The sequence below is a fragment of the Flavobacterium kayseriense genome, from assembly GCF_014305095.1.
GTDB classification, from domain to species: Bacteria; Bacteroidota; Bacteroidia; order Flavobacteriales; family Flavobacteriaceae; genus Flavobacterium; species Flavobacterium kayseriense.
The window spans coordinates 708,052-765,722 of the sequence record NZ_JACRUI010000001.1; the positions used below are offsets into that span (position 1 = coordinate 708,052).

Below are 57,671 nucleotides of genomic sequence, written 5' to 3' on the forward strand. Positions count from 1 at the left end.
ATAAAGAGGTTGGGGGGAATTAACTCAAAAACCAAGAATAGTTGGTAGAACTACCACTTAGTGCATTTGAGATACCTTCAGAAAAGCTGAAGGCATTCACACCTCTTTCAAGGAAAGTGTCAACATAGGAAGTCTTATTGCTTCCTGTGAGCAGGTTATAGAACTCCCACATACTGATATCACCATTTGCATTTCTACAAAAGCTTTCATCTTGGTAGTAGTCTTTTGCTACGGTGCTAATATGTCCATCATTCAGGAGCAACTCAGGTATTAGAGCCTTTTCCTTTTTAGGTAAGTAATTATATAACCTAGATTTACCAATAATTTGAGCAAATTGAGTTTCCGAAAGCGAATTGTTCAGTAAGTTTTTCATAGAGCTTAAATGCTGTGTTGCATTATAGCTTTGTATCACTTGAAGTATTTTATCTTCTAGGTCTAAATAACTCATTGCTCTAATTTCACTTTGAAAACCATCTGTGGAAACACATAGGTTACAGCATACCATATTCTGGAACCCTATGAAGAATTTGAATTTTTCATAAGTTTTCTTATTGTACAGGTTCTCTAGGTTGTAACTTCTAACGCCTCCTATTGTAAGTGATAACTTGTTTCCATTTATAGTTTCTGTAATACCTGGAATCCTTATAATAAATGCCATCCTCTCAAAATATGAAGTCCTTTGATGCTCTTGCAAATCTTTAGCAGCAATATGCAATGCATCAGGAGTCCTTCCTTTAATTTGATGGCTAACCCTAATTTCAGGAATATCTAGGTTTTCATTTGGAAACATCTTAGTAATAGCTGATAATGCAGTTTCAATAAATTCTTGATGACTTAAAGTAATTTCATTGTCCTTTGTGAATACAGGTATAACACACTTTTCTTTTAAATGAAAAAGACTAACCTCCTCTGTGTTAGCCTCTATAAAAGGTGATTTTTGTATACTATTTGAAGTTTCGTCTAAACCTAGATCCTTTATATTGTTAAGGGATACAGGTAGATGTGTAGCTTGTGTATCTTCTATAAAATTCACACTTCTATTTTCTGAACTTACTTCAATAAAAGAAGTGTTTGTGTGTATTTGTGAAGATTCTTGTATACCTAGATCCTTTATATCTTTAAAGACTTTAGGTACTTGTGAAAGAGTGTCCTTGTTTTCGATTTTAGTGAGTTCCATTTCCATTTGATGAGATATTAGAAGTTAGTTGTTGTATGAGATTTTTCTTTGCTACAAAGTCCTGTTCTATGCTTTTAGCACTCTCTAGGTTATTGTTGTAAAGGTTTGTAAGCTCTGACAAGTTATTACATTCACTTACCTTAACCTTTAGCTCTTCCTTAGTCATGGTACTGTTGCACCAGTCTAAAATTTTTTTACCTGTGTTAGAATTAATAACAAACTGTGGTTTCCCCTCAAACAAATTAGTTCTGTCTTTTGATGCAGTAGCAAAGTGTTTATAATCAATGTCAAAGACTATTGTAAACTCATAGCTAATCTCATCTCTCTGAATTGCTTTTAATCCTACTTTTTCAGGGACCATCTTGCCATTTCTCTCACTCAAGACGTAATCTTGTTTTACCCTCATAGTGCAAATGATGTGAACATCACTTTGAAGTATCTTTTCTACAAATGCTTTTTGTCTCGGAGTTATCTTATTCCAATTTGTGAATGAGTTTCCAGTAAGCGAAGCATGGTAATCCAGTAGAAAATCCCAACAATGTGAGATACTATCTAAAATTATTACTTCCATCCCTGACTTTATGCATAATTCTATTGCCTCTATGTATCTCTCAGGGGAATGAGGAGACTTTAGGTTCAAGACATTGTAACTACCTAGATGGGCATAAAGATTACTAGAACCTGCTTCTGTATCAATGACTGCTACTTTTGAAAGGTTTCCATTGGTTAATCCTTTTGCTAATAAAAGTGCACTGTAGCTCTTTCCAGCTCCTGATGGAGCTTGCAAAGCCATTTTAATTTTGGCTTTGCTTCTTTCTGATTTTTTTAATTCCATGATTTATAATTTAGAGATTTATGTTGTTTTTTGTAGGTTTTAATTTTCCATCAATGGAAATCCTCCAATAAAAGAGAAAGCTATAATTATATATAACTTTACTCCCTATGTATATAATCTTACTTTATATTGTAATTTATTAAAGGAAATCCTGTGGTGGGGTATTTAAGCAAAAAGGGAAAGCTATTAGCCCTCCCTTTTTTAATTATTGCATGATGTTAGTAATATCTATTTTTTCAGTAGGAACACTAACTTTCTTTAATGCAGGTTCAAGATATTTTTTAATGTCTCTATCAATGTCCTCGAAATGTTCTTCAATGTAAATTTTTGGTAACAACTCTAAGATCTTGTCTGTGTCCAGATGGTAATATGTTACTTGTGATGGTCTTCCATCAATTAATTTTGTTTTTATCTCAGTTTTTAAAAATCCTAGTCTTTGAAATTTTCGTGATATTGTAATAGCTCTATCTTTCTTAATTCCTAATTCATTAAATATTGTAGGATAAGAAATGTAAAATGGCTTAAAGCGAAATGCATGAAACTTTATTAATAAGGTTTCAAAAAAGACTCTTTCATCACAGCTAAAATATTTACTGTTGTACTTTTGGAAAACTAATAGTCTTAAGCCAAACATAGTGTTATAGTCTATGATAAAGATGTCTGAAATGATATCCAGATTCTCTCTAAATCCATCATTGTTTACTACTATTTTACCCCCAGCATTTAGTAGTGGAGTGTATGAGCTTTCATTCACTACTCCGTCTTTATTAATTGGCAATAAAATGTATTTTGTTTCAATGCCATCTTGAAAGTTTTCCTCAGAATCTAAAGTCAAATCATAAAGCGGTACTTCAATTGATTCTTCTTCTAACTCTTCTTGTTCTTCGTAATTTTGAGAAGGATCATTAAGGCAACTTCCTATACTTATTTCCTGATTAATAAATGGGTTATCTGAAGGATTAATATATTGGTCATTAGAAGAACTATCAAAAGGGTTATCAAAACCGTATTCATTTTCTGTATTCATGATTTTATTTTTTTAAATTAATTTATTAATGATATTTAAGTTTAATCTTAAATTTTTTTAAGATTAATATGTAATAACTACGGTTAAGCTGAAAACCTAACTTCATTTTCTACATTGTAATTTGGTAAGGGTTCTTGCAATAGCTTTTCATTTGCATCATCAATAGTATTATTATCAAAATCTTTTAGATAAGCAGTTGTTATTCCAACATTTTGATGCCCCATAGATTGACTTATCATATCTATTGAAACTCCTGATTCCTTCAGGTTAGTGGCGTAACTATGTCTTGCAACATAGCTCGTAACAGTACTTTCTATTTCCTGTATTTCAGCAATTTTTTTTAAGTCACTATTAAATTTCTTTAATGTCTTCGCTTTTCTATTCTCAATTTGAATAGGAGTCAACCCTTCTTTTAAAAGGATAGGAAATACATAATCGGTTATGGTGTTTACATGCTTGTATTCTTCAAGAATGATTCTGACAGGTTCCAGGATTTTTACACTGAAATTACCTTTTGTTTTGGAGCGTGTATAAACAATTCTTCCATTTTGTACATTACTCCATCTTAATTTCATAATGTCAAAGAAGTTTATTCCAGAGGTGTAATAAGAAAACAAGAACAGTTTTTTTGACTCTGCTAAATGTGGGTATTTCAACTCGTCTAAATCTTCAATTTTGCGAATTTCAGCTCTTGTTAGGGCTTTCTTTATTCCAGAACCTTTTAATTTTGAAACTTTATAAGCTTTAAATGGATAGTGCTTTTCATCAACTACTCCCTTTTTTATAGCATCATTATACAATGCTCTTAATTCTCTCATTCTAACTCCAATCCCACCATCTTTGCTTCCTGTAGCTCTTAAATGTGTTTCATATTTGTCTAGCATCTCAACAGAAATGTCTCTAAATTTCAATTGATTGTTTTTGGCAAACTTGTAAAAGGAATTCATAGTGTCTAAGTAAGCTCTTGCATTTCCAGTTCTTCCAGCTTTGTTTAAATCAGCAATCTTATCTTCCCAAAATGTCTTTACAGATGTATTACTGTCCTTTTTGCCCCTAAATTTGGCTTCAAATTGAGTAAGAGTAAAGTCAATTTCTTCAATATTGAATTCATCAATTACTTTAAAAGCTTTTTCTTTTAGTTTTAGGAGTACTCTGTTTCTTTGAACATGGTTTGGATGACTTTTTTTAAATTGCGCATTAGCTTCATCCCAATCTTTCTTTGTACAATCCATACCTAAAGAAATCATTTTAGGTTTTCTGTCTTTAATGATTTTGAGAACTAGTGGAAACAATCCCTCTTTTGATGCTTTGTCTCTTAATAATATTTTTATACTTGCCATATTTTTATGATTTACATTTTATACACTTTATAATACCAGAATTTGTAAACATTAATTATTTATTAGGTATTGAAACTTCTTGTTAACACTATACTTAATAAACTGTTCAACAGTATTTAAACTATACTTTGTTAGAAGTCTTTTAAAGTCAGTTTTATGATTACTTTTAGTCATTCTTCTATTGCTTAAACTAGTCCAGTATTTAGGATTAGAGTATCTAGTAATTTTTTCTCTATCTTTTGTTAGAATATCTTTATCGTCATAGGAGTCAATAATTATCATCTCATCTATTTTTTTTATAAAGTCATTGAACAGTACCTGTAATTTCGACTTATCTAATAGGTCTGTTAACTTCCTTATTTTGAGCCTAGTTAATTCTGATTTTTCAACATATTTTATTTCAACTCTCAAGATGTTCTTTCCTTTGACTTTATAATGCTTAGCCTTGTCGTATATTTTAATGCAGTAGTTAGTAGAGTCAAATTGCAAATACTCTCCCGCCCCCCTAAATTGCTTGTTATGATTATATGACTTCCCTCTATAAAGAAATAAACTATTTTTAATAATCTCCTCAGCTGGAATTTCAGTCTCAATATTAAAACCAAACTCCAACTGTGTTATCCTTGAGTCTTCCAAAAAGGGTAATTTTTGGGTTAACTCATTGATGACCTTTTGTAAACTTTCAAAACTGAAATCATTGTGATTATGATCTTTGCCTTCTGTTTTATAATTGTGGAACTTATGTAGGGAGTTTTTCATATAGCCTGTATGCTCTGTAACCACTAAGTCCATATTTACAAATTTTGTTCTCATCGGATACTTAGTAGTATCAGAATGCAGTTCATAGCCCATTGTAACTTCATCAAAATTCCCTTCAGTAGTTATGTAATCTTCGACTTCATTTTTGTAGTTAAATCTAACTCTTACAAAATCTATCATAACTTAGACTTTTGAGTTCTACTTAAGTAAACTTCCATGTTTGTTTCCAATTCATTGACTGAACTTACCCTACTGTTTAGAATCCAAGTCTCTAACTCTGACCTACGGAAATATATGCGTTTCCCGCCTGGTACATAGTAGTTCACTTCTTTCCTACTTGTCATTTTATAAAGACAAGATTTCGACAATTGCAAGTACTGAGCTGCCTCTTCAAGAGATAATATCTCCTTGCTTAAAATGTACTGTCTTTCTATTAAAACTTCTAATTTTTCTAATTTTTTAAGGATAATTTCCATTAGTGTTTAGTTTAATGGATATGCGCATATCACTATTATTAATGAAACAAATTAAGCGCATAAAAAAACCCTCAAAGCTAAAGTGTAATGAGGGTGTAAGAGGAAGTGTAAGGTAAAGTGTAAGGTTAGAAATTATGTTTCTTTGCCATAGCCTGGATTTCGGATAATATTTCTTTATATCTTGAAACATCATTTTTTCTTAGAAAAGTATCAATCCCGTCAATAGCTCCTTGCTTTAGAAGAGTTCCTTGCTTAGAATAGAAAGACTTACTCCTGTCAATGGCTGACGGAGTAAGATTATCAAAAAACATTTTTATATTATTGATAAAATAAAAAGTTATCCTGTTATCTTTGTTAAACACTATTTTGCTATCAACTTGTTTTGGACTAGGGTGAGTGAAAACAGTTATGAAATCATCTTCAAAAACCACATTTTCATCAAGGATTCCTAATTCAAGTGCTAACTCATATATTAAAATAAGTTTTTTTCTGCTTATTAAAGGTTTAAACAATCCCTGTTTACTATTTGTTATTTGAATTGACCTCTTTGCCTCTATTTTTCCATTTCCTAAACTAATTAATGTTTTATTTATATCCTTCAAATAAGGTATGATGTCTAGTTGTAATTTATTATAGCTAGATACACCCGTTAATAAGTCTGAGATCTTAAGTTTAGTCTTGCTTATATAGTTAGAAGCAGAATTACCTGAAATTTCAATATCGTCAGCTTTGTCTTTTATTAACTGAATAGATTTGTTGACTTGTAATTTTATTATTTCGAGTACTTTATCTTTGAAATAGACTTTCCTTGGGATTACATCTTCGTTTAGGTATTCACAATCTATATACTCTATATATCCTTGATCTCTATATGAAACAAAGGAAGGATTAATGGGATTATCGTAGAAGTCATTTTCAAAAGCATCAAAGTAGTTTTGCTTTAAAAATGTTTCTAAGAAAAGTAATGGGTAATTTGAAGTTGATTTTGGAGTTTGGATCATAATTCAAATTTACAAAATCTATAAATGTTTGACCTATGTTTAACCTGTAAAAACAAAAAAGCCTTTACATCTCTGTAAAGGCTTTCTGCAATTGGCTCCCTCTCTTGGGCTCGAACCAAGGACCCTCTGATTAACAGTCAGATGCTCTAACCAACTGAGCTAAGAAGGAAACTGTATATTGTTATTTGTATGAACTTTTAAATCTTTGTTGCTGCTTTATTTTGAAATGCGTTTCAGTTGTAAAGCGGTGCAAAGATAGGCTATCATTTGGTTTGTGCAAATAAAAATTCAACTTTTTTTTATTTTTTTTACTTCCCTATAATTGATTTGTAAATATCGTTTCCGTTGGCAAATAATAAGAGGGTGATAAGTAAAACAAAACCAACCATTTGTGCATTCTCTAGAAATTTGTCTGATGGTTTTTTACCTGAAAAGATTTCGTATAATAAAAACATCACATGACCTCCATCGAGTGCCGGAATAGGTAATAAGTTCATTACTCCAAGCATAATTGATAATAGAGCAGTGATTCTCCAGAATGTTTCCCAACTCCAAGTCTCCGGAAATATATCAAAAATAGCTTTAAAACCACCTACTTGTTTGTAAGCACCAGTACTTGGGCTAAAAATCATTTTTAATTGTTTTCCGTATCCTATTAATTGGTCTTTTCCTTTGATAAGTCCCACCGGAATTGCTTCTGCAAAGCTGTACTCTTTTGTACTAACTTTATAGTAACCTAGTTTTTCTAGTGATTCTAGACTCACACCTCCTGGTTGAACGTCTAATCTCCCCTCTTTAGAAACAATTAGGGTAATGTTTTGAATTTTTTGATCACGTACAATTGTTGCTGGTATGGTTTTACCTTTGTTACTTTCTATAATAGCTGCAGCCTGATCAAAATAGCGTGTAGATTTACCATTCAAAGAAGTAATGATATCTTTAGGAAGCAAATTAGTGTTGGGAGAGTTTTCCGCAACCGCGCCCACTACAAAAGGAGTACGTGTTGCAAACAAAGATCCTTTTTCGTATTGAGACAATTGATCTACTAGATCAATAGGCATCGTAATTTCTTGTTGGTTTCCGTTTCTCTCTACTAACACTTTTTTAGCCATGATGATGGTCATGTTAATATCATTATCAAACCTAACAATTGGTTTGCCATCAGCAGCTAGAAACTTGTCACCGGTTTTAAAGCCCGCCTTTAGCATAACAGGGTTTTCGATCAGCATTCCGTCCTTAAAGTCGGTACTTGCCACATACGTATCGCCATAGGCGAAAGCCATTCCAATATAAATAATAAAAGCCAATATAAAGTTTACTGTAACACCACCCAGCATGATGATCAAACGTTGGTAGGCTGGTTTAGAACGAAATTCCCATGGTTGCGGAGGCAATGCCATTTGTTCTTTGTCCATACTCTCATCGATCATACCCGATATTTTCACGTAACCACCAAGTGGTAACCATCCAATACCGTATTCAGTCTCACCAATTTTCTTTTTAAGAAGGGAATATTTAACGTCAAAAAACAAGTAAAACTTTTCGACTCTGGTTTTAAATAATTTAGCAGGAATAAAATGTCCTAATTCGTGCAAGATAATAAGTAATGATAAGCTCAATAAAAATTGAGAAAGCTTGATAAATAGATCCATTTTTTAAATTTAATTCTTTTTACAACTCACAAAAGTAAGGTTTTCTATTTGTTTAATTTGCAATAATTATTCCACATGAGTTTAAAAGTTTGTTAATTAATGAATTTTGAATGTTCGTTTGCGTATTGTCTAGTAACTTTACTTTTTAATTTTTTGAAAACACCACAAGGTACTCAGATAAAGAGTGTAGTTAAACGCTCTTCTTTGCCTTGATTTCTGTATTATAACCTTAACCTGATCATATATGAGTGCTACATTATTTACTCCTTTACAAATAAAAGACATTACCTTTAAAAACCGCATCGCTATTGCGCCCATGTGCCAATACTCTTCCGTAGATGGTTTTGCCAATGATTGGCATTTAGTTCACCTAGGAAGTCGTGCTATTGGCGGCGTAAGTTTAATTATTCAAGAAGCTACGGCAGTTTCGCCAGAAGGTCGTATTTCACCAGAAGATCTTGGAATATGGAAGGCCGAGCATATCGAAAAGCTACAACAAATTAATAAGTTTATTAGCGATCAAAATGCAATTCCCGGCATACAATTGGCGCATGCAGGTCGTAAAGCGAGCGTTTCAGCTCCGTGGAATGGCAATAAAAAATTAGATACCACTCAAGGTGGATGGCAAACCGTGGCGCCATCAGCAATAGGATACCATGACAACGAAGCAACTCCTCTTGCCATGGATAGCGAAGCGATTCAAAAAGTGATTTCCGATTTTAAAGATGCTACTAAAAGAGCAGTACAAGCAGGTTATAAAGTAGTAGAAATTCATGCAGCACACGGTTATTTATTGCACCAGTTTTTATCGCCTTTATCGAATGTGCGAACAGACAATTATGGCGGTAGTTTTGAAAACCGAATCCGCCTTACGCTAGAAGTAGTGGAAGCAGTGCAAACCGAATGGCCGTCTAACTTACCTTTGTTTGTACGTATATCAGCTACGGATTGGGCTGATGGTGGCTGGAACGTAGAAGAATCAGTAGCGCTGTCTAAAATACTAAAAGAAAAGGGAGTGGATTTGATCGATGTCTCTTCGGGAGCTTTGGTGTCACATCAAAAAATTCCTGTGGGACCTAATTACCAAGTTCCGTTTGCAGACCAAATAAAATCAGAAGCAGGCATCCTAACTGGAGCAGTTGGTTTGATCACCGAAGCGAAGCAAGCTGAAGAAATAGTCGCTACAGGCAAAGCCGATTTAGTGTTATTTGCCAGAGAATCATTGCGCGATCCTAACCTTGCCTTAACTTTTGCTCATGATTTGGAGGCAGAAATTAAGTGGCCGAAGCAGTACGAACGAGCGAAGAAGTAGTTTTTTATAAATATATAAGTCCTATAAGTACAGTGGTACTAATATGTTTCAATTTTAAAATAGTTATGGCCCCAGGATAGAACTGATAGAACGGATTTCCACTGCTTTTATAATTGATAGAAGTAATCTGCGAAAATCTGTGCAATCTGCGGTAAAAAAATTGGCTCACCGATGAGACGGATATAACGGATTTGTAATGCTTTTTATAATTTAAATTTGACGGAAATAATCTGTGTAAATCTGTGCAATCTGCGGTAAAAAAATTGGCCCACGGATGGTACGGACATAACAGATTTGTATTGATTGTTAAATTTTAATTAAGGGGTGTACTCTGCGTTAATCTGTGCAATCTACGGTAAAAAAATTGGCTCACCGATGAGACGGATATAATGGATTTGTACTGATTGTTGAATTTTTAATTGAGGGGTGTAATCTGCGTTAATCTGTAGAATCTGCGAGCTATTGTTTGGAAATTATCGGTGTTTTTTAGGCACTGCCTTGTTTTTTCATAAAGGAAAAAGTAATTATAATTTGCTATTGGGAATCTGTTTTTATCTGTAGTAACCTGTTGTTAAATAGAAGTTGATGTGTATAAGCAAATAGTATCACCGCTATCAGAATCTCGACTCCGCTCGATTTGACAAGAGGCGCATAGAAAGATACATAAGACATACACTGTTTTTATAAGTTACATTTGAGAAAATAATCTGCGCTAATCTGTTAAATCTGTGGTTAGAAAATTAGCCCACGGATAAAACTGATTTGTACTGATTGTGGCATTATTAATTAAGGAATTGATCTGCGTTAATCTGTAAAATCTGCGAGCTATTGTTTGGACATTGTCGGTTTTTTTAGGCACTGCTTTGTTTTTTCATAAAGAAAAAAGTAATTATAATTTGCTAATGGGAATCTGTTTTGTAGCAATCAATAACCTTATTGCCAGAATCTCGACTCCGCTCGATTTGACAAGAGGCTCATAGAAAGATATATAAGATATACACTGTTTTTATAAGTTACATTTGAGAAAATAATCTGCGCTAATCTGTTAAATCTGTGGTTAGAAAATTAGCCCACGGATATAACTGATTTGTATTGATTGTTAAATTTTAATTAAGGGGTGTACTCTGCGTTAATCTGTGCAATCTACGGTAAAAAAATTGGCTCACCGATGAGACGGATATAACGGATTTGTACTGATTGTTAAATTTTAATTGAGGGGTGTACTCTGCGTTAATCTGTAGAATCTGCGAGCTATTGTTTGGAAATTATCGGTGTTTTTTAGGCACTACCTTGTTTTTTCATAAAGGATAAAGTAACTGTATTTAGCTATTGGGAATCTGTTTTGTAGCAATCAATAACCTTACTGCCAGAATCTCGACTCCGCTCGATTTGACAAGAGGCGCATAGAAAGATACATAAGACATACACTGTTTTTATAAGTTACATTTGAGAAAATAATCTGCGCTAATCTGTTAAATCTGTGGTTAGAAAATTAGCCCACGGATAAAACTGATTTGTACTGATTGTGGCATTATTAATTAAGGAATTGATCTGCGTTAATCTGTAAAATCTGCGAGCTATTGTTTGGACATTGTCGGTTTTTTTAGGCACTGCTTTGTTCTTTCATGAAGGAAAAAGTAACTGTGATTAGCTACTGAAAATTTGTTTTGTAGTAATCAGTAACTTTACTATCAGAATCTCGACTCCGCTCGATTTGACAAGAGGCGCATAGAAAGATATATAGGACATACACTGTTTTTATTATGCTATGGCACGGGGACAATATTGAATCTCGACTCTGGTCGATTTGACAAGAGACGCCTAGAAAGATACATAAGACATAGACTGTTTTTATTATGCTATGGCACGGGGAAAATATAGAATCTCGACTCCGCTCGATTTGACAAGAGACGTATAGAAAGATACATAATACATACACTGTTTTATCGTCCTACGATATTTGGGATAATAGTGAATCTCGACTCCGCTCGATTTGACAGTACAGGCAAATAAAATGATATAAAAATAAAAACTATTTTACTATCCTGTGGCACGGAGACAATATTGAATTTCGACTCCGTTCGATTTGACAACATATACATATTAATATGCAAAAAATAAAAACCGCTTTACTATCCTACGGCATGTCGGGCAAGGTGTTTCACGCCCCTTTTTTAGCACTGCATCCTGGTTTTGAACTTTTAGGATCATGGGAACGTACTAAAAAACTAATTCAACTGGATTTCCCAGTTGTGTTAAGCTATCCCACATTGGAGGCAATACTCAAATCAGAGAGTGACTTAGTCATAATTAATACTCCTGTTGCTACTCATTATGAATATGCTAAGCAGGTACTCCAAGCAGGCAAACATGCCATTGTCGAAAAAGCATTTACAACTACTGTAGCCGAGGCTGAGGAATTAGCCGCTATTGGTAAAGCAAAAGGAGTCAAGCTCGCTGTGTTTCAAAACCGCAGGTGGGATAGCGATCTAAAAACGGTAAAGCAAGTCCTATCAGAAAATTTATTAGGTGATTTAGTAGAAGCCGAGTTTCATTTTGATCGCTACAATCCGGGATTAAGTCTCAAGCAACACAAAGAAACCGCTAACGCTGGCGCCGGAATTCTAAAAGATTTAGGTCCGCATTTAATCGATCAAGCGCTGTACTTATTTGGTTTCCCTACTGCTATTTACGCAGATATTCGCACTACGAGAGCGGAGTCTTTGGTAGACGATTGGATCGATCTCGTTTTGTATTATGCCAACTTTAGAGTTCGTCTTAAAGCGGGTTTTTTTGTACGAGAAGCCAATCCCGCTTATGTTGTACACGGAAAAAAAGGATCTTTTTTAAAGCACCGTGGTGATGTGCAAGAGGACGAATTAAAAGCAGGGAAAAAACCTAATTTGGTTGATTGGGGAATGGAACCAATAGCCAAAGAAGGGCTTTTGCACACAGTAGAGAATGATGAAATTATACGCAAAAGTATACGGACGCTTCAAGGAAATTATTACGACTTTTTTGAAGGCATGTATCAAGCTATTGTCAATGATAGTATTGAACCAGTTACTGCGCTGGAGGGCATACAAGTAATGCAAATTATTGAAGCCGCCATCCAAAGTAATAGAGAGAAAAAAGTAATTGCATTGTAAAAAATCCAATTGGTTAAAAATATAAGAAGCCAATCGTCCATATATTTGCTTGGATAACAGACCTTTTCGTATAAACTTATGAACGATAACGATGTAAGTACATGGAGTCAAACAAACGATAACAAACTTCCTTAATGGTTTTTGTACTTTTGCCATTCACAATATACAACTACTGCCTTTGTTACGTTTAAATTTTATAGGAAGCTTTGCGGCTCAAGGAAAGATCAAAAAAAGTTTTAGAAAAGCCAAGCAGTCGTATCTTAATCGAATACGTATTGCTGTTTCTGCTTTTTACTTTGGGATGGGTCTGTGTTTCGCTACCTGGGCAAGCCGAATTCCAGATATCAAAATGACCTTGGCGCTTAGTGATGCTGATCTGGGGAGTATTTTATTTGCGCTTCCAGTAGGGCAATTAGTGATGATGCCGTTCTCAGGAAAATTGGTTACTCGCTACGGTAGTCATCGTTTAGTAGTTTTTTCGGTTATCATGTACGCTATTTGCTTGTCTAATTTAGGGTTAGCTACTTCGGCTTGGCAACTAGCCTTCGGACTTTTTCTCTTTGGAATCTTCGGGAACATGAATAATATCGCGGTCAATACGCAAGGGGTGTATACAGAGAAACTTTTTAATAAAACCATCATGGCATCTTTCCATGGTGTATGGAGTTTTGCTGGTTTTACGGGAGCACTTATTGGCTTAGCCATGCTTAAGTTCCAGTTAACTCCGCACGAGCATTTTTTAATCGTGGGTGCAATTGTAATTGCATTGGTGTTATTGAATTTTAAATTTTTAATCAAAGCCAAAGAACTACCTAAAATTGCCCAAAAAACAAAATTATTCTCTAAACCTGATGCAGCTTTACTCTGGCTTGGAGTGATAGGATTTGGCTGTATGGCCAGCGAAGGAATCATGTTTGACTGGAGCGGCGTTTATTTCAAGGACGTGGTTAAAGCGCCCGGTGAGCTAATCGTGTTGGGGTATATTTCATTCATGATTATGATGGCAACAGGACGCTTTTTAGGTGACGGAATGATTAATAGATTTGGTCGTAAAACCGTAGTACAGGTAGGTGGGATTTTGATTTCGACGGGGCTTTTTACAGCCGTATTTTTTCCGTATTTGATTCCGTCAACGATTGGATTCATGATCGTAGGGCTAGGCGTATCGACAATTGTTCCTACTCTATACAGTCTTGCGGGTAAACACCCAACCATTCCCCCGGGCGAGGCACTTACGGCAGTATCGAGCGTTAGTTTCTTGGGGTTTTTACTAGGGCCACCAGTAATAGGTTACATAGCTGAACTTTTTGGACTGCGTTTTTCGTTTGCTTTTATTGGAGTATTCGGTATCGGGATCGCAGTTTTAGTTTCTCGTATTAAAGCAATTCGATAATTTTCTAGGAGCAGATAATTTCGTTTTTCAGATCATATTTGCACCCGCTGTACGCAGTATCTTTTTATTTTGAGCTAAAAAACAGCTCAAAACAAAAAGGATACACGCTGCCATCGGGGCTATTTCTCCCGTTTTTCAACACTTCAGATGGCATCAAAATAAATTTTAATTATTTTTCATCGAATTAATTTCCGAATAGTTTTTTTCTTACTTTAGCTATGCTAAGTGCAAGATTAAAAATTAGTTATACTTTTAAATACCATAGTATATCTGTTTGTGTGCACAATCGTTTTCGTTTCTCAAACTATTTTCCAAAACTCATTTTCCCCAAAGAACAACCCAAGTCCCAAAAGCAATATTGGGACTAAATGCTTTTATGCGCTGGTCAAAAAAGTGTTGAAAAAAGGAATGTAAAAGCAATCAACAAATGGTTTTTATGAGGAATGGTATTATTTCACTCTTTTTTATTTTTCAGTTTAGCTTCTTGCTAGCACAAAACACTAGTTCAGTTTCCGGTACTGTTCTAGATGCTAAAACGATGCAGCCTCTTGCATTTGTAGTCGTTAGTATGCAAAATACAAGTTTCACCCAAATTACTGAAAAAGAGGGTAAGTTTCTATTAACAGCAATTCCTGCCGGTGAGCAACTACTACTTTTTCGAACCCAAAGTTATAAAGAAGCTTTATATACCGTAACCATCGTTGCAGGTGAATCCTTAGACTTGGGTGTCATTTTGCTCGAGGAAGATCAGTTTACAGACCAGCAAAATACCGTAGTGCGCTTGTTTGAAAATGACCTAACTGATGATAATAGCGGATCCGAAAGCACCTCTGGTTTACTGCAATCCTCCAGAGATGCTTTTCAGCAAGCCGCCGCATTCAATTGGGGACAAGCCCGCTTTAGGATTCGAGCTTTAGACAGCGAGAACGCCACCACAATGATTAACGGTGTTACTATGAACAAACTTTTTGATGGTAGGCCACAATGGGGCAATTGGGGCGGACTCAATGATGCGACCCGTAATCAAGAATTTTCAGTGGGTACCGCACCCTCTGATTATACTTTTGGAGGCATCCTTGGTACACAAGAAATCAATACAAGAGCTTCTATTTACCGACCTGGAGCGCGTATCACTTTTTCAGGAACTAATACAAACTATACCTTGCGTATGATGGCTACCTATGCCTCAGGCAACAGCAATAGCGGTTGGTCGTACGTGCTATCAGTAGGAAAGCGCTACGCGCAAGAAGGCTATTTTGATGGAACCAACTACGATGGGAACTCCTTTTTTGCCAGTGTCGAGAAAAAATTAAATGATAAACATGCCATTAATATTAGTGGTTTTTATACACCAAATACCCGAGGGAAGAATTCACCAAACACTGATGAGGTAACACAACTAACCTCTGAAACCTATAACTCCTACTGGGGGTACCAAAACGGTAAAAAGAGGAACGCTAGAGAAAAAACGATTGCTGAACCTATTATAATGCTCAATCATTACTATACGATTAATGATCGCACTAGTCTTAATTCGAGCGTTATGTACCAATTTGGTAAAGTGGGGAACACCAATTTAGATTACCAAAATGCAAATAGCCCAGATCCAACTTATTTTAGAAAATTGCCAAGTTATTACAGTTCGCTTTTTGAACGCGATAAGGGAGAGTTTTCGGGCGCGTTTGTACCTGATTTTGAAAACGCTGAGAAAAGCCGAGTGGTATTTTTAGCCAATTCACAAATAGATTGGGAGGCGATGTATCGTGCCAATCAAAATCCTGTGATAGGCAATAACGGTCAGATAACAGGATATGAGCCTGCGCAAAGTCGTTATGTTTTGTACGAAGATCGAACAGATGATCAAACAGTGGTTGCAAATTCAAATTTTAATTCACAACTCAATGACAACCTTATCATTAATGCGGGTGCTTCATTTAGGGACTTTAAATCGCACAACTATCAAAAAGTAGTAGACTTGTTGGGTGGTGCTTACTTTGAAGATATCGATGGTTTTTATAATGGAAACCAGTCACAATCTGATTTAAACAACCCCAATAGACAAGTAGTAGTAGGAGATGCTTACGGCTATAATTATAAATATGCAGCTAGGACACTTGATGCTTTTACTCAATTTAAATTCAGTTACAATACAGTCGATTTTTATGTGGCGCAGTCGTACAGTAATACAACCTATCAAAGAGAAGGCTTGTATAAAAACGGAATTTATGAAACGATTTCTTTTGGGAAAAGTGATGCCGTAAATTTTGAGAATTTTGGTTTCAAAACCGGAATTACCTTTAAAATTTCAGGTAAAAAATCTTTAAATTTTAATGCGTCACACAGCACGAGAGCACCTACCATTAGAAATTCATTTCCTAATGCACGCTTAAACAATTCGATTATCGATGGGTTACAAAGTGAAGCGATAAATAGTCTAGACGCGACCTATGTGTTTCGCTCACCAAAACTAAAATCGAGAATAACGGCCTACTATTCTACCATAAAAAATGCAACACGAACTGCCTTTTATTATGCCGAAGGAATATTTGATAACGGAGCAGGTTATACTAACACGAATGGATTTGTAAGTCAAACTTTAACTAATTTGAATCGAAAAAACGTGGGAGCCGAATTGAGTTTTGAGTACCAAATGACAACTACTTTAAAAACGACATTCTCTGCTGCTTATGGTAAATTCACCTACGATAACAACCCTAATGTGAGTATTAGTAATGACGCCTTAGCCACAGTTGAAAATCCAAAACCTTATTTTGATTTTGGCACTGCACTATTAAAAAACTACAAACAAGCAGGTACACCACAGCAAGCATATAGTCTAGGTCTTGAGTATCGTGATCCTAAATACTGGTGGATTGGGACCAATGCAAATTACCTAGCAGATACGTATATCGATGTTTCTCCCATTACAAGAACAAACAGTTTTTATACCAATCCAGCTAGTAGTTTCACCTTTCCTGAAGCCACTGAGGAACGTGCAGCTACCTTGCTAAAGCAAGAAAAATTTGACCCTATACTTCTGGTAAATCTAATAGGAGGTAAGTCCTGGCGTATTAAAACGAAAACATTGGGCCTATTTGCTAGTGTGAATAATGTACTCGATTCTAAGTACAAGACAGGTGGTTATGAACAAGCTCGAAATGGTAATTTTAGACAATTAAACCAAGATGTTTCTAGCGGAACCCCCTCTTTTGGGAATAAATATTTTTATGGGTACGGTCGAACCTATTTTGTTAATCTCTATTTCAGTTTTTAAATTTAAATGTAGTGTTATGAAAAATACAAAAGCTAAATTATATGTGTTGGTAATTAGTGCAGGGTTTTTTTGGAGCTGTGCCAGCGACGAAACTGCCATTCCTAAATTAGTGTGTTCGCAACCTGATTTTGTAGTAAATAAATCGGTTGAAGCAATTCAAAACAATGCCGCAGCAATCGTTGCTAAATACACTTATGATGATATTATAGAAGGATATGTAGTTTCGAGTGATGAAAACGGAAATTTTTTCAAAACTATTTCGCTTCAAACTTTGGCCACAGCCAATAAGCCAGCAATTGGTTTTAGTGTTCCAGTAGACGCTACTAATTTGTATGTAGATTATAGAGTAGGGAATAAGGTGTACGTTAAATTACTTAATCAATACACAGATATTAATTATGGTAGTTTACGTATTGGGAGTATTTACGTAAACTCGTACAACGAAGGAGCTGTGGGGAGGTTAACTCAAAACGACTATAAGAAGGTATTGAATGCCTCTTGTACCAATGTCAAAGAAGATGTTTTGGTTCGTTCCACGACGATTGGAGATTTATTGAAAGACAGCAATTTAAATACATTGGTTGAGGTCTCAGGAGTACAATTTACAGAGGCAGCTGTTGGAAGGCATTATTTTGAAGAGTCAAATAATATAGGAGGTGCAACCAACTGGAGTTTACTAGACAAAAACGGAAATCAAGTTATTTTTAGAACGAGTAGTTATGCTGATTTTTCTAAGAGTTTAGTTCCTAACGGTAGCGGAAAAGTAAGAGGAGTGTTGACAAAATTTGGTACCGATTATCAACTTGTGGCGCGATCCGAAAAAGATGTAGTGATGACAGGAACTAAGGCAACACCTTTTTTCGTGCAAAATTTTCAAACAGCAGTAGATAAATCAAATTTAAGTTTACCAGGTTGGACCAATATTGCGCAAAGCGGTACTCCCGTTTGGAAAGGAGGCGTTTACTCAGGTAACGGTTATGCTGAATTTGTAATCAGCGGAACAAAAGTAGTGTCGAATATAGCTTGGTTAATATCCCCTAAAATTGATATGGATACACACACAAATGAGGTGTTAACGTTTCGGGCAGCCCAACATCATTTAGATATTGACTCGCCACTAAATGCACTCGAAGTTTTAGTCTCGACTAACTTTGATGGTCTAAATGTGACTAAAGCGACTTGGGTACCTCTTAAAGCTAACTTACCTACTCAAGCCACACCTTGGTACCAGTTTGTGGGTTCGGGAGGTATCGATTTGTCAAAATACACTGGCAAAATAAACATTGCTTTTAAGTATGTGGGATCTGGAAAAAACACCGCCTTAGATGGTGCTTTTCAGGTAGATGATATTCAGATTTTTGGTGATTAGAAGTGTAGATGAAGGTAAAAAAAACAGAATGTATCTAAGGTGTATTTCCTATATTTGTATTTTATTAAATAAAACAACTATGAAATCTACATTAATTGCACTTGTTTCTTTATTATTTGTTTCTTGTTTTTCTGATAATACCATGCAGGAAACACAGCCAACAGATTACACTGCCCAAAATGAGAAAGAAATCACAGATTACCTCACAGCTAAAAATTTAACAGCGGTAAAAAGCGACACAGGACTTTATTATATCATAAATGAACCAGGTACTGGATTAAAGCCAACGGCTAACTCTAATGTTACGGTGGCTTATAAAGGATATTTCACAAACGGAAATGTCTTTGATCAAAGTGATGCTGCAGGAATTTCTTTCGGTTTACAACAAGTAATCAAAGGTTGGACAGAAGGGATTCCGTATTTCAAAGAAGGAGGAAGTGGTGTTTTATTGATTCCGTCCTCTTTAGGTTATGGAAGTAGTACAAGAGGACCTATTCCAGGAGGTTCAGTACTTGTTTTTGATATTAAATTAATTAAGGTCAATTAAAAAAGAATATCGATATAAAAGAGAAAGGCTGTCTAAATCTAGACAGCCTTTCTCTTTTTATGAATAGTTTTTATTTAATTTCAATAACACTGATGGCATAACCTCCAGCAGGAACAGAAAATTGAGATAATTTTGACTTGTTGGTAACAGTCATTTTTCTAATGGTATAGGCTTGCGGATTAGTTTTGTAATCGGCGTTTTTTGCATCGGCATAAATGGTTGCCTCATATTTTTTTCCTTTGTCTAGGAAATCAAAATTTAGTGTTGAGGTACGTAGATTATTTCCGTTAACATTCCCCACAAACCAATTGTTAGTTCCTTTTGCTTTTCGGGCCACCGTGATGTATTGCCCAGGCTCTGCTTCGAGGTATTTACTATCAGACCAATCCACAGCCACGTCCTTTATAAATTGGAAAGCATCTAGAAAGCGATTGTAATTTTCAGGTAAGTCGGCAGCCATTTGTAGCGGACTGTACATGGTTACATACAAGGCTAGTTGATTAGCAATAGTAGCATTTACGTGTGAATTATTATTCGGGTTAAGCTTGGATAAATCCATTTCAAAAATCCCTGGAGTATAATCCATTGGACCTCCAATTAATCGTGTAAATGGCAATACTGTTACATGATTGGGTTTTGACCCACCAAAGGATTGGTACTCTGTTCCTCGAGCCGATTCGTTTCCAATAAGGTTAGGGTATGTTCTAGCAATTCCCGTAGGTCGAATAGCCTCATGTGCATTGACCATGATTTTATATTCGGCTGCTTTTTCAATAGCGTATTGGTAATGATTGACTGACCATTGGTTGTAATGGTTTTCGCCTTTAGGCAAAATATCCCCAACATACCCACTTTTTACAGCATCGTATCCGTTGTCCTTCATGAATTGGTAGGCCTTATCCATGTGACGCTCGTAGTTGCGAACAGATCCAGATGTCTCATGGTGCATGATCATTTTTATACCTTTATCTTTTGCATAGGCATGAATTCCTTTGACATCAAAATCTGGGTAAGGAGTGACAAAGTCAAAAACAAAATCTTTAGCATGTCCAAACCAGTCTTCCCAACCTTGGTTCCATCCTTCAACTAATACACCGTCAAAACCATGCATCGCTGCAAAATCAATATACTCTTTTACGTGCTTAGTGTTTGCTCCATGAGTTCCGTTTGGTTTCGCCTTAGAATAATCAGTAATGCCTAGCTGTATCGACGGAAAATCATTAGTATACGACCAAGAACTTTTACCAGTAATCATTTCCCACCAAACGCCAATATACTTAACGGGTTTAATCCAAGAAGTATCTTCGATTTTGCAAGGATCATTTAGGTTATAAGTCATTTTCGACTCTAAAATTTTACGCGCATCATCGCTAACAATAATGGTACGCCATGGTGAAGTTTGTGGAGCTTGCATGTTCCCTTTATCACCATTAGCACTAGGAGTTAACCACGATTCAAACACCATGTTTTTGTCGTCTAAGTTCAAGTGCATGCAGGAGTAATCAATCAATGCCGCTTCGTGTAGATTAATGTATATTCCTTCCTGTGTCTTAAGCATTAAAGAGGTTTGAACTCCAGTAGGTGAAAATGAGGTTTGAGAGACATTCTCGGTCATTGCTTTTTCAGTCAGTCCTCTTATTTCTGATAATTTTGAGGTTGTATAATCGTATTCTTGTGTGTCATAATCTCCAGGAATCCAGAATGCAGTATGATCACCTGTCATCGCAAATTGTGTCCTTTCTTCCTTAATGATAAAATACGTCAGGTTTTTTTGAGTTGGAAATTCGTAACGAAAACCAAGACCATCATCAAATAAACGGAAGCGAATTACGATTTTACGATCGGTATCCTTTTGATTTAATGTAACAGCTAGTTCATTGTAGTGGTTTCTAATTGTAGCTACTTCTCCCCAAACCGGTTTCCAGTTTTCATCAAATGTACTTGTCTTAGTATCTACAATGGTGAAGTCATTTAACAACGATTTTGTGTCTTGTTTTAGCGATAGTCCTAGTTTACTCGTTTTTACAACCGCTTTGTTTTTGTATTTTAAAGAGTAGGTAGGCGTTCCATCACTTTGCAAGCTGAAATTCATTTCAAATGCTTGGTTTGGAGATTTTAGTTGCTGCGCTACTGCAGAAGTAAAAAAGGCAAACGACACTAAGGAGGTTATGATTAAATTTTTCATCTTTTTTGAATGCATTAGGTATTGTGGTTTATTTAATGAAAGCTTCTGCAACTATAATTTTGCTCAAGGCAAAAGCTAGAAGGGTAAAAATACTTCGTTTCACTCTTTTAAGAGCTAATGTTTAAAAAATAGTAGGTCGGACGAGCTGTATTTAAACCACAAGTAATTGTATTGTAGTGTTTTGTGTTTTTTTTAAAGTAGTAAAATAGTAGGCGATTTAGAAAAAAACCTTTGTTTATTTTGTTTATTTCTTCTGTTTTTGAGGACGGATTAACGATTAACTAAAGTTCTGAACTACCAATTGAAATTAGTTTTGATTCAAATTCTTCTCGTGGACCTTTGGATTTGTTTTTTAGTAAAGAGCGATAATTGTAAATTGTAGAAACGGAATATCTTAAAAAAGTGGCAATTTTAGCGCTATCTTTTATACCCAAACGAATTAAGGCAACAATACGTAATTCGGTATTTAGGAGTTCACCTTCCTTGAGTTGTGTTAATTCTTTGTCAATCAATAGCGATTCAAATTGTATTATAAAATCGGGAAACAATTGCAAAAAGGTGCGATCGAAGTTGTTGTAAAACTCGGTTAGTTCTTCTGTAATAAATTGTTTAGACTGTACGGCATCTAGTAGCTGATTCATTTTGCCTGCAGTAGCCATCACATTGAGTTTTTTGCGATATCCTTCTAACTTTGCGATATAATCAGAACATTGGTCCATGTACCTACCAATGTAAATTTCTTTTATTCGGTTTGTTTCCGCAAGATTATTATTGGTCTCATTCAACATTAAGTTAGTTGATTGTAAGGTAGTATTAAGGACAACTAATTGCTGGTTGGCGATATGAATTTCTTTTTGTGCTGCTTTTAGCTGCTTCATTTGCTTGAAAAGTTGGAATAAAGCAATTAATAGAATTACAGTTAGAATGCTCAGACAAACTAAAAACACAACGAGTTGTTTTTTATTGGTTTCATTTTGCTGCTGATAGGCACCGCTAATTATAGGTAGCATTTTAGAAATTTCGTAAGTGCGTAATCTTGCATTACAAAACAAAGCATCTTCTAAGGAGCGCTGAATATAAAGATAGGCCCGGTCTATATCTCCTTCCTCGTACAAGAGGAACGCCAAGTTACGCAGGGAAATATTTTCCTTTTTTGAATTCTGTAAATCAGAAATAGCCGAAATGATCAGCCATTTTTTCTGTTCCTCACGATTCCCTTTTTTTTGATAAATAGTCGAAATGATATAAGCAAAAACAGCTCGGTTAGGGTCGTCTAATTTTAGAGATTCAAAGGGAACTTTTAAATAGAGGATGGCTTGATCGTAAACTCCTTTTTCTATTAGTGCTTCGGATGTATTTATCGTGTATTCATTTGTTTGCTTTTTAACATAAATCAATGCTGAATCTCGGTATTTCTTTACCAAGGATAAATAGTTGTTTTTTTCATAATTCGAACTAGCATAGTCTGCCATGTAGCCGTAAATACTACGATTGATATTGTAGTAGGCGCCTTTTAACCCAGGGCTTTTGTCCACTGTTTTTGTAGAGAGAATATCAATAGCCTCCTTGTACATTCCTAGCGTTCCCATTATAGAGGCTAGGTCTAAATAGGATTGGTTTGTTGTGTTAAAATCATTTATTTTTAGGGCTATAGCAACATTTTTTCGTGCATATGCAAGAGCTGAATCTGATTTGTACAAACGATATTCCTCGTAAAGTAGTCGAGAAAGGATTTGTTTTTCGGTTTCAGTTGCGCTGGAATTAAATTGTTTTTTTAGAGCAGCTATTTGTGCTTCTTTTTGCGTTGTATACTGCCCTATATTTGCAATTGTTTGATCTAGTTCTTGCAATAAAGCAGTTGTATTGTCTTGGGACAAAACGATTGTGGGAAAAAATAAAATTAAAATAACTAGTAGCAAGCGATTCATTAAACCTAAATTAAAGTAGTGTAAAAATAGATAAAATAATGTACTATTAGTTTGTATAAACCTACTCTTTATTCGAGTTAAGAAGATTGGTAATTATGTAATTTAACTTTGGTTGAGATTATGAAATGTGCGGCTAACGCTTTAAAAATAAATAATAGTTTCATTTATGTTAATAAAAATGCATAAATTACATAAGTCACTTACAAATTATTAAATTTGTATCTTATTAGATATTATGTTAGAAAAAGAAGTACTAAATTTTGAAAAAACAGCCATTGTTGGTATCGTAACTCAAAATCAAAGCGAAGAGAAACTTAAGGAGTATCTTGATGAACTAGAGTTTTTGACCTATACTGCTGGCGGGGAAGTCGTAAAGCGTTTTTCTCAAAAAATGGAACGACCAAACCCCAAAACTTTTATGGGAACTGGTAAAATTGAAGAAATTCATGCGTATGTGAAGGAAAACGGAATCTCAACATTGATTTTTGATGATGAACTAACGCCTTCACAACAGAAGAATATTTCAAAAATAATAGTAGAGTGTAAAATACTAGATAGAACACACCTTATACTTGATATTTTTGCACAACGTGCCGAGACTTCCTATGCGAGGACTCAGGTTGAGCTAGCGCAATGTATTTATATGTTGCCAAGATTATCTGGACTTTGGACACACCTTGAACGCCAAAAAGGGGGAATTGGAATGCGTGGACCTGGGGAGACAGAAATTGAAACTGACCGTCGTATTGTTAGAGATAGGATTGCTTTATTGAAAGATAAAATTAAAGCAATTGACAAACAAATGGGAACACAGCGAGGTAATCGCGGTTCTATGGTTCGTGTTGCCTTGGTAGGATACACCAATGTTGGGAAATCAACCTTGATGAATGCCGTAGGGAAAAGCGATGTTTTTGTAGAGAACAAATTGTTTGCAACTCTAGACACTACCGTTCGTAAAGTAGTGATCAAAAACCTGCCATTTTTACTTTCGGATACAGTAGGTTTCATTCGTAAACTGCCTACAATGTTGGTTGATTCTTTCAAGAGTACGCTAGATGAGGTTCGTGAAGCCGATTTACTCTTGCATGTTGTTGATATTTCACATCCTGAATTTGAAGATCATATTGCATCAGTGAATCAAACGTTGTTAGATATTAAGGCTAACGACAAACCAGTAATAATGGTTTTCAATAAAATCGATGCTTACAAACATCTTACGATAGACGAAGATGATTTAATGACGGAAAAAACACCAAGGCATAACACACTTCAAGAGTGGAAAGCAACTTGGATGGGTCGCGTAGGAGAGGAAAATGCATTGTTTATATCGGCAACCAACAAAGAAAACTTCGAAGAGTTTAGAGAACGCGTTTACGAAGCCGTGAGACACATACACATCACACGTTTCCCGTACAATAAGTTTTTATATCCTGATTACAAAGACGCTGTCGAGAAAGAAGTCGATGAAGACGAAGAAATCGAATAATCGCAATTAGTTATTTCAAAAACAATCTAGTCAGTTCTAGCGCTGTCCAGAATACCGATGTAATTTCAAGCTCTGTCTAGAATAATGTTGTCAGTTCGAGCGGAGTCGAGAACCGTCAGTTGTGCTAATAAACAAGTTGTTAAGAAACGATTAATAGTTTGTCAGTTCGAGCGGAGTCGAGAGCCACACTAAATACAATCCAATCCCTTTTGAGTCATCATTAGGGATTTTTTTTGGGCATGCCCCAGCTTCCACTTCGTTGCAGCTGCGTCAGGCTGTTCGTTGCAATCTTTTATTCCGTTACACTACATAAAAGGATTTCCACTGCCATCCTTCATGCGAGACCTGACACAATTGAAGCTAATTTTAAACTTTTTCAAAAATAGATATGAAATAAATTGCGATATTTGAAATTGTAGACCAAGGAAGTAAGGTAATTGTATGATTTCATTACTACCAAATAAATTTCTTAAAGTAAATAATATGCGTTTAACAGAGCTAGAAGGAAGAGCGAACAAAGTAGACAACGATAAAGCACAAGCTAAAGTTGCCCGGTTTAAGTCGCTTTTAATAGAATTAGAAAAAAAAGAGTTGCCGGATACAATTGTTGCTGCAATCAATCAAGAGGTTCAGGAATTAAATACAACAGTAGGTACGGATGGTGATTTTAGTAAATTATTAAAAAAGAAACAAAGTGCCATTATCAGTTTAGTGGAAAAACAAGTTAAAATTGTACCTCTACATTATTATCGTACTATGTGGATGGCCTTAGGAATGTCTGTTTTTGGCTTACCGCTAGGAGTTGCGTTGGGTGCTATTTTGAGTAATATGGGCCTTTTAGGTATCGGATTGCCTATAGGTATGGGTATTGGTATATTGGTTGGTACTAGATTAGACATGAAAGCAAAAAATGAAAACAGACAATTAAATATCGAGATCAAGTAGCCAAGAAATAAGCTTTTGATGCCATGTTAGAATTGTTAAAAAATCCCTTTTCGAATAAAATTCAAAAAGGGATTTTTAATATAATTAGTTCATAATGTCTAGAAACCATAGTTAACACCTAATCCAAATAATTCTCTTACCTGAACTGCTTTCACAGAGTTGTCATCATAAATAGCTTGTAAGGCTACATTTGCGGTAAGATATTTATTGATTTTCATAACGACATTCATTTGGTAATCAATATCAATATTCTCCGGATGATCTAAATAATTAGAATACATGTTTAATCTATTTTCGATAGACACATTGGTCATTAAATTGAATTTGTAATACGCAGTTATACTGGCTCCAAATTCAAAACGAGTTGTATCGCCTTGCAATACTCCAAAAGAAGGTCCAAGATCAGTAAAGTGACTATCAACTATTATTAATTTGGCAGCAGCAGGAGCGAAATTAACGCTGACATTATTGTTTTTCTTCCATAATACACCAGGCCCCATTTGGAAATAAGCTGGAGAGAAAAAGTGTGAAATGCGTAAATCATTTTTGTCTAATCCGGTGTCCATTTGGCTTTTAAAGTTGAAGTAAGCAGAATAATACCAATTAGGAGCTTTAGATTTTTTCCCCAAAATACTATTTAGCTCTAAACGATCATCGGTTTTGGCTGTTTTTTCATCTCCCTTTATTTTACTTAAACCATAAGCTAGGATGAATTTGTTATCCCATACTACATCGTCTTTTTTATAATTCAGATCGTAATTCAAACCAAAATTTCCTGCTATATTAGAGGTACCACCTCCAAGCCACTGTTTGTTGTATGATGACTGATTAAAAAGTAAGGAAATAGTTCCTTTAGAAGTCCAAGTTTTAATGCTATCCTTTGTGACTTCTTGCGCTTTAACATTGCTAAGCGTTGTTAAAAACAAAATAAGAAACAGTAATTTTTTCATAGTTTAGTTTTTATGTTGATCTATTTTTTTGCTTTATACAAAGGTACTGCAGAGCATGCTTCGCCGTACATAATGCTGCGAGCGTAAGGTTGTAAAAATTGAGCAGCAAGTATGTAAGCTCTTGTTGGTACTGGTTTTTTAGAACAGCCTTTAATGATGGTAGCTTTATTTTGGTATTGACTATAATCTAATTGTGGTAGTAAGGCTTCGTATAACGAAGCATTTAGATCTTCGATAGAACCATTTACAATTTTTTTAGTATATGGAGCTAATTGAACCGCCACTAAAATGGATGCCCAAGCAGGTACAATAGCGTCAGTGCTGCAATTGATAGCGACATAATGGTCTTGGTACTGTGACCAATCATGATTTTTGAGGTGCTCTCTAAAGTCTTTTTCTCTTAATAAAAAGCCTTCAATCAGCCATTGTGCAATATCAATTTGAGTTCTAATACCAGTAGGATAATGGTCTTCAAGGTCAAAAACCTCTAGGGTGCTTGCTGCAACTTTATTTATTATTTCTTCCATTTTTTAAGTCTTTAAGTCTTAAAGTCAAAAGTCATAAATTAGCTGGCTTGCTAGTTTATGACTTTTACCTTTTGTACTAATTTAAAGCATTCCTAATTCTAGTTTTGCTTCTTCGCTCATTAGATCTTTACTCCATGGTGGGTCAAAAGTAATTTCAACTTCAGCATCCTTCACGTTTTTGATCGATTTCACTTTATCTTCAACTTCTCTTGGTAAACTTTCGGCCACGGGACAGTTAGGTGAAGTAAGTGTCATTAATATTTTTACTTCATAATCCGTATTTACCATAACGTCGTAGATTAATCCCAACTCGTAGATGTCTACTGGAATCTCTGGATCATATATCGTTTTTAATGTTTTTACGATTGATTCGCCTAATGCGGTAGTGTCTATTTCTTGCTCCATTTTGTTTTTTGTTTAAATGTTTTAAACATATAAGTCATATTAGTTTTTTTTGAAAGTAAAACAAAGTGATTATAAGTTTTTATTTTTTTTATGATTTAAATTTAAAATTTGTATTGATGACTAATATGATTATCATTTAACAATTTATTAATCTTCGAGTCTCCGATATAATTCATTTACGAAAGTTTTTTGACCTTCATAAAAAATATTTTTTACATTGAAATTGATCATTAATCCAATTGGCACATCTAGTAAGGTCATATAGGTTAGCAATTGTGCTTCAAAAATTGGATTTATTCCATTTACGGATTTTAACTCGACTACTAAACTATTTTCAATAAGTAAATCGCATCTTAGTTTTGATTCTAAATCATGTCCTTTATATTTTAGAGGAACTAGTAGTTCAGACGTAAAACCTATTTTCCGTAATTCTAATTCTTTTTTTAAGCATTGGTGATAAACAGATTCCAAAAGGCCTGGGCCAATACTTTTATGAACTTCAATGGCAGCTCCATTTACTTGATAGACTAAATCTTTGAGATAACTCTTTGTAAGCTTCATTACTATCGGTTTTACTATTGATTAGTGTAAAAATAGTATAGGTTAATCAAATATTTAGAAAGAAACTTATCTGACTTCTATGTTCAGATTGAAATTAGTTTTTAGCATTGAATGCCAAAGCATACATCTTTATATTCTTAATCATCGATACTAATCCGTTAGCGCGAGTAGGTGATAAATGTTCTTTTAATCCTATTTGATCAATAAATTCCATGTCGGCTGCAATGATATCTTGCGGACTCTGATTAGAAAAAACCCGAATCAATATCGCAATTATTCCTTTAGTCAAAATAGCATCACTATCCGCAGTAAAAACAATAGTATCACTATTTTGTTCTCCTTGTAGCCATACTTTCGACTGACATCCTTTGATTAAATTGTTATCCGTTTTGAATTCTTCTTTGATCAAAGGTAAATTTTTACCTAAATCGATAATGTATTCGTAACGTTGCATCCAATCATCAAACATGGAAAATTCATCAACTATTTCTGCTTGTATATCTTTAATCTTCATCGCTTTGTTTTACAAATGAGTTAATCTTTGTCACTAATTTTTTTATTTCTACAGGAGGAAAACCATGGTCAAAACTTGGTGTTTCATAGGTACTTCCTTGGTATGTTATTTTTAGGTTGGCAATTGCTGCCCCATCGTAAAATCGTTTTTCAGTTGGTGATTTCAAATCTTTGATTTCCTCTAGATTGATGTCGTCAAACAATTGGATTAAATTTTTCCAATCTGCTTCTGAAATTTTTGTTGGGGTACCTTTCTCTTTTTGCCCTCGTTCTTTTATTACAGTTACCATTTGTTTTTCGATAATAACTTTTTGATAAAAGCCTCTCGTATTCGCTGTGTACTCAATTACTGCTGCATTGATATCTTGATTGTTACTACTGTCACATCCTTTGCTAAGGAATATTGTCAAAAATAATAGGGAAAGTAGTTTCATAATTTTGGTTTTAGGATAGCATCATTTGTGCTTTTTTCAAGGCTTCAACTAGGCTATCTATTTCTTCTTTTGTATTATAGAAAGAAAAGGAAGCCCGAATGGTGCCCGGAATGTTAAAATAAGTCATAATTGGCTGAGCACAGTGGTGTCCTGTACGAACTGCTATTCCTAATTTGTCAATTATCGTACCAATGTCGTAAGGATGAATTCCTTCAATGTTAAACGAGATTACAGAGGTTTTTTCTTTGGCAGTACCAAATATGCGTAATCCCTCAATTTCTAGCAGACGTTTTGTACCATACTCAAGTAATTCAAGTTCTTGTTGTTGTATGTTGTCAAAACCTACTTCGTTCATATAATCAATTGCAGTACCCAAAACAATTCCACCTGCAATATTAGGGGTTCCTGCTTCGAACTTATGAGGCAATTCAGCATATGTTGTTTTTTCAAAGGAGACTTCTTTGATCATCTCACCACCACCTTGATAAGGAGGAAGTTTATTAAGCCATTCTTCTTTACCGAAAAGAATTCCTATTCCTGTTGGTCCACAAATTTTATGTCCAGAGAAAACATAGAAGTCACAATCTAATTCTTGTACATTTGGTTTCAAATGCGGTACTGCTTGTGCACCATCGATTAAAACAGCTGCGCCAACGGTATGTGCTTTATCGATTATGTATTTGATAGGATTCACAGTTCCTAGTGCGTTCGAAATATGGTTTACGGTAACAATTTTTGTTTTGTCTGACAACAATTTGTCATATTCTGACATGATTAGTTCTCCCTCATCATTCATTGGGATTACTTTTAATGTTGCTCCCGTTCGTTCACACAACATTTGCCATGGTACAATGTTACTATGATGCTCTAAGGCAGAAACTAAAACTTCATCACCAGGTTTTAATATAGCTGTAAATCCATTTGCTACCAAATTAACACCAAAGGTTGTTCCCGAAGTAAAAAGTACCTCGTGCAAATGTTTAGCATTAAGATGGTTTTGAATTTTACCACGTGAAATTTCATAAGCATCAGTTGCTAATTGACTTAAGGTATGAACACCACGATGTATATTAGCATTGATTTCTTGATAGTATTTTGAGATAGCATCTATAACCACTTGTGGTTTTTGAGAGGTTGCTCCGTTGTCGAAGTATACTAAGGGTTTTCCATTAACTTTTTGAGAAAGAATAGGAAAATCGGCTCTTATTTTTTGAATATCTAGCATAATTATTTAGAATAAATTCTTAACACAAAAGTACGGAATATATACCATTTTGAAATTATGAAAACCAAGTTTTTAATAGATTCTTGTGATATAGTAATAGCTAAATTTATATACAACTTATTCAATTTGATTGCATAAGAATGAGAAGTTTTTAATAAATTGCTTGAAAAATAATGAGATGAAAAAAAGTTTTAAGATTATAGGTCTCGCTCTGCTTATTGCTCTTTTGTATTTAGGTTTTACAACCTATCCGAAATTAGATTTAATTTCGGGCTTTTCAGCCAAAAGTGTAGCCTCAGGTCATTTTATTGATAATCGCTCTAAGGAAATGATTGAGAAGGGTGACAATGATATTAATTTACTTGATTTAGCTAGCAATGTAATAGATGATGCTGGGGAATTTGCTAAATCTTCAGTCTACGGATTGAAAGAACGTAAAGCAATTTACCGTGAAGGTCTTGGTGCTACTTTGATTGATGATAAATTTGATACTACTAAACCATATAATACACCAAAGCGAAATAAAATAGCCAATAATTTAATCTATCCTTATGGAGATGTAGAGCAAAAGGACACGGTTTTCTCCAATGTTGATTACGCCAAATTAAATACCGCTGTCTCCAGCGCTTTTGATGAAAAGGGAGTGATTAAAAAAAGAACACGTTCTTTATTGGTGATTTATAAAGATAAAATCATTGCCGAAAAATACGATACGGGCTTTAACAAAGAGAGTAAGATTTTAGGGTGGTCTATGACCAAAAGTATTACAGCAACAATTTTTGGGATTCTTGAGAAGCAAGGCAAGTTTGATATTAATAAACCGGCTCCAATTCCAGAATGGAAAGAGGATGCTCGAAAAAAAATCACGACAAACGATTTACTACACATGAATTCGGGATTAGCCTGGGAAGAGAGTTATGATAAAATATGTGATGCTACGGAAATGTTATTTCAGTCTGCTAATATGGGACGTGTTCAATTAGAAAAAGAAGCGTCTTATGAGCCAAACAGCCATTGGAATTATTCCTCAGGGACTTCTAATTTATTGTCTTACATTTTAAGAAATCAATTTAAGACGCATCAAGAGTATTTGGATTTTTGGTATACTGAACTGATTGATAAAATAGGGATGCAGTCTATGATTGTGGAGACAGACATGGCGGGTAATTTTGTGGGATCGTCTTATGGCTGGGCAACAACGCGTGATTGGGGGAAATTTGGGTTGCTGTATTTACATAAAGGGAATTGGAACGGCGAACAGTTATTCAATGAAAGTTGGGCTAAATATGTTGCAACACCAACAAAAGGGTCCGATGGTGTTTATGGTGGGCACTTTTGGTTGAATGCAGGAGGTAAATATCCGGATGCTCCGAAAGACATGTACTCTGCCAACGGTTTTCAAGGACAAAAAGTTTTTATTATCCCTTCCAAAGATTTAGTAATTGTAAGACTAGGGCTGACAGATGAAAGCCAATTTGATATTAACGAAGTGTTGAAAGGTGTTTTAGGGAGTTTTAAAAAGTAGTAATCAATAGATTTTTGTTAAGCAAAAGGTTGTTGTAGACAAATAAAGTATGACTTGGTCTAGTCTGCTTTTCTCAATGTGAGAAATGGTTCTCGACTCCGCTCGAACTGACAATGATTTTCGACTCTGTTTGAACTTACAATGATTCGCAACTTTTCTTTAGCTGCATACGGTTCTCGACTCCGCTTGAACTGACAATAGTTCAAGTCAATAATTGGATATCTAGCCCCGATAGCAGTGAAAATCCTTTTATTGTTTTTCTTTAAAACAATAAAAGATTGCAACGAATAGCGGGATGAGCTCATTAAAAAAACCTTTCAAAGTGCAATACTCTGAAAGGTTTTTTTAATTTATAAGCGTAATTATTACAAGTCAAATCCTATTTTCACGCCTAATTTGTTTGCGATAATTTTAGTGATTCTTTGTTTTAATTCGGGTATTTTAATGCTTTCAATAACGGCATTCGAGAACGCATACATTAATAAGGCTTTGGCTTCTTTTTGTGGAATTCCGCGTTGTTGCATGTAAAACATTGCTGTTTCATCTAATTGACCAATAGTACAACCATGAGAACATTTTACATCATCGGCAAAAATCTCTAACTGAGGTTTTGCGTTGATTGTTGCTTTGTCGCTCAATAAAATATTATTGCTTTTTTGGAACGCATTTGTTTTTTGCGCTGCTCTCTCTACGAAAATTTTCCCGTTGAAGACACCTGTTGATTTATCAGAAAAAATTCCTTTGTAATCTTGGTGGCTCTCACAGTTTGGTGAAGCATGCTGCACTAAAGTATAGTGGTCTACATGTTGCTTTTCGCCAATGATCGTAATTCCGTTTAGGTAGCTCACAATGCGCTCACCAAAATGGTAAAAATTCAAGTTGTTTCTAGTAAGGTTTCCACCAAAACTAAAAGTATTAACAGCCACGCTACTTTCCTCTTGTTGAGAAACGTAGGTGTTATCTATTAAGTTAGCAGTAAGATTGTCATTTTGGATTTTATAAAAATCGACCATGGCGCGTTTTTCAGCAAAGATCTCAGTAACTGAATTAGTCAATACTGGATTTTCATTCAAACTTTGGTGACGCTCAATAATTTGTACGTGAGCATTCTCACCTACAATTACTAAGTTTCTAGGTTGCACCATTAAAGCCGCTTCAGTACCTGTAGAGAAATACATGATTTCGATAGGTTTATCGGCTACTTTGCTTTTCGGGATATTTATGTACGCTCCTTCATTTGCAAATGCGGTATTTAGAGAAGTTAAACTCTCTTCTTTATTGGCTATCTGATTGAAGTAAGTATCAATTACCGTTTTGTATTTAGGTTTGTTTAATGCTGATGATAGTAAGCAAACGTCAATTCCTTCATGAGTTGTTGAAGAAAGATGAGAGCTAAAAACACCATCAATAAACACTACCTTATGGCTATCTATCTCATGCAAAAAGTATTTTTTTACATCAGAATATTGGATATTGTTTTCTTGCTTTGGAAAAACAGTAAAGTCATTTTTTAAGATGCTATTTAACGAGGTGTATTTCCAAGCTTCCTCTTTTTTGGTTGGGAAACCTTTATTTTCAAAGTTTTTTAAGGCAGCTGTTCGAACATCATGAAGTTCAGCGTGAACATCGATGCGCTCTTCAAAAGCCATAAAAGACGAGATTAATTTTTCTTTCAATTCCATTTTAATTTAAGTCTTAAAGTCGAAGGTCGAAAGTCGAAAGACTTTGGATTGTCAACATAATGTTATTTAAGTCTTAAGGTCGAAAGTCATAAAGTCAAGGGTGGGAAACCTTTCAGACTTTAGTCTTTCAAACTTTAGACTTTTGATAAGTATTTAATAAAACCACTTAACAATTTTGATATTTCTGTTACTGATTCTAAAAGTTTTTCAAATTCTGCTTTAGTAATGTAATTCAAATCAAATGCTAGATGTAATTGAGAACGAACTTCTCCAGCGGAAGCTTTTGCAACATATAAAAAGTAAATAAACTCTTTATCCGTATTTCTCTCAAATCCCTCAGCAATATTTGACGATATAGAAATTGAAGCCCGTCTAATTTGTCTAGTGAAATCAAAGTCTTTTTTGAAATTTGTATTTTCAGTGATAAGGTAAATTCTTTTATTAAAAACTCTTGCTCTTTGCCAAGAATTAATTTCTTCGAAAGAATTAAATTTTCCCATTCACTTTTTCTTTTGACTTTATGACTTTCGACTTTTTAATTTTATGCTTCTTGTTCTTGTTTGATCCAGTCGTATCCTTTTTCTTCTAGTTCTAAAGCTAAAGATGCGTCTCCAGATTTTACAATTTTACCGTTCAATAAAACGTGTACGTAGTCAGGAACGATATAATCTAGTAAACGTTGGTAGTGTGTGATTACCACTACTGCATTTTTATCGCTTTTAAGTTTGTTAACTCCATTAGCTACGATTCGAAGTGCATCGATATCAAGTCCAGAATCGGTTTCGTCTAGAATCGCTAATTTTGGCTCCAGCATTGCCATTTGGAAAATCTCATTACGTTTTTTCTCTCCACCAGAAAATCCTTCATTCAAAGAACGGGATAAAAATTTACGGTCGATTTCTAACAATTCTGATTTCTCACGAATTACTTTTAGCATTTCGTTTGCAGGCATTTCTTCCTGTCCGTTTGCTTTACGTGTTTCGTTGATTGCCGTTCTAATAAAGTTAGTTACAGATACTCCAGGTATTTCAACTGGGTACTGAAAAGAAAGGAAAACCCCTTTGTGTGCTCTTTCTTCAGGAGCTAATTCTGAAAGGTCTTCTCCATCCAAAATAATCTCTCCACTTGTAACCTCATAGTTTTCGTTTCCTGCTACGATAGAAGCTAAAGTACTTTTTCCAGCACCGTTTGGTCCCATTATAGCATGAACTTCTCCTGCTTTTACTTCAAGGTTGATTCCCTTTAGAATTTCTTTGTCCCCAATTGAGGCATGTAAATTTTTTATGCTTAACATTAGTTTTTATTTTAAACCATTAAGGTATTAAGATTCATTTAGCGATCTAGTCAAGTCAGCGTTTAACCTACTGAACCTTCAAGAGATATTTCCAGTAATTTTTGTGCTTCAACAGCAAACTCCATAGGTAATTTATTCAATACATCTTTACTGAAACCATTTACGATCAGCGCAATTGCTTTTTCGGTAGGGATTCCACGTTGGTTGCAATAGAAAACTTGGTCTTCACCAATTTTACTAGTTGTAGCCTCGTGTTCAATTTTTGCTGATGGATTTTTACTTTCAATATAAGGGAAGGTATGTGCGCCACAATTATCTCCCATTAACAACGAATCACATTGTGAGAAGTTACGAGCATTATCGGCATTTGGCGAAATACGTACTAATCCTCTATAACTGTTTTGAGAACGTCCAGCAGATATTCCCTTAGAGATAATAGTTGATTTCGTGTTTTTACCAATGTGGATCATTTTTGTTCCAGTATCTGCTTGTTGGAAATTATTAGTCACCGCAATCGAATAAAATTCTCCTACTGAGTTGTCTCCTTTTAAGATACAAGAAGGATATTTCCAAGTCACTGCAGAACCTGTTTCTACTTGTGTCCAAGAGATTTTGGCATTGGCTTCACACAATCCTCTTTTAGTTACAAAATTGTAAACACCACCTTTTCCTTCTTTGTTTCCAGGATACCAGTTTTGAACGGTAGAGTATTTAATCTCTGCACCGTCAAGCGCTACTAATTCTACAACTGCGGCATGTAATTGATTTTCATCACGGCTTGGTGCAGTACATCCTTCTAAGTACGATACATAACTGCCTTCATCAGCAACAAGTAATGTTCTTTCGAACTGTCCTGTTCCAGCCTGATTAATACGGAAGTAGGTAGAAAGTTCCATTGGACAACGAACGCCTTTTGGGATGTAACAAAACGAACCGTCAGAGAAAACAGCTGAGTTTAAAGCAGCATAGTAATTGTCCTTTTGCGGTACAATTGTTCCTAGATATTTACGAACTAATTCTGGGTGCTCTTTGATTGCCTCAGAGATACTCATGAATATAATTCCTTTTTCTCCTAGTGTTTTCTTGAATGTTGTTGCTACAGAAACCGAGTCTACCACGATATCCATGGCAACGTTGTTCATCATTTTTTGTTCATCAACAGAGATACCTAACTTTTTGTACATCTCTAAAAGTTCAGGATCTACATCGTCTAGCGTCTTGTTTGGATCTACCGCTTTTGGTGCTGAGTAATAAGATATAGCTTGAAAATCAGGCTTTGCATAATTTACATTAGCCCACTCTGGTTCTACCATTTCTTCCCAAGCACGGAAAGCTTCGATACGCCAGTCTGTCATCCATTGCGGCTCTTCTTTGCGTAAAGATATGGCACGAACGATATCTTCATTCAATCCAATAGGGAAAGTATCCGATTCTAATTCGGTGTAAAATCCATACTCGTATTCTTTTGTTTCGAGTTCGATTTTTAAGTCGTCTTCTGTGTATTTTGACATATATTTTTTTGTCTTAAAGTTTTGAAGTCTTAAGGTTTTAAAGTTGTTTTTAGTCTTGCGACTCAATGACGTTTACCGTTTGACTATAGTGAAAATGATTCTCCACAACCACATGTTCTTGTTGCATTTGGATTGTTAAAAACAAATCCTTTTCCGTTTATTCCGCCTGAGAATTCTAAAATAGTTCCAGCTAAATAAAGGAATGATTTTTTTTCTACAGCAATAGTTATCTCGTTGTCTATAAATATTTTATCGTCTTCGCCTTTGGTTTTGTCAAATTTTAAATCATAAGATAAACCAGAGCATCCACCGCTTTTTACACCTACGCGTACGTAATCTGTTGCAGCATCAAAACCATCTTCTTGCATTAAGTCGATAATTTTCTTTTTGGCAGTATCAGAAACTTGTATCATCGTTAAATTGATTTTGTCTAAATTAACTGCAAAGATACTATATAAAAACCTTTTTCCATAATAGATAACATTTTTATAACTAATGTAGAAATAGAAAAAGTCTATCTAAATCTCAAGAAAGCAGATCAATTTTCATAAATTGCAGTCGAATTGTGAAAACACAAAAGAGTTTTTGTAGAGGAGAGATTCTAGGTGTACTGGAACTATAAAATCTTTTTTTTATTTCCCAATTCTTAATCTTTCAATCAAAAAAAATGAAACTATACGCTATTGAAACCGGAAATTTTAAGCTTGATGGTGGCGCCATGTTTGGTGTAGTGCCTAAAACCATTTGGAACCGCACTAACCCTGCTGATGCCAACAATTTAATTGATATTGCTGCACGATGCTTATTAATTGAGGATGATAAACGTTTAATCCTAATCGATACAGGAATGGGAGACAAGCAATCGGATAAATTTTATGGTTATTATTCGCTTTGGGGTTCACACTCACTAGACAAGTCATTGGCTGAACATGGTTTTCACCGTGATGATATCACAGATGTGTTTATGACGCATTTGCATTTTGATCACTGCGGCGGAAGTGTACAGTGGAATAAAGATAAAACGGGTTACGAACCTGCTTTTAAAAATGCAAAATTTTGGAGTAATGAAAACCATTGGGAATGGGCAACAAAACCAAACCCGAGAGAAAAAGCATCGTTTTTGTCTGAAAATATTTTGCCAATGCAGGAAAGCGGACAGTTAAATTTTATCAAAAGACCCGAAGGAGATTTCTTGGAGAAATCAGAATTAGGTTTTGGAATTTTCTTTGCCGATGGGCACACGGAGAAGCAAATGATTCCGCACATTCAATACAAAGACAAAACTATTATTTTTTGTGCTGATTTATTAGCTACTGCAGGTCACATACCCGTTGCCTATGTGATGGGATATGATACTAGACCTTTATTAACCATGCCAGAAAAAACAAAATTTTTAAATGCGGCCGCTGATAATAATTTCTATTTGTTTCTAGAACATGATGCCCACAACCAGATAATTACAGTACAACATACTGAGAAAGGTGTTCGGTTAAAAGAGGTTTATTCTTGTGAAGAAATCTTAACATAGTGTTAATCGTGCCGTGGTTGTAACAAAATCCTTTATTTTAGACCAATATTTAAATCCTAATAATACATTAAATAATGAATACCATTAAGCCTATTTGCCTTTCAGCTATTGCTCTTGTAGTTTTAGCAGGGTGCGGAACACAAAAACAAGCGGCTAGTTATACAACAATGACTGCTATATCGGCACCATTAAATATTAAAAAAACTAGTCCATTAAAGGAGATTGAGTTAAAACGTTGGAGTCATTTAGACATAGTTAAAGACACTATACCTGGAATGAGTGTAGATAAAGCCTACGCTGAATTATTGAAGGATAAAAAAGGAGTTCCTGTAATTGTAGGTATTGTCGACTCGGGAGTAGATATCGAACATGAAGACTTAAAAACAGTATTATGGACTAATACCAAAGAGATTCCCGGAAACGGAATTGACGATGATAAAAACGGTTATGTAGATGATATTCATGGTTGGAATTTCCTAGGAGATATAACCAAAGAAAATCTAGAATACGAAAGAATCGTAAAAGATAAAAGCATTGTGGACGAGGTGACTTATCTGGAAGCAAAAGCGTTAAATGATAAAAAAGTTGCTGATGCAGTTGCAGTAAAAACACGTTTAGAAGGTATGATCGCCTCATTGGTAAAAAACGATGCTGTTTTAGTTAAGTTCTTAGGTAAGCCAGTCTATACGGTTGCTGATGTAAATGCAATTAGCTCAGAGGATGAAGCTGTAAAGGAAAGTAAGCAAATAATGCAACAAATGTTTTCTTACAGATTGCCGGTAGCAGATTTGAAAGCTGCGGTCGAAAAACAATTAGAGGGTCAAATAGCTTTAGTAAACGGAGATAATCTGAAAACAGATTACAGAAAAGTTGTTGGGGACAACCCTAATGATATTACTGATACTAAATACGGTAATGCAAACGTGATGGGTCCAGATAAAAAAGAAATCCTTCATGGTACTCACGTAGCAGGTATTGTAGCTCAAGTGAGAGGGAATAATTTAGGTGGCGACGGTGTTGCCAACAATGTACAAATTTTGACAGTTCGTGCTGTGCCAGATGGGGATGAGTACGATAAAGACATTGCTTTAGGAATTCGCTATGCAGTAGATAATGGAGCTAAAGTAATCAACGGAAGTTTTGGTAAAAGTTTTTCTCCTCATAGACAATGGGTTTACGATGCGATTAAATATGCTGAGAAAAAAGATGTTTTAATTGTTCATGCCGCAGGTAATGATGCAAAAGACATCGATTTTGCTGAAAATTTCCCAAATGATTCAGAAGATAAGAAAACTGAATTTGCTGATAACATGATTACTATTGGTGCTTTGAATTTTGAATATAGTGATAAGGTAGTTGCTCGTTTCTCAAACATCGGAAAAGTAAATGTAGATGTTTTTGCTCCTGGAGTTCAAATTTATGCAACAACACCTAACAATGCATACCAATATTTAGCTGGAACTTCTATGGCTTCGCCTAATGTTGCTGGAGTTGCTGCCTTAATTCGTTCATATTATCCTAAATTGACAGCTTCACAAGTAAAACACATCTTGATGGATTCAGGTGTAGCTATCACAACTGATGTTGTGGTTGGGGGTAATCCTAAAGATACTCGTTCTTTCTCTACGCTATCTCAGTCAGGTAAAATAGTAAATGCATACAACGCTATTTTAATGGCAGACAAAATGTCAACTAAATAAATCCAAAACTATTAATCTTATGGGAGAGCTTCGGCTCTTCCATTTTTTATTTTAAACCAATGAAGAAAATACTATTACTTTCCCTCGTTACTTTTAATTTTGGTTCGCTAATGGCCCAAAGTACTACTTATTGGCAACAACATGTCGATTATAAAATGGACGTCGTTATGGATGTCAAAAACTACCAATACAAAGGAACACAGGAATTAGTTTACACTAATAATTCTAATGATACTTTGAGAAAAGTATATTACCATTTGTTCAACAATGCTTTCCAACCGGGTAGCGAAATGGATGCTAGGTTGCATAGTATTAAGGATCCAGATGCTAGAATGGTAAACAAAGTTACCGTTGATGGAAAAGAGGTTAAAGTAAGCCGAATTGAAAGCTTGAAACCAAATGAAATAGGCTACCTAAAAATCACTAATTTCAAACAAGATGGCGCAGTAGCAGAAGCTAAAACTGCGGGTACTATTTTAGAAGTGACTTTGGCAAAGCCCATTTTACCGAATTCGAAATCAACTTTTACATTAGATTTTGACGGTCAAGTGCCGATTCAAATTCGTCGTTCAGGACGAAATAATTCTGAAGGAGTAGAGTTATCAATGACTCAATGGTATCCTAAGTTAGCCGAATTTGATTTCGAGGGATGGCATGCTGATCCATATATAGCAAGAGAATTTCAAGGAGTTTGGGGTAATTTTGATGTAAAAATTACTATTGATAAAGAGTTTGTTCTAGGAGGAACGGGTTACTTGCAAAATCCAAACGAAATTGGTTTTGGTTACCAAAGCGAAGGTGTAGTGGTTAACACTCCTAAAAAGACAAAGACGTTAACTTGGCATTTTGTAGCGCCTATGGTACATGATTTTGCATGGGCTGCCGATAAAAATTACATGCACGATGTGGTAAAAGGACCTAATGATGTTGATTTGCATTTCTTGTATAAAAACTATCCAAAAACAGTTGAAAACTGGAAAAAACTGCAGCCAATGATGGTAAAGGTTATGGATGTTTTTAATAAAAATGTTGGAAATTATCCTTACAAACAATACTCCTTTATACAAGGTGGTGATGGCGGAATGGAGTATGCAATGTCTACATTAATGCTCGGAAATGGTACACTTGAGGGAATTTTTGGTACAGCAACACATGAGTTAGGACACTCCTGGTTCCAGCATGTCTTAGCCTCAAACGAGTCAAAACACCCTTGGATGGATGAAGGTTTTACAACCTACATTTCTGATTTGGCTGAAAATGAACTTTCTGATAAAAAAGTAGCAAATCCTTTTTCAGGTAATTACAGAGCGTATTATAATTTAGTAAACTCAGGTAAAGAGCAGTCTCAAACTACGCATGGTGATCGTTATGACGAAAACAGACCTTACAGCACCTCTTCATACGTAAAGGGAAGTGTATTTTTATCACAGTTGCGTTATGTAATAGGTGAAGATAAATTGGCAGAGACCATTAAAAGATACTACCATGATTTCAAGTTCAAGCATCCAACGCCTAACGATATTAAGAGATCAGCGGAGCGTGTTTCAGGTGCTAATCTAGATTGGTATTTAGTAGATTGGGCACAAACAACAAACACGATTGATTACGGAATTAAAGCAGTGACTGAAAACGGAAATCAAACTACAGTTAGTTTAGAAAGAATTGGTAGAATGCCAATGCCAATTGATTTGTTAGTAGAATATACTGATGGAACAATGGAAAGTTTTTATGTGCCTTTACGAATGATGAATTACGAGAAAGCAAATCCTAATCCGGCAGTAAAAAGAACGGTGTTGAATGACTGGACTTGGGCTGCCTCTAACTATGAATTCACAATTGCTAAAGCAAAAGGGACTATCAAAAAAATCACAATTGACCCAAGTGGCTTAATGGCCGACGTGAAACAAGATAATAATGTTTACAAACAATAAGCATTTTCATAAAGTAAATGATAAATCATGAGCGTTACCTACAATGAATTGACAAAATCAGTAGCGATTAAAGATGGTCTAAAAAGTCATCTTTTTCTAATGAAGTTTGTAATGATACTTACTTTAATCAATGCTCTTTTGAATATATCAAATGGTCAAATAGCATTTGGATTTATGAAAGCGTTATGGTTGGTAATAGGTATGTTCTCGGTTGTTATTCTTCACAAGTATATTTTTAAAAAATCAGGTAGCGAGAAAATACCTGCTGATCAAATCAAAGGTATCAATGAAAGTACTTTTTTAGGACGTAAAAAATACTTTATCATATTGCAAAACGGAAAACAACGCGATTTGCTATCTGTAAAATCAGATGCTGAATTTGTACAAGTTCGAAAGCTGTTTACGAAAAACGGAATACTCTAATAAAGAGTAAGGCTGCAAAATATTTTTTGCAGCCTTTTTTTATAATTAACAGATTGGCTCTATTGCGTTCACAATTAAGAAACACTAAATTTGTATCAAACGATTGTAGCAACACCATATGAAACCAACTATTACTATTATTGGCGCAGGAATTTCGGGACTATCGGCAGGACTGCATTTGCATCGCAAAGGTTTTACTGTCAAAATTATTGAAGCTAGCGATCGAGTGGGTGGCCGAATCAAAACCGATATAGTTGATGGTTTTAGATTGGATCAGGGTTTCCAGGTTTTACTTACTTCTTATCCTGAGGCAAAAATGCTCTTGGATTATGATGCTTTGCAGCTAAAAAATTTTTTGCCAGGAGCGACGGTTTTATACGATGGCGGTCAGTTCGAAATTGCTGATCCGTTTAGAAGACCTTCTGCTTTATTGGCAACAGTTTTTGCGCCTGTGGGTTCACTAAAAGACAAGTTCAATACTTTTATTTTAAAGAATAAATTAATAGCTAAATCAGTTGAAGGGATCTTTGCACAACCTCAAAAGTCAAGTCTAGAACAGCTAAAAGACTATGGTTTTAGTGCTAAGATGATCAACCGTTTTTTCAAGCCCTTTTTCTCGGGTATTTTTCTCGAAAATAATTTGGCAACGCCTAATAGGATGTTTGATTTTGTAATGAAAATGTTCTCTGAAGGTGACGCTGCCATTCCGGCTTTGGGTATGGAAGAGATTCCAAAACAATTAGCCAAGCAGTTGCCAGAGCACGCCTTCCTGTTTAACACAAAGGTTACCGATATTCAGGCAAATATAATTATTACAGCTACTGGCGAGCAAATCCAATCGGATATTGTTATTGTAGCAACAGAGGCAACAGCCTTGATTTCTAAATATAAAACAACTACAGAAACTAAGCATCACTCAGTAACTAATGTTTATTTTGAAGCTAAAGTAGCGCCATCAAATAAGGCAGTTGTTATTTTGAATGCTTCAGAGAAAGACAAAATAGTCAATAACTTGACGGTGATGACTAACGTAAGCACAGCATATGCGCCTGCAGGGAAAGTGTTAGTTTCAGTTTCATGCAATGGTCTGCTTGATTATAGCGATCAAGAATTAGCTCAAAAAATTAAAACCGAATTGCAACCGTGGTTCGGGAACCAAGTCGAGGGTTGGTCACATCTTAAAACCTATAAAGTAAAGTACGCATTGCCTCAACTCGAAGTTCTAAAAGATGATTTAAATACTGCAGATATGAAAATTACCGACAATTTATATTGCTGTGGGGATCATTTAATGAATGGTAGCATTAATGCAGCCATGAAATCAGGTCGTTTGTTGGCTGATTTGATAATTTCAGAGAATCGCCAAAATTATATCGATAACAATTGATTGAAGAAATTTTTTTAATACATTTTGACTATTGAATTCACTTAATTATTCTAATTATATCAATCAAAACACTCGAACTGACGAGTTGAAAATTTTTTAAACTGAGATTCTGAATTAGACATCGTAGTGAAATAATTATTCAATAAAAAACCCGTTATGAAGATTTCATAGCGGGTAGGAACGCATTCATTGTATTAACTAATATTGAATTATCTCCCAAAATCATCTTGAAGACGTACAATATCCTCTTCGTCTGATGGCTGATTCAAGTCCGTATGTTGCCAAATCTCTGCAACAATACCCCATGAATCTAGTCCGATTAATCGATGTCTTTCTCCTTTATCCATTTGTATAAATGCACCTGAAGTAAGCTCTTGGATTTCGCCTTCTTCATCTGTCAAACTTGTTTTTACGCCTACTTTTCCTCCAATGATTTTCCAAATTTCAGATCTTCTATAGTGATATTGCCAAGACAATCTTTTATTTGGTGCCACTACTAATATTTTTGGACTCAGTTTATTTGTGATTTGTATTTGAGACAGTTCAAGATTTGGAAAAAATAATTTTGCAAAAGCACTAGCTTGATCTTCTGCTATTACAAAAAATCCTCCCCAAGGCCTTGTCATATCTTGTTGAACAATAGTGAAATTTTCTGATTTTATAATGGCAGCAACTCTTTCAAAGATTGCATTTTTATCCATTATGAGGTCTAAATTAAAGTTCATTTTAGGTGTATATTTTAAATTTTAGTATGCTCTTTTATTAGTTGAAATCCTAAAGTAGTTAAGTGTGTCGCCGCATTTTGCATCGCATCCTCCGTAGTCACTCCCATTTCCATAATAGAATGGATACTTTCAGGATGTAGATTTTCTTCGATTAGTTTTTTATCTTTTACAATTCCTGCAATAATTGAAAAGGGAATTTGATTTTTAAGTGCTCTTTCGCTAATACCTTTGATTACTTTACCCTCGATTGTTTGTTTGTCAACAGAACCTTCTCCTGTAATGATTAAGTCAATATTATCTTTTAATAGAGTGTCAAAACCATTTTGTTCCATTACAAAATCAATTCCTGATTTTATTTTGGCATCCAAAAAGCAAACTGCTCCTGCCCCTAAACCGCCAGCGGCTCCTGCGCCTTTAATAGTTTCTACTTTTTTGTTAAGGTATTTTAGAACTTGATTACTAAAATGTCGAAGTCCCAGGTCTAATAATTGAATCTGTTCTTCTGATGCACCTTTTTGACCCCCGTAAACGTAAGCGGCACCATTTCTCCCGAACAATGGGTTTTTGACATCACATACTACGGTGCAGTTAATTTCATTTAGATCAAATAATAGATGAGTATCCACAATTTTAGCAATATGTAACATCTCTTTACCAATGGGGTTAATAAGTTCGTCTTTTGAGTTGTAAAGCTGATAACCCAAAGCGGCTGCCATCCCTATTCCAGCATCATTTGTTGCGCTTCCGCCAATAAATAATACAATGTTTTTATATCCTTTTTGAATTGCGTCAAGGATGAGTTGTCCAGTACCAAAGGTAGAAGTATAGTAACAGTTTTTTTCGTTTTCTTCTAATAGCTGCAGTCCGGATGCATTTGCCATTTCAATGTATGCAGTATCCTCAGATACTTTATAAGAGGCCTTGATTTCTTTAAACAAAGGGTTCATTACTATGATAGAAATGGTTTTCAGTTTGAAATAATTTTGCAATATATCCAAGGTTCCTTCGCCGCCGTCAGCCAGTGGATGTTTTATAGTTTCAATTAATGGATTCGCTTTTTTAATTCCGTCTTCAATGGCGTTACAAACCTCCATGGCAGACAAAGAACCTTTGAATTTATCGGGTGCTATTAAAATTCTCATTTTGTAATTTTTTAGTTAGTGTATTTAGTAGCAACTGAGATTAAAAAAAGCAGCACAATTCGTTTCCTCCTCATGCCGCCAAATTAACCAACTCAATGTATTTTATTGATTGAAATACTTTAATCTCAATCTATTTTATCGATGCTAAAATGTCTGGAAGTGCAAATGAAAACGCAAGTATTGCAATGAAGAATACAACTAATATCAACACATCTTTAGAGTAAATATCTTCTTTACGAACGCTAAACACAATATTGGTATCCGTATTTTTTTCTGTTTTATAGATAGCACTAAATACTAATGCTAATACGAAAGTGATAACAAAACCGGTTAGGTTAAACCAAATCCAGAAAATATCATTAAAAAAGTATTTGATCGTAACATTGATCAAAACTCCACCTATAATCCCAACGTTCATCCCAATATAATTCACTCTTTTTACTAAAATAGCAATTATAAATGTAGCTAGGATAGGGCCATAAAATTGAGATGATATCATGTTAATCAACTCAATTACGGTTCCGCCATTATTCCCAAAAAGATAAGCCGATGCGATACAAACAATCCCCCAGAATATAATGGAAATCTTAGAAAGCTGCATGTACTTAGCCTGACTTAGTTTTACTTTTCCTCTATTAAAAAGATCTTCAACTGTTACCGCTCCAAGTGAGTGAATTGTTGCACTTACTGATGACATAGCCGCTGATAAAATCCCTACGATTAAAATTCCAATTAATCCGTGTGGCAAGTATTTCATAATGAAAACAGGCAACATCAAATCAGGTTTGAAACCGTTTTTGAGAAATTCTTCTGGATAATTTTTTTGAGTTAATGAAGCAATTTCGTTCATGAAATCAGGAGTCAAATGCACTAATGCACCGATGATTAAACCCATAATACAATAGGTCAATACCACAGGGAAACGCAATAATCCGTTTGTCAATAATATTTTCTTAGCCGAGTTTTCGTCTTTAGCCGATATCAATCGTTGTGCTTGTGTTTGATCTGTTCCGTAGTATGAAAGGTATAAAAATAATCCACCTAGTACCATTGGCAAAAGCCCATAAGTACCACCGTCAAACCCTAAATTAGGGACATCAATTACTTGCAAACGCTCGCTATCAAAACCAGTAAAATTAGGATTGGCTTTAAGAACATCCCAACCGTAATAAATACAGATAAGTAATCCGCCGAACAAAATTACCATTTGAATCGCATCACCCCAAACCACCGCTTTCATTCCGCCCATATACGAATACACGATTGTGATAATGGTAATTAAAAGAATGGTCCAGTGAAAACTAATACTCAAGACTGATTGTAAAATAATTGCAATGGTGTACACACCCACACCCGTAGATAGCGAGCGACTTATTTGAAAAACAACACTCAATACAATTCGAGTAGAAGATGAAAAACGTCTTTCGACAAATTCATAAATACTCACAATATTAGCTCTGTATAATGGCGGAACAATGATCAACATAATTCCGATCATGGCCAATGGCACCGCCAACTCAAAGGTCAACCACTTCATCCCGCCGCCCTGAGCTAATCCAACAAACGCAGGAGCCGAAATAAAACTGATCGCAGAGAGTTGGGTCGCCATAGCGGATAAACTCAATGGAAACCACCCCATATCTTTACCACCCAAAAAATAATCTTTTCCGTCCTTGTTCTCTTTAAAAAACACTCCTAACCCTAGAAAGGCAATTAGGTAAACAACGACTACGATATAATCAATCCAGTTCATAAAGATTTATTTATAAAATTAATTCTCTAACATGTCTAAAAACAGCGCCGCACTCCAAGAGAAATTACCGCCTCCATATCCTTTAGCATCTTCTGTATATTCTGATTTTCTTGCATCAAAATATTCATAGAAACCTACTTTTTTCAAGATCTCAATACTGTCTGATTTTACTCTTGCAGCGATATCTTTGTATCCATACTCTTTTAAACCATTGTATAAAATCCAGTTTAAGTTAATCCAAACTGGTCCTCTCCAGTATTTTTTAGGATTGAAACGTTCGCTTGTAGGGTCAAATGAAGCACATAAGTACATATCATGGCCACCAAATTTAGTCATCATCGTATTAATGATTGTTGCCGCTTGTTCCTTGCTTGGGATTCCCGCAAACAATGGCGAAAATGAGGAAGAACTTACAAAACGGATTGGCTTTTCGTTTCTTAAATCATAATGAATATAAGCGCCTAATTCGGCATCATATAATTTTTCATTAAAAGCGCGAATGCTTTTCTCTTGCCATTTTTTCAGTTGTGCAATTTTATCATCGTTACCACCTATTAATTGGTACAAGTTAATCAATGAATCATTAGACTTAATCAACATCGAATTAAACAAAGGATCTTGAACTAAAAACGGCGATAGCTCCGCTATTTTTGCATCATCATAATTATGCTCTTTTGCTATTTGGATAATGTGTAAATAGTGATCGTATTCTCTTTTTGAAGGTCTTTGGGATGCATCAACATGTGTGGTGTCTCTACGCTCAAAAGTATATTCTGGTGGGTTCATAGTCAACCAAATATCATCCCAAATAGGTGAATTATCGGTTCCTGATTCCCAATTGTGGTAGATGTAGACTAAACCTTCATTTTGAGGATCTCTTTTAGTGTAGAAATAATTATGATTGTCGTAAACTTTATCAATGTTTTCTTTGATGAAGCTTAATACATCCGCTTTGTCTGTCCCAATTTCGTACATTTTTTCTAATGTAAAACCTAGAACGGGTGGCTGTGTCATTCCTGTAGAAGGATATGCGTCATTTGATTCAGGATGTAATTTTGATAAATGAAAATCACGTCCTGGAAAATAACTATCTGTTTCAACGTGAAAAACAATATGCGGAATAAATCCGTTGCCCCATTGTGAATCCAAAAGTGTTTTCATCTCTTTCTTGGCTTTATCCATATCATAATGTGCAAAACCAATGGCTATAAAACCGGAATCCCACTTCCATTGAAAAGGGTACAACCCTTTGCACGGGATCGAATATCCTTTTTCTTGAAAATTATCGTTTAAGATGTTTTTGGCCTCTTTAATTAAGTCCTTTTCCATGTTGTTATTTATTAAAAAAGATGCCTTGATGAATAAATACCAAGGCATCTTAGCTTTTATTGTTTTAAAAAGTAAATGTCAAGTTCATTAATGCCGTTCTTGGGATAATTGGTCTACCCACAAAGAATTGCTCATCTGTTTGATTATCACCTAATCTTGGCGAACCTTCCGTAATTCCAGCAGAATTAAATAAGTTGAAAGACTGCGCTCCTACTCTAAGTGTTTCGTTATCAGATCCAACATTGAAAGTATATCCTAAACTTAAATCAACAATTCCAAAACCTTGTAATTTGATTGTATTAGCGTCATTTGTGAATTTATCACCAGCATAGTTATAATCAAGATTCGCGTCAAAATTTGATTTATCATAAGACAATCCTAATTTTGTCATTACATTAGGTTGTCTAGCCAATTTGTTTCCTACATAAGTTGGATTATTTTCAGACTTGGTCAACTCATGTTTTTGGTAAGTAAACGTACCGTTAAATGCAAATCCAGGGATAAATCTCCAGTTCCACGTACTTTCAATACCATACGATTTTGTGTCTTGTAAATCTACCTTTTCAATGAAACCACCTGAGTTATTTGGGTCATTAATAAATTGCACGTTTCTTCTATCAGACAAATTTGCTGAGTATAACGCTACCGTTCCAGAGAAATCTCCTTTACCATATTTCAAACCTGCTTCGGCTTGAATAATTTTCTCCGGAGAATACGTATTTGGATTACCTAGAGCATCAAATTTTACAGAACGTAATTCTGGGAAGAAATACCCTTTAGAAAAGTTACCATAAACGCTTGTACTTGTACTTATTTTGTACAATGCTGCTAATGAAATTGCGTAATCACTCGTAGAAACATGTGCACGTTGGTATGCTCCAGTTCCCCAAATTACTTTATCAATACCCACGATACCAGTTGCATATTGAGTAGTTGCTAAATTGTACTCTTTTGATTTTTCGTTTTCAATTGTTCCAGAAGCTGTTTCATGTCTGAAACCGATATCGAAATTCCATTTCTCTAATTTGATTTGATCCGTTAAGAAAAAAGCCAATTTATTACTTGAAATGTTTTTATTAGAATATCCAGTAGCTGTATTAGTTACTCCGTTTACAGTATAACCAGAAAGGTTTACTAATCTTGGGCGGTTACTGTATTCGCTTAAATAACTCGTTGTGATATTCAAATCTCCTGCAGATGATCTAGACATAAATGTTCCCGCCGTAACAGTATGAATTCCCATTTTGTTGATTATTTTAATCTCAGATACTAATTCGTCTAATGGACGAACTCTGTCTACAATTCTGTTTTCGAATAAAAGAGCAGAAGCTGGCAAAGCTGCACCGTTTATAGTTGTAAAATTACCTGACGTTATGCCTCTAGTTGCTTTGAATTGATCTTGTGTTTCAACAGCTTTTGCACCTGTAACACCACTTCCGTCCGTAAAAAAGTTAAATTGATTCTGATATTGAGATTTTCTAATTTTTGCATCAATACTGAAATTATCTGAAAAATTATGTACAAAATTAGTCATGAAATATCCCCCTTTTGTAGCAACTCCATCTTTAATATTTGATGTAAACATTCCGTTTGGTGTAGCATATGAAATATCAGAAACGGCAGCTGTTTGCAAAGTCAAAATTTCTTTTCCGTCGTTACCAATAGGTCTTGTTCTGCTTCCTCCTTGTAATGGGTAAGGCAAAAAGAATTGTACTTTATCGTCAATTACTTGTCCAGAAAAGGTAATCGTACTTTTGTCAGTTACTTTTTTTACATTAGCACGTATTTGGTATCCTTCAGTTGGCAATCCTGTTTTGATTGGTCCTTCATCATAACGATAAAACCCTGTTACGGCATAGAATAAATTAGAATCTTTCCCTCCTAATTGTCCACTAGACAAGAAATCTGCTTTGTATCTAGAATTAGTCCCTACTTCGGTCTTCAAAATATTTTTGGGAGTCACTGAACCTGTTTCACTTGTATAGTTAATAATACCTGCAACAGAACCTGCACCATATAATACTGATGAACCACCACGAATGAACTCTAAACTTTTCATACCAATGTCTGTTCTAAAATAAACATCATGAGCAGAAGAGTTTAATCCAAAAGTAGATAATACCGGCATTCCATCTATTTGCAAAGGATTAAATTGAAATTGACCTCCAGAAGGTAAACCTCTCACAAACACGTTGGATGCTACTTCACCACCACCATTCTCAGTAGTAATTCCAGGTACACTTCGCAAAATATTAGCTTGGCTACTTGTGTTTAATTTTGTTAAATCTTTTGCGCTAAAAGAAGTAATCGAAACGGGAGTTTCTTTTTGTGAACGCTTAACCGAAGTTGCAGTCAAAACAACTTCATCTAAACTTTCAATACTTTCCTTTAATGTAAAGTTTACCGTTGCGTCTCCAGAGAAGTTTACGGTTTTTGTTTGCGGAAAAAAACCAATGTACATCACTTTGACTTTTTGCTCTCCGCTTAGCTTTGCAGTAATCTCGTATTTTCCGTCAAAATCTGTTGTGGTTCCATAATTAGTTCCAGCTACAACAACATTCACCTGTGGTAAAGGGTTGTTTTTCTCATCCGTCACCGTCCCTTTAATAGTCGATTGTGAATAGGAACAGGTTCCTATCAGCAATAAAAATATTTTTAAATATTTTTTCATTTTGGTTGAATTTAAATTAAAATTTTGGTTTATTATTTTTGGCTAAACTAAAATGTTTCCAATCATATTGATACCAAAAAAATACAAAAAATGACCGCAAACGTTTGCGGAAACGTTTGCAAAGAAAATAAAATTAGTACTTTTGCTGATATATCTATAAAAAATGCGCAAAAAAAATATTGTTACCTTAAAAAAATTGGCCTTAGATTTAGGATTGTCCATTTCTACTGTTTCAAGAGCATTGAATAATCATGTAGACATTAGTGAAGAAACAAAAGAGCGTGTTAAGGCTTACGCCAATAAAGTAAAGTATGCTCCCAATTTATTTGCCCGAGGATTTCGTTCTCACAAATCAAATATAATTGGGGTTATAATCCCTAATATAGAACACCAATTTACCGCCACCTTATTAAAAGGAATTATTTATAATGCAGATTTAAATGGGTACAAGGTTATTATATGTGAATCCTTTAATAATGAACAAAAACAAGCGGCACTTCTGGAAACGATGGTGCAGTTTGGTGTTGACGGTGTTTTATTATCTCTAGTGAAAAAAAATACTAATGTGGATGATATTCTAGACATGATGCAACACATTCCGCTCATCCTATTTGACAGAGTGTCTGCAAAAGTGCCTTGCACACAAATTGTTATTGACGATGAAGAAGCTGCTTTTAAAGCGGTGGAACATCTTATTAATACCGGAAAAAAGAGAATTGCAATTATCAAAGAAACAGAAAGCTCTATTCTGTCTGAAAAGAGATATGCGGGATATTTAAAAGCCTTGAAAAAGTACGGAATAGATTTAGACGAAAGTCTGGTTATGAGTTGCGAAAATCTTACGATTGCTGAGGGTAAAAAGCTTGCAAAGGTATTAGTTGGCTTGCAGCATAAACCGGATGGTATATTTGCTATTACAGACGAAGCAGGAATAGGGGCAATTCAAGTTTTGACGAAAAACAAAATAAAAATTCCCGAAGACGTTGCAGTCGTCGGATTTAGTAATTCAGTTTACTCGACAATCATCAAGCCTAAACTTACAACGATTGATCAACCCGGAAATAGAATTGGTGAGGTGGCCATCAAGTATTTAATTGACGAAATAAACAGTGATACTGTTATTAGTTACAAAACTATTGAAATCAAAACTAATTTGATCGTACGAGGTTCCTCTTTTAAATCTTTAAAAAGGAATAGCTTATCCTAATTCGTTTGTTGAGAACAGTAAATAAATAAAATCTAATTTTCACATGAGACTTTTATGGTTCTGTTTTAAGAGAGCTATTTCAAATGATCCAACATGTCTTTAGTCATGCTCTCTAAGTCAAATTGGTGTTGCCAGTTCCAATCAGCTTTAAGGTATTGAAGTCTTCTAAAAAATTATAAAAATAGGGTATTGTCAGTGCAGGAAAAGTTGTTTACTTTAGAAACAATAAAAAGTTGTCTTGACCATGAAAAACAAACTTACAATTATCGCAATATTATTTCTGCTGGTGAACTTTAGTTGCAAAGCACAATCAATTGTACCGCTAGAAACAAGAGTAAATTACTATAATTCAATAAATGGCATTCCTGAAACTATTACTTATTTTAAGGATATTAACCATTTGCTAGATAAATATGTAGGTAATTGGAAATACAGTTTATAAGCAAATACATTGTAATTAATATTAAAAATCAAAAAATATGAAAAGTTTTCTTTTAACTTTCAGCTTGTTTTTAACCTTATTAAGTAGTGGTTGTCAGGCTCAACAGTTGGTTAAAACGATAAAAGACGTATATCTATTGAAAAATAATGAGCAACGGTTTCTCAACAAACCTTTAAAAAACGTTCTCAAAGAATTAAAACCTAAGATAAAATCAGGTTATGCAAGTAATGATAATCCATTCTTTTTTAGATTTAAATTTATAACTCATGAGCAACAGAAAATGCAAAAGAGCGATACGAGTTGGGAAGACCAAGTGTCTTTGTATGTTTATGTAAAAAATCCAATTGATTGGAAATGGGAAAATAGACCTGAATCGATTGGTTTGGCATGGACTAAAGAAGATGCAGCAAAGTACGGTGACCTTATTGTAGTGAGAATTAAAGTTATTAACCAACCTAAAGAGTAAATAACAATTATTTTCAGATTTATAATTGATTCATGATAATAGAGAAATAGAATAAAAAATATTTTATAAACTATGATCGCCTAAATTTAAAAATTAGTGTTCTAACAATAATGCCGCAAAACTGATATTTTGCGGCATTATTTATTCTTTAACGACTTATTCTAAATGCTCTAGCATATCTTTAGTCATGCTTTCTAAATCAAATTGATGTTTCCATCCCCAATCAGCTCTAGCGCTACTGTCATCAATGCTTGCAGGCCAGCTGTCAGCTATTTTTTGACGAAAGTCAGGTTCATAGGTAATCGTAAATTCGGGAATATGCTTGGTAATTTCGGCAGCAATCTCCGTTGGTGTAAAACTCATTGCAGCTAAATTATAGGAGGAATGAATTTTGATTTGATCAGCAGGTGCTTGCATAATTCTTATAGTCGCCGCAATAGCATCATCCATATACATCATTGGCATTTTAGTTTCTGATGATAGGAAACACTCATACGTTTTATCGGCTAGTGCTTTGTGAAAAATATCCACAGCATAGTCTGTAGTACCACCACCAGGAGGTGATGACCAGCTTATCAAACCAGGATAGCGTATGCTACGCACATCGACGCCAAAGATATTGTGGTAGTACTCACACCATCTTTCTCCTGCTTGTTTACTAATTCCGTATACAGTAGACGGCTCCATGATGGTGTACTGTGGGGTGTTCTCTTTTGGGGTTGTAGGTCCAAAAACAGCAATGCTAGATGGCCAAAATATTTTTTTGATTTTTCCGGCTTTCGCCAAATTCAAAACGTGAAACAAGGAGTTCATATTTAAATCCCAAGCAAAAGCAGGATTCTTCTCGGCAGTTGCAGATAATAAAGCAGCCATCAAGTACACATCAGTAATTTGATGTACTTCTACTAAATGCTCAATTTGGTTGAAATCTAATGCATTAATTACTTCAAAGGGTCCAGCATTAACAACGTCGTTATTAAGCTTACGAATATCCGAAGCGATTACATTATCGGTTCCGTAAATTTTTCGTAGAGAATGCGTTAACTCGGTGCCTATTTGTCCACAAGCACCTATAATTAAGATTTTTGTACTCATTTTTTGATTGAATTTTAGGTAGCTAAGATAACGTTTTCGTATAGATCTGAAACACTTGTGAACGGGTTTGCATTTTGTACAATTAAAAACTTAAAATCGTTAATTTATGTAGCTTTTTTTGCCTTTATGATGCAAAAAATGCAGGGATTAGAATTGATTGGTAATTCCTGTTTTGCAATCTATAATTATAAATTTACTTTGTAACTTTGTGCTTTAACGAAAATACGATGAAATTTAAATTATCCTACTTCCTTTTTCTTTTTGTTCTACTTGTTTCGTGCAAGGATGACAACCAAAAGCGGGAGGCCGAAAATGAAAAAGACGCCAAAAAAAAGGAGGTCATTTTTTCGAACATTAACAAAGGATGGGTTTTTTATGATACACCTATAAACAAGACAGCTGAGGTAAGTGTGGCAACTTGGACTGAACTACGTATGTTTATCGCAGAGTTAGCTCAAAAACCAAAAAAGACAATAGGTGCTTTTCAGCAAAAGTCGACCGCAATTTCTAAAAAAGTAATGGCACTCAAAGAAAACATTCCTTCGCAATATGATGTGCCGCAAATTAAAAGTAGAATTTCAGTATTGATTACTAAAGTTCGTATGCTTGACTTATACATTCATCTTGATAATATTCCTGACGATAAAGTTGTAGTTGCGATCACTGAAATCAATAAAGAACTAGCTTCTCTTCAAAGACAAATGGATAATATTGTCGAAAAAAGTAAAATTCCTGTTGAACAAGGTGAATCTGAATTAATAAAAATGATGGATCCTTCTAGAGCGATTCTCCCACAACCACTTATAGACCCAAACACACCAAGAGTTGAGTAAAGCTGCCCTTTTTAAAATTTTTGATAGTTCTCCTAAAATCCAACAGATTGTAGATCGTTTACGGGAGCAAAATCCCGTAAAATTACATTTAGATGGTTTAATAGGCTCGTCGATTTCAATTGTAATTCAATCGCTTTTTAAAAAGGCCGAACATCCTTTTTTGATTGTTTTAAACAATAAAGAGGAAGCAGCTTATTACCTCAATGACCTAGAGCAATTGATAGGGGAGCAAGATGTTTTATTTTATCCAGGCTCTTTTCGTCGTCCGTACCAAATCGAAGAAACTGACAATGCTAATGTTTTGCTTCGTGCCGAAGTATTAAACCGCATTAATTCGCGTAAAAAACCTGCGGTTATTGTTAGCTATCCTGAAGCATTGTTTGAAAAGGTGGTTACACGAAAGGATTTAGATAAAAACACACTGAAAGTTACTGTAGGCGATAAGATTTCGATAGATTTTATTAACGAAGTTTTATTTGAATATGAATTCAAAAGAGTTGATTTTATTACAGAGCCAGGCGAGTTTTCGGTTCGAGGCGGAATCGTAGATGTGTTTTCATTTTCGAATGATAATCCGTACCGAATCGAGTTTTTTGGTGATGAGGTCGAAAGCATCCGATCCTTTGATGTGGCAACACAGTTGTCGATCGAAAAACAAAAAAAGATTACCATTATCCCTAATGTCGAAAACAAAGTTTTTCAAGAAAACAGAGAGTCTTTCTTAGATTATATTTCTGAGAAAACGGTTATTTTTATCCAAAACACGGAGGATTTATTTTTGCAATTAGACAAGCAATTTGTAAAAGCTGAAGAAGCTTTTGAGAAATTATCCAAAGATATTAAGCATGCTACTCCAGAACAATTGTTTTTGAATCAAGCTAGTTTTATAAAAAGAGCTTTAGATTTCTCGGTAGTCGAACTAGGTTCAAAAGCTGTTTTTAGAACCATGAAAAAGTTCGAGTTTCATGTGCAACCACAACCATCTTTCAACAAACAATTTGATTTGCTGTTAAATAATTTGAGTGAGAATCATTTTAACGGTTACAAGAATTATTTATTTTGTTCTAATGAAGCTCAGGCAAAACGCTTTCATGATATTTTTGAAACTTTGGACGAAGCCAATTCAGAGAATGTACGCAAGCAGTATCATACAATCGTAATGCCTTTGTACCAAGGTTTCATTGACGAAGAAAACCAAGTTATTTGTTATACCGATCACCAAATTTTTGAACGCTACCATAAGTTTAATATTAAAAACGGCTATTCAAAAAAACAGAATATTACTTTAAAAGAATTAACGACTTTATCCGTAGGAGATTATGTGACTCATATTGACCATGGTATTGGACGCTTTGGCGGATTGCAAAAAATTCAAGTAGAAAATAAAACACAGGAAGCCATCAAGCTAGTGTATGCTGATAATGACATTGTGTATGTGAGCATTCATTCACTACACAAAATTTCAAAATATAACGGTAAAGACGGTACGCCTCCTAAAATTTATAAATTAGGATCGAATGCGTGGAAGGTCTTGAAGCAAAAGACCAAAGCGAGAGTCAAGCACATAGCATTCAATTTGATTCAGCTGTATGCAAAGCGACGCTTAGACAAAGGCTTTCAGTTTGCGCCTGATAGTTACCTGCAAAACGAATTAGAAAGCTCGTTTATATACGAAGATACGCCAGATCAGATGAAATCTACGGCTGAGGTAAAAGCCGATATGGAGAGCGACCGACCTATGGATCGATTAGTTTGTGGCGATGTAGGTTTTGGAAAAACAGAAGTTGCGATTCGTGCTGCATTCAAAGCGGTTGATAACAGCAAGCAAGTTGCGATATTAGTGCCCACAACAATTTTAGCTTACCAACACTACCGCACTTTTACAGAGCGCTTAAAGGATATGCCTGTTTCTGTAGGGTATTTAAACCGTTTTAGAACAGCCAAACAAAAAGCAGAAACACTTAAATTATTAGCCGAAGGGAAGCTAGATATTGTCATAGGTACGCACCAATTGGTGAATAAAAATGTCGTTTTTAAAGATTTGGGTTTACTGATAGTAGATGAGGAACAAAAATTTGGTGTAAACGTAAAAGATAAATTAAAAACCATCGCTGCTAATGTAGATACTTTGACACTGACAGCAACGCCTATTCCTAGAACCTTACAGTTTTCATTGATGGCTGCACGAGATTTATCAGTAATCACAACGCCACCGCCTAATCGTTATCCTATTGAAACTAATGTAGTAGGTTTTAGTGAAGAGCTAATTCGCGATGCGATTTCGTATGAAATTCAGCGCAACGGACAAGTGTTTTTTATCAATAACCGTATCGAAAACATTAAAGAAATTGCGGGTATGATTCAGCGTTTGGTTCCCAATGCGAGAGTTGGTATCGGTCACGGACAAATGGACGGGAAAAAACTAGAGGAATTGATGCTTGCTTTTATGAATGGTGAGTTTGATGTTTTGATTGCGACAACCATTATCGAGAGTGGTCTTGATGTGCCGAATGCCAATACGATTTTTATCAATAACGCCAATAATTTTGGATTGTCT

At 35.0% G+C, this 57,671-nt stretch carries 47 protein-coding genes and 1 tRNA gene (1 of these 48 running past the window's edge); 19 read left to right on the plus strand and 29 right to left on the minus strand.

Translation table 11 applies throughout. The features are described 5' to 3' along the window. Positions 1-19: 19 nt before the first annotated feature. The 9 genes from H8R22_RS02985 to rseP all read right to left on the minus strand — a co-directional run bounded on the left by H8R22_RS02985 (position 20) and on the right by rseP (position 8,267). Complete coding sequence (locus tag H8R22_RS02985) at positions 20-1,183, minus strand: DUF3871 family protein (protein WP_187009010.1); 1,164 nt, start codon at positions 1,181-1,183, stop codon at positions 20-22. Then, positions 1,164-2,012 (minus strand): AAA family ATPase, encoded by an 849-nt coding sequence (locus tag H8R22_RS02990; protein WP_187009009.1) that lies wholly within the window; start codon positions 2,010-2,012, stop codon positions 1,164-1,166. Before H8R22_RS02990 ends, H8R22_RS02985 begins: the two co-directional genes overlap by 20 nt. Before the next feature lie 205 nt (positions 2,013-2,217). Next, the gene (locus H8R22_RS02995) at positions 2,218-3,039 is read right to left on the minus strand and encodes a hypothetical protein (protein WP_187009008.1); all 822 of its coding nucleotides are present in this window, start codon (positions 3,037-3,039) and stop codon (positions 2,218-2,220) included. 83 nt (positions 3,040-3,122) lie between these two features. After that, on the minus strand, positions 3,123-4,379 hold the full coding sequence (locus H8R22_RS03000; RefSeq protein ID WP_187009007.1) for a site-specific integrase: 1,257 nt from the start codon (positions 4,377-4,379) through the stop codon (positions 3,123-3,125). A 51-nt stretch (positions 4,380-4,430) separates the two neighbouring features. Continuing rightward, complete coding sequence (locus tag H8R22_RS03005) at positions 4,431-5,318, minus strand: hypothetical protein (protein ID WP_187009006.1); 888 nt, start codon at positions 5,316-5,318, stop codon at positions 4,431-4,433. Continuing rightward, positions 5,315-5,614, minus strand: coding sequence for a helix-turn-helix transcriptional regulator (locus tag H8R22_RS03010; RefSeq protein WP_187009005.1), 300 nt, complete (start codon positions 5,612-5,614; stop codon positions 5,315-5,317). The genes H8R22_RS03005 and H8R22_RS03010 overlap by 4 nt, the downstream gene beginning before the upstream one ends. Positions 5,615-5,739: 125 nt before the next feature. Beyond that, a complete protein-coding gene (locus tag H8R22_RS03015; RefSeq protein ID WP_187009004.1) occupies positions 5,740-6,615 on the minus strand; it encodes a DUF6617 family protein in 876 nt (291 codons plus the stop codon). A gap of 92 nt (positions 6,616-6,707) precedes the next feature. Then, positions 6,708-6,784, minus strand: a tRNA-Asn gene (locus H8R22_RS03020). A gap of 139 nt (positions 6,785-6,923) precedes the next feature. Next, positions 6,924-8,267 carry an RIP metalloprotease RseP gene (gene rseP, locus H8R22_RS03025; RefSeq protein ID WP_187009003.1) on the minus strand — a complete coding sequence of 448 codons (1,344 nt, stop codon included), beginning with the start codon at positions 8,265-8,267 and terminating at the stop codon, positions 6,924-6,926. 244 nt (positions 8,268-8,511) lie between these two features. Between rseP and H8R22_RS03030 the strand changes: the two genes are divergently transcribed. From H8R22_RS03030 to H8R22_RS03055, 6 genes are all read left to right on the plus strand, one after another. Continuing rightward, on the plus strand, positions 8,512-9,579 hold the full coding sequence (locus tag H8R22_RS03030) for an NADH:flavin oxidoreductase/NADH oxidase (protein ID WP_187009002.1): 1,068 nt from the start codon (positions 8,512-8,514) through the stop codon (positions 9,577-9,579). Positions 9,580-11,687: 2,108 nt separating this feature from the next. Then, entirely contained in the window at positions 11,688-12,728 is a 1,041-nt protein-coding gene (locus H8R22_RS03035; protein WP_187009001.1) for a Gfo/Idh/MocA family protein, read from the plus strand. 178 nt (positions 12,729-12,906) lie between these two features. After that, entirely contained in the window at positions 12,907-14,121 is a 1,215-nt protein-coding gene (locus tag H8R22_RS03040; protein ID WP_225875977.1) for an MFS transporter, read from the plus strand. Between the two features lie 436 nt (positions 14,122-14,557). After that, positions 14,558-17,395: a TonB-dependent receptor gene (locus H8R22_RS03045; RefSeq protein WP_187009000.1), complete on the plus strand. Its 2,838-nt coding sequence runs from the start codon at positions 14,558-14,560 to the stop codon at positions 17,393-17,395. A 16-nt stretch (positions 17,396-17,411) separates the two neighbouring features. Then, the gene (locus tag H8R22_RS03050; protein ID WP_187008999.1) at positions 17,412-18,764 is read left to right on the plus strand and encodes a DUF5689 domain-containing protein; all 1,353 of its coding nucleotides are present in this window, start codon (positions 17,412-17,414) and stop codon (positions 18,762-18,764) included. A 79-nt stretch (positions 18,765-18,843) separates the two neighbouring features. Then, positions 18,844-19,311, plus strand: a complete 468-nt coding sequence (locus H8R22_RS03055; protein ID WP_187008998.1) for an FKBP-type peptidyl-prolyl cis-trans isomerase — start codon at positions 18,844-18,846, stop codon at positions 19,309-19,311. 70 nt (positions 19,312-19,381) lie between these two features. Here the strand turns inward: H8R22_RS03055 and H8R22_RS03060 are convergent, their stop codons facing one another. Together H8R22_RS03060 and H8R22_RS03065 are read right to left on the minus strand one after the other, a co-directional pair. Beyond that, positions 19,382-21,496, minus strand: coding sequence for a glycoside hydrolase family 97 protein (locus H8R22_RS03060; protein ID WP_187008997.1), 2,115 nt, complete (start codon positions 21,494-21,496; stop codon positions 19,382-19,384). Positions 21,497-21,777: 281 nt separating this feature from the next. Further along, positions 21,778-23,424 (minus strand): DUF6377 domain-containing protein, encoded by a 1,647-nt coding sequence (locus tag H8R22_RS03065; RefSeq protein ID WP_187008996.1) that lies wholly within the window; start codon positions 23,422-23,424, stop codon positions 21,778-21,780. Between the two features lie 235 nt (positions 23,425-23,659). Between H8R22_RS03065 and hflX the strand changes: the two genes are divergently transcribed. Together hflX and H8R22_RS03075 are read left to right on the plus strand one after the other, a co-directional pair. Then, positions 23,660-24,910 (plus strand): GTPase HflX, encoded by a 1,251-nt coding sequence (hflX, locus tag H8R22_RS03070; RefSeq protein ID WP_187008995.1) that lies wholly within the window; start codon positions 23,660-23,662, stop codon positions 24,908-24,910. Positions 24,911-25,351: 441 nt separating this feature from the next. Beyond that, positions 25,352-25,855, plus strand: coding sequence for a hypothetical protein (locus tag H8R22_RS03075; RefSeq protein ID WP_225878964.1), 504 nt, complete (start codon positions 25,352-25,354; stop codon positions 25,853-25,855). 98 nt (positions 25,856-25,953) lie between these two features. On the opposite strand, the gene H8R22_RS03080 is transcribed toward H8R22_RS03075, so the two are convergent. The 7 genes from H8R22_RS03080 to H8R22_RS03110 form a co-directional block, all read right to left on the minus strand. Beyond that, complete coding sequence (locus tag H8R22_RS03080; protein ID WP_187008993.1) at positions 25,954-26,805, minus strand: DUF3078 domain-containing protein; 852 nt, start codon at positions 26,803-26,805, stop codon at positions 25,954-25,956. Positions 26,806-26,825: 20 nt separating this feature from the next. Further along, positions 26,826-27,332: a DUF2480 family protein gene (locus tag H8R22_RS03085; RefSeq protein ID WP_187008992.1), complete on the minus strand. Its 507-nt coding sequence runs from the start codon at positions 27,330-27,332 to the stop codon at positions 26,826-26,828. A gap of 81 nt (positions 27,333-27,413) precedes the next feature. Further along, a complete protein-coding gene (locus tag H8R22_RS03090; protein ID WP_187008991.1) occupies positions 27,414-27,737 on the minus strand; it encodes an SUF system Fe-S cluster assembly protein in 324 nt (107 codons plus the stop codon). A 147-nt stretch (positions 27,738-27,884) separates the two neighbouring features. Beyond that, positions 27,885-28,298 carry a GxxExxY protein gene (locus H8R22_RS03095; RefSeq protein ID WP_187008990.1) on the minus strand — a complete coding sequence of 138 codons (414 nt, stop codon included), beginning with the start codon at positions 28,296-28,298 and terminating at the stop codon, positions 27,885-27,887. Between the two features lie 94 nt (positions 28,299-28,392). Beyond that, a complete protein-coding gene (locus tag H8R22_RS03100; protein WP_187008989.1) occupies positions 28,393-28,812 on the minus strand; it encodes a SufE family protein in 420 nt (139 codons plus the stop codon). After that, entirely contained in the window at positions 28,802-29,245 is a 444-nt protein-coding gene (locus tag H8R22_RS03105; RefSeq protein ID WP_187008988.1) for a hypothetical protein, read from the minus strand. Before H8R22_RS03105 ends, H8R22_RS03100 begins: the two co-directional genes overlap by 11 nt. Positions 29,246-29,255: 10 nt before the next feature. Then, the gene (locus H8R22_RS03110) at positions 29,256-30,470 is read right to left on the minus strand and encodes an aminotransferase class V-fold PLP-dependent enzyme (RefSeq protein ID WP_187008987.1); all 1,215 of its coding nucleotides are present in this window, start codon (positions 30,468-30,470) and stop codon (positions 29,256-29,258) included. A 178-nt stretch (positions 30,471-30,648) separates the two neighbouring features. Between H8R22_RS03110 and H8R22_RS03115 the strand changes: the two genes are divergently transcribed. Then, complete coding sequence (locus H8R22_RS03115) at positions 30,649-31,995, plus strand: serine hydrolase domain-containing protein (RefSeq protein ID WP_187008986.1); 1,347 nt, start codon at positions 30,649-30,651, stop codon at positions 31,993-31,995. A 365-nt stretch (positions 31,996-32,360) separates the two neighbouring features. Here H8R22_RS03115 and sufD read toward each other — a convergent pair whose 3' ends face one another. From sufD to H8R22_RS03140, 5 genes are all read right to left on the minus strand, one after another. Beyond that, a complete protein-coding gene (sufD, locus tag H8R22_RS03120) occupies positions 32,361-33,677 on the minus strand; it encodes a Fe-S cluster assembly protein SufD (protein WP_187008985.1) in 1,317 nt (438 codons plus the stop codon). A 134-nt stretch (positions 33,678-33,811) separates the two neighbouring features. Then, positions 33,812-34,177 carry a four helix bundle protein gene (locus H8R22_RS03125; RefSeq protein WP_187008984.1) on the minus strand — a complete coding sequence of 122 codons (366 nt, stop codon included), beginning with the start codon at positions 34,175-34,177 and terminating at the stop codon, positions 33,812-33,814. A gap of 41 nt (positions 34,178-34,218) precedes the next feature. Next, positions 34,219-34,971, minus strand: coding sequence for a Fe-S cluster assembly ATPase SufC (gene sufC / locus H8R22_RS03130; RefSeq protein ID WP_187008983.1), 753 nt, complete (start codon positions 34,969-34,971; stop codon positions 34,219-34,221). Positions 34,972-35,033: 62 nt separating this feature from the next. After that, the gene (sufB, locus tag H8R22_RS03135) at positions 35,034-36,482 is read right to left on the minus strand and encodes a Fe-S cluster assembly protein SufB (RefSeq protein ID WP_187008982.1); all 1,449 of its coding nucleotides are present in this window, start codon (positions 36,480-36,482) and stop codon (positions 35,034-35,036) included. Positions 36,483-36,565: 83 nt separating this feature from the next. Continuing rightward, positions 36,566-36,895 carry a HesB/IscA family protein gene (locus H8R22_RS03140; RefSeq protein WP_187008981.1) on the minus strand — a complete coding sequence of 110 codons (330 nt, stop codon included), beginning with the start codon at positions 36,893-36,895 and terminating at the stop codon, positions 36,566-36,568. A 254-nt stretch (positions 36,896-37,149) separates the two neighbouring features. On the opposite strand from H8R22_RS03140, the gene H8R22_RS03145 reads away from it, so the two are divergent. From H8R22_RS03145 to H8R22_RS03165, 5 genes are all read left to right on the plus strand, one after another. Next, a complete protein-coding gene (locus H8R22_RS03145; protein WP_187008980.1) occupies positions 37,150-38,010 on the plus strand; it encodes an MBL fold metallo-hydrolase in 861 nt (286 codons plus the stop codon). Positions 38,011-38,084: 74 nt separating this feature from the next. After that, positions 38,085-39,710, plus strand: coding sequence for a S8 family peptidase (locus H8R22_RS03150; RefSeq protein WP_187008979.1), 1,626 nt, complete (start codon positions 38,085-38,087; stop codon positions 39,708-39,710). A gap of 59 nt (positions 39,711-39,769) precedes the next feature. Further along, positions 39,770-41,641 carry a M1 family metallopeptidase gene (locus H8R22_RS03155; RefSeq protein ID WP_187008978.1) on the plus strand — a complete coding sequence of 624 codons (1,872 nt, stop codon included), beginning with the start codon at positions 39,770-39,772 and terminating at the stop codon, positions 41,639-41,641. Positions 41,642-41,668: 27 nt separating this feature from the next. After that, positions 41,669-42,064, plus strand: a complete 396-nt coding sequence (locus tag H8R22_RS03160; RefSeq protein ID WP_187008977.1) for a hypothetical protein — start codon at positions 41,669-41,671, stop codon at positions 42,062-42,064. Between the two features lie 118 nt (positions 42,065-42,182). Further along, positions 42,183-43,451, plus strand: coding sequence for a protoporphyrinogen/coproporphyrinogen oxidase (locus H8R22_RS03165; protein WP_187008976.1), 1,269 nt, complete (start codon positions 42,183-42,185; stop codon positions 43,449-43,451). Between the two features lie 209 nt (positions 43,452-43,660). On the opposite strand, the gene H8R22_RS03170 is transcribed toward H8R22_RS03165, so the two are convergent. The 5 genes from H8R22_RS03170 to H8R22_RS03190 form a co-directional block, all read right to left on the minus strand. Continuing rightward, positions 43,661-44,176 (minus strand): cupin domain-containing protein, encoded by a 516-nt coding sequence (locus H8R22_RS03170; protein WP_187008975.1) that lies wholly within the window; start codon positions 44,174-44,176, stop codon positions 43,661-43,663. Positions 44,177-44,190: 14 nt separating this feature from the next. Beyond that, positions 44,191-45,318: a glycerate kinase gene (locus H8R22_RS03175; protein ID WP_187008974.1), complete on the minus strand. Its 1,128-nt coding sequence runs from the start codon at positions 45,316-45,318 to the stop codon at positions 44,191-44,193. 130 nt (positions 45,319-45,448) lie between these two features. Next, the gene (locus H8R22_RS03180; RefSeq protein WP_187008973.1) at positions 45,449-47,071 is read right to left on the minus strand and encodes a sodium:solute symporter family transporter; all 1,623 of its coding nucleotides are present in this window, start codon (positions 47,069-47,071) and stop codon (positions 45,449-45,451) included. Between the two features lie 18 nt (positions 47,072-47,089). Continuing rightward, positions 47,090-48,400 (minus strand): amylo-alpha-1,6-glucosidase, encoded by a 1,311-nt coding sequence (locus H8R22_RS03185; RefSeq protein ID WP_187008972.1) that lies wholly within the window; start codon positions 48,398-48,400, stop codon positions 47,090-47,092. 64 nt (positions 48,401-48,464) lie between these two features. After that, on the minus strand, positions 48,465-51,071 hold the full coding sequence (locus tag H8R22_RS03190; RefSeq protein WP_187008971.1) for a TonB-dependent receptor: 2,607 nt from the start codon (positions 51,069-51,071) through the stop codon (positions 48,465-48,467). Between the two features lie 163 nt (positions 51,072-51,234). On the opposite strand from H8R22_RS03190, the gene H8R22_RS03195 reads away from it, so the two are divergent. From H8R22_RS03195 to H8R22_RS03205, 3 genes are all read left to right on the plus strand, one after another. Continuing rightward, entirely contained in the window at positions 51,235-52,278 is a 1,044-nt protein-coding gene (locus H8R22_RS03195) for a LacI family DNA-binding transcriptional regulator (RefSeq protein ID WP_187008970.1), read from the plus strand. A gap of 244 nt (positions 52,279-52,522) precedes the next feature. Next, complete coding sequence (locus H8R22_RS03200; RefSeq protein WP_187008969.1) at positions 52,523-52,720, plus strand: DUF6705 family protein; 198 nt, start codon at positions 52,523-52,525, stop codon at positions 52,718-52,720. 37 nt (positions 52,721-52,757) lie between these two features. Further along, on the plus strand, positions 52,758-53,186 hold the full coding sequence (locus H8R22_RS03205; RefSeq protein ID WP_187008968.1) for a hypothetical protein: 429 nt from the start codon (positions 52,758-52,760) through the stop codon (positions 53,184-53,186). Positions 53,187-53,342: 156 nt separating this feature from the next. Here the strand turns inward: H8R22_RS03205 and H8R22_RS03210 are convergent, their stop codons facing one another. Next, entirely contained in the window at positions 53,343-54,281 is a 939-nt protein-coding gene (locus H8R22_RS03210; RefSeq protein WP_187008967.1) for an L-threonine 3-dehydrogenase, read from the minus strand. Between the two features lie 227 nt (positions 54,282-54,508). On the opposite strand from H8R22_RS03210, the gene H8R22_RS03215 reads away from it, so the two are divergent. Both H8R22_RS03215 and mfd read left to right on the plus strand, forming a co-directional pair. Next, complete coding sequence (locus tag H8R22_RS03215; protein ID WP_187008966.1) at positions 54,509-55,114, plus strand: hypothetical protein; 606 nt, start codon at positions 54,509-54,511, stop codon at positions 55,112-55,114. Between the two features lie 37 nt (positions 55,115-55,151). Beyond that, positions 55,152-57,671: the 5' portion of a transcription-repair coupling factor gene (mfd, locus tag H8R22_RS03220; RefSeq protein ID WP_394368131.1), read on the plus strand. 804 nt of this gene lie beyond the right edge of the window; only the first 2,520 of its 3,324 coding nucleotides appear in the window; the start codon lies at positions 55,152-55,154; its stop codon lies off the right edge, out of view.

Coding starts and splice junctions, on each gene's coding strand:
- H8R22_RS02985 (WP_187009010.1), bottom strand. CDS start 1,183: ATGGAAATGGAACTCACTAAAATCGAAAACAAGGACACTCTTTCACAA.
- H8R22_RS02990 (WP_187009009.1), bottom strand. CDS start 2,012: ATGGAATTAAAAAAATCAGAAAGAAGCAAAGCCAAAATTAAAATGGCT.
- H8R22_RS02995 (WP_187009008.1), bottom strand. CDS start 3,039: ATGAATACAGAAAATGAATACGGTTTTGATAACCCTTTTGATAGTTCT.
- H8R22_RS03000 (WP_187009007.1), bottom strand. CDS start 4,379: ATGGCAAGTATAAAAATATTATTAAGAGACAAAGCATCAAAAGAGGGA.
- H8R22_RS03005 (WP_187009006.1), bottom strand. CDS start 5,318: ATGATAGATTTTGTAAGAGTTAGATTTAACTACAAAAATGAAGTCGAA.
- H8R22_RS03010 (WP_187009005.1), bottom strand. CDS start 5,614: ATGGAAATTATCCTTAAAAAATTAGAAAAATTAGAAGTTTTAATAGAA.
- H8R22_RS03015 (WP_187009004.1), bottom strand. CDS start 6,615: ATGATCCAAACTCCAAAATCAACTTCAAATTACCCATTACTTTTCTTA.
- rseP (WP_187009003.1), bottom strand. CDS start 8,267: ATGGATCTATTTATCAAGCTTTCTCAATTTTTATTGAGCTTATCATTA.
- H8R22_RS03030 (WP_187009002.1), top strand. CDS start 8,512: ATGAGTGCTACATTATTTACTCCTTTACAAATAAAAGACATTACCTTT.
- H8R22_RS03035 (WP_187009001.1), top strand. CDS start 11,688: ATGCAAAAAATAAAAACCGCTTTACTATCCTACGGCATGTCGGGCAAG.
- H8R22_RS03045 (WP_187009000.1), top strand. CDS start 14,558: ATGAGGAATGGTATTATTTCACTCTTTTTTATTTTTCAGTTTAGCTTC.
- H8R22_RS03050 (WP_187008999.1), top strand. CDS start 17,412: ATGAAAAATACAAAAGCTAAATTATATGTGTTGGTAATTAGTGCAGGG.
- H8R22_RS03055 (WP_187008998.1), top strand. CDS start 18,844: ATGAAATCTACATTAATTGCACTTGTTTCTTTATTATTTGTTTCTTGT.
- H8R22_RS03060 (WP_187008997.1), bottom strand. CDS start 21,496: ATGAAAAATTTAATCATAACCTCCTTAGTGTCGTTTGCCTTTTTTACT.
- H8R22_RS03065 (WP_187008996.1), bottom strand. CDS start 23,424: ATGAATCGCTTGCTACTAGTTATTTTAATTTTATTTTTTCCCACAATC.
- hflX (WP_187008995.1), top strand. CDS start 23,660: ATGTTAGAAAAAGAAGTACTAAATTTTGAAAAAACAGCCATTGTTGGT.
- H8R22_RS03075 (WP_225878964.1), top strand. CDS start 25,352: ATGATTTCATTACTACCAAATAAATTTCTTAAAGTAAATAATATGCGT.
- H8R22_RS03080 (WP_187008993.1), bottom strand. CDS start 26,805: ATGAAAAAATTACTGTTTCTTATTTTGTTTTTAACAACGCTTAGCAAT.
- H8R22_RS03085 (WP_187008992.1), bottom strand. CDS start 27,332: ATGGAAGAAATAATAAATAAAGTTGCAGCAAGCACCCTAGAGGTTTTT.
- H8R22_RS03090 (WP_187008991.1), bottom strand. CDS start 27,737: ATGGAGCAAGAAATAGACACTACCGCATTAGGCGAATCAATCGTAAAA.
- H8R22_RS03095 (WP_187008990.1), bottom strand. CDS start 28,298: ATGAAGCTTACAAAGAGTTATCTCAAAGATTTAGTCTATCAAGTAAAT.
- H8R22_RS03100 (WP_187008989.1), bottom strand. CDS start 28,812: ATGAAGATTAAAGATATACAAGCAGAAATAGTTGATGAATTTTCCATG.
- H8R22_RS03105 (WP_187008988.1), bottom strand. CDS start 29,245: ATGAAACTACTTTCCCTATTATTTTTGACAATATTCCTTAGCAAAGGA.
- H8R22_RS03110 (WP_187008987.1), bottom strand. CDS start 30,470: ATGCTAGATATTCAAAAAATAAGAGCCGATTTTCCTATTCTTTCTCAA.
- H8R22_RS03115 (WP_187008986.1), top strand. CDS start 30,649: ATGAAAAAAAGTTTTAAGATTATAGGTCTCGCTCTGCTTATTGCTCTT.
- sufD (WP_187008985.1), bottom strand. CDS start 33,677: ATGGAATTGAAAGAAAAATTAATCTCGTCTTTTATGGCTTTTGAAGAG.
- H8R22_RS03125 (WP_187008984.1), bottom strand. CDS start 34,177: ATGGGAAAATTTAATTCTTTCGAAGAAATTAATTCTTGGCAAAGAGCA.
- sufC (WP_187008983.1), bottom strand. CDS start 34,971: ATGTTAAGCATAAAAAATTTACATGCCTCAATTGGGGACAAAGAAATT.
- sufB (WP_187008982.1), bottom strand. CDS start 36,482: ATGTCAAAATACACAGAAGACGACTTAAAAATCGAACTCGAAACAAAA.
- H8R22_RS03140 (WP_187008981.1), bottom strand. CDS start 36,895: ATGATACAAGTTTCTGATACTGCCAAAAAGAAAATTATCGACTTAATG.
- H8R22_RS03145 (WP_187008980.1), top strand. CDS start 37,150: ATGAAACTATACGCTATTGAAACCGGAAATTTTAAGCTTGATGGTGGC.
- H8R22_RS03150 (WP_187008979.1), top strand. CDS start 38,085: ATGAATACCATTAAGCCTATTTGCCTTTCAGCTATTGCTCTTGTAGTT.
- H8R22_RS03155 (WP_187008978.1), top strand. CDS start 39,770: ATGAAGAAAATACTATTACTTTCCCTCGTTACTTTTAATTTTGGTTCG.
- H8R22_RS03160 (WP_187008977.1), top strand. CDS start 41,669: ATGAGCGTTACCTACAATGAATTGACAAAATCAGTAGCGATTAAAGAT.
- H8R22_RS03165 (WP_187008976.1), top strand. CDS start 42,183: ATGAAACCAACTATTACTATTATTGGCGCAGGAATTTCGGGACTATCG.
- H8R22_RS03170 (WP_187008975.1), bottom strand. CDS start 44,176: ATGAACTTTAATTTAGACCTCATAATGGATAAAAATGCAATCTTTGAA.
- H8R22_RS03175 (WP_187008974.1), bottom strand. CDS start 45,318: ATGAGAATTTTAATAGCACCCGATAAATTCAAAGGTTCTTTGTCTGCC.
- H8R22_RS03180 (WP_187008973.1), bottom strand. CDS start 47,071: ATGAACTGGATTGATTATATCGTAGTCGTTGTTTACCTAATTGCCTTT.
- H8R22_RS03185 (WP_187008972.1), bottom strand. CDS start 48,400: ATGGAAAAGGACTTAATTAAAGAGGCCAAAAACATCTTAAACGATAAT.
- H8R22_RS03190 (WP_187008971.1), bottom strand. CDS start 51,071: ATGAAAAAATATTTAAAAATATTTTTATTGCTGATAGGAACCTGTTCC.
- H8R22_RS03195 (WP_187008970.1), top strand. CDS start 51,235: ATGCGCAAAAAAAATATTGTTACCTTAAAAAAATTGGCCTTAGATTTA.
- H8R22_RS03200 (WP_187008969.1), top strand. CDS start 52,523: ATGAAAAACAAACTTACAATTATCGCAATATTATTTCTGCTGGTGAAC.
- H8R22_RS03205 (WP_187008968.1), top strand. CDS start 52,758: ATGAAAAGTTTTCTTTTAACTTTCAGCTTGTTTTTAACCTTATTAAGT.
- H8R22_RS03210 (WP_187008967.1), bottom strand. CDS start 54,281: ATGAGTACAAAAATCTTAATTATAGGTGCTTGTGGACAAATAGGCACC.
- H8R22_RS03215 (WP_187008966.1), top strand. CDS start 54,509: ATGAAATTTAAATTATCCTACTTCCTTTTTCTTTTTGTTCTACTTGTT.